The sequence below is a fragment of the Chelonobacter oris genome (assembly GCF_000772535.1).
GTDB lineage: Bacteria > Pseudomonadota > Gammaproteobacteria > Enterobacterales > Pasteurellaceae > Chelonobacter > Chelonobacter oris.
Map to the genome: position 1 here is coordinate 112,169 of NZ_JSUM01000013.1, position 57,671 is coordinate 169,839.

The window sequence follows — 57,671 nt, forward strand, 5'->3', positions numbered from 1 at the left end:
CGGCGACGATTCTTTACGGCGGACGGGCGATCGGGGGCGTGGTGAACGTGAAGGACGGGCGTATTCCGACAGTGATTGATGAAAAGCGGTTGCAAGGCAAAATTGAAGGGCAAACCGGTGACAATGCGCAGCGTACACAAGGCTTCCGTTTGGATTTTAATAACGGCGGGCACTGGGCGGGGCATATCAGCGCGATGTCGCGCCACAGCAGCCGTACCAAAATTCCGGGCAGCAGTAAGGCCGCCGTTTGCCATGATCTCGAGGAGCTGAAAGGCGACAGTATGCTGCGTGATAAATGCCAAATCGAGATGAGCTCTTATGAAACCCGCAATCCGGCATACTATCCTTATTTAAGCAGATTTTATCAAAAATTTGCCGAAGATTATGAGTTGGAAAGCAGTGAAAAATACACCACCCGCCCTGAGGATCGGATGAGTTTTTTTGAAACCGTTGCCAACGATCCCAATCCTGATTATGTTGCCGGCAGTCCGCAATATATTCCGGTTTACAGTGAAGCGAAAGAGTGGGTAAAAGCCGAGAATGGTCGGATTCCAAACAGCCGTTTTAAATCAAAAAATATTACTGTCGGCGGAAGCTATATTGCCGATTGGGGATATATCGGGCTGGCTTATGCTCACTATCAAACCAAATACGGTGTACCGGGGTTTGCCTATCGCACTTCCCATGCCGCTAACCCGCAAAATACGCTCGGTGGAGGACAAGTCGACGTATTAAGCCAAGATCAACGTATTGATTTGCGTGCCGAGGTCAACACACCGTTGGCGCTGCTTAAAAAAATCAATTTGTCTGCAAATTATGCTAAAGCGAAAAACACCGAGCAGGTGAATCAAATCGATTCCAGTCGTTTTCATACTAATCAACGGCAAGTGCGGTTGGAGGCGGAACATCGCTTGTGGGCGAATATCGACGGGTTGATCGGTTTTGAAATCGGTAAACGCCAAATTCGGCGGCATGGGCAAGACGCTTATTTGCCTGATGTAGACAGCAATGAAAAAAGTATCTTCGTGGTGGAATCGTTCACCCTTGATCCGTTGAAGCTGAGTGTCGGCGGCCGCTGGGGGGATATTCAACATCGGCTGGTGAAAGACTATGCCGGCAATGGCGGAGGAGCGGGAAAACGGGAAAACCGCACTTTCGATTTGTCCAACTATCATGTCAGTTTGCGCTACCAACCGCTCGACAGCTGGCATCTCAAACTGCAACGCACTTTTTCACAACGCGCGCCGGAAGTGAATGAGCTATATGCCAACAATGCTCATTATGCGTTGTTGATCGAAGAAAACGGTGATACTGACTTGCAAAAAGAAAAATCCAACGGTTGGGAATTGAGCAGCGGTTTTGAACGCAATAACTGGACGGCAGACATGACGTGGTATCAGCTCGATTTTACCAATTATACCTATCTGGGGCAGACCGGCATTTCCCGACGGGCGACGATTGTCAAAGAGTGGCGGCAGACCCCGATTCGCTTGCAGGGCATAGAGATTGAACTGGGTTATCGTTGGAGCAGTGGTGATTTTGGTGATTGGCAGTTTAGTTTACTCGGCGACAGGGTTCGGATTAAAGCAATGGAAAAAGTGAACGGCGGTGAGTATATCAGCGGTATGCCGACTTCACGTTACGGTGCTGCAATCGATTGGCGCTATAAAAATTGGCATGCTTCATTTTCGGCATGGCATTATTTAAAGCAGGATAAAGTAGGGGTGGATATCAATAAAGAACTGGAATCGCCGTCATTCACCCTGCTTGATGCCGGGTTAAGCTATCAATTCAATCTGCCGCATTCGGCTATCGAATTATATTTGGTCGGTAAGAACCTGACTAACCGTGAGGCAAGGCTGCATAATTCCACGTTGCGCTATCTGGCGCCGATGGCGGGCAGGAGTGTGGCAACAGGCATTCGCTGGACATTTTAAACCGCACTTTTGGTATCATATGTAGAAAAACGGCTCCGAATCGAGCCGTTTTTGTTAATGATTGAAATAAGGCTTATTAGAAGCGGTAAGATGCCAAGAAAGAGAAAACATTGGATTTTGCACTCTCTTCGGAATCTTTTGAATGTTGGCGCGTATATTCCACGCCCAATTCGACGTTTTGTGAAAGCGCATATTTAGCACCCAAGCCGTAGCCGAATCCTTTGATTGTAAATGATCCGCGGTTATCCCACTTTGCCTTACCATAGTCGTAATTGACTTTGACATAAGGCAACAGGTTCGGCAGTACTCGGTAACCCTGAGCATAACCGATGCTGAAGTTGCGTTTTGTTTTCAGGCGGTTACCGTTATCGTCGGCAATTTTGCCGCTTTTGCCGAGCTGGATACCGGCTTGTGCCAAACCGACAAAATCATTACCGAAATCAAAACCGTAATCACCAATTAATTCAACCGATGAGAAACGTTTGGCATCACCGCTAACATCGCTGTTTTTAAATTTCTCAGTATTGACTTGCAACCCGACAGACGGCCCGACAAAGGTTTGTCCGGCTGGGGCGGCAACGGCGCCGGCAGAAATGGTGCCGACAATCATAGCGGTTAAAGCAAGTGCTTTTTTCATAATCAACTCCTAAAGGTAAAATACTCCAAATGAGCAATTAATTTTATCTCCAAAAGAAGAAAGGCAAATGTTAATTGGCGCAAGCAATTTAAACTCAGAATAGCGCAAGCCGGATAGCTATTTGTGAATTCGTTCACATAATTTTCGTTTTCGTTGATGTAATATGCATTAATCACGTTATGATGTTTTTTATAGAACGGAATAACATCAACTATTTTTCTGTTGCTATAGGGATAAAAGGATTCGATGATGAAATTTAATAAACTTTCTGCTTTGGTCTCTACCGCACTTTTAAGCGGTACATTATTAATCTCTAACGCCAATGCGGCGGGACGCTTGGTGGTTTATTGCAGTGCGACCAATATCATGTGCGAAACCGCCGTGCAGGAATTCGGCGCGAAATATGACGTGAAAACGTCCTTTATTCGCAATGGTTCAGGCAGCACGTTTGCCAAAATTGAGGCGGAAAAAGGCAATCCGCAAGCAGACGTTTGGTACGGCGGCACACTGGATCCGCAGTCTCAAGCCGCTGAAATGGGGCTTTTAGAGGCTTATCGTTCGCCGAATGTTGAGCAAATTATTGAGAAATTCCGAGATCCGGCAAAAGTGAAAGGCAATTACACCTCCGCCATTTATATGGGCATTTTAGGTTTCGGGGTGAACACGGAGCGTTTGAAAAAATTAGGGATCAACGATGTGCCGAAATGTTGGGCGGATTTGACCGATCCGCGCTTGAAAGGCGAAATCCAAATTGCCGATCCGCAAAGCTCCGGTACGGCTTATAGTGCGATTGCCACTTTTGTGCAGCTTTGGGGCGAAGATAAGGCGTTTGATTATTTCAGAAATTTACACGGCAATATTTCACAATATACGAAATCCGGCGTAACCCCCTCGCAAAATACGGCACGTGGAGAGGCGACCGTCGGCATCGGATTCTTGCATGATTATGCTTTAACGAAAGAAAAAGGAGCGCCGGTCGAGCTTATCGTGCCATGTGAAGGATCCGGTTATGAATTGGGCGGCGTCAGCATTATTAAAGGCGCACGCAATCCGGATAACGCTAAATTATTTGTCGATTGGGCGTTGTCGAAAGAGGGGCAAGAGTTGGCATGGAAAAAAGGCGCCTCTTTCCAAACCTTGACGAATATGACCGCAGAGCAATCGCCAACGGCATTTGATCCCGCTAAGCTCACACTGATTAATTACGATTTTGAAAAATACGGTTCTGCCGACGAAAGAAAACGTTTAATCACCAAATGGGTCAATGATGTTAAGTTAGCCAAATAATCGATGTTATCTCGGGAATACTGCGCTTGGACATAAAAAGTATTCCCTTTTTTTATTTTTGCGAGGTCATATGAATTCCGCCAGACAGCCGATGCTCCAAAGCGCTTGGTTTTGGGTTATCTTGGCATTAGCCGCTTTTTTGATTTTACCCTCTAAGGCCCTGGATTACGGCATTTTTGATGCGACAGCCGATGAAATCCTGCAAGCGATGGGGTGGGCTTCCATCAATATCAGTTGGCTGTGGTTTGCACCGTTATTAGGCTTTTGGTTTATCCCAAAATTAAAACAATCCGCCGCACGGCAGGCGAAAAATGAACTTTTTCTCATTGTATTTACCGCACTTTTCACCTTTATCAGTGCGATGGTTTACAAGGTCAGTCTGGGGTATTCCGTCATTGTTTTGATCGCTTGTTTAACCGGATTGGCGACGATCTCGTTGGCAAAGTTAAAAATCATGCAAGGCGATCGCTTTATTATTGCAGCGCTGATCAGTATCGTGTTACTGATTTTCTTTTTTATTGTCTATCCGACGGCAGCGATCTTCATCTCAATGTTTTATGACGGTGATACGTTTGCGCCACAGCAAGTTGTCGCAATTTTAAGCCAATCTTACATCATTCGGGTTATCGGCAATTCGTTGTTTCTTTCTGCGTTTGTCGGGCTTTTTTCCACAATATTCGGCTTGGCTTTCGCCCTTTATACCACACGAATTGCGCGCCGAACCGCATTTATCGGTAAAATATTCTCCATTTTGCCGATTGTAACGCCGCCGTTTGTTGTCGGATTGGGTGTCACCCTCATGTTAGGGCGCTCAGGTTATGTGACCGAATTTCTCGACCGTTATTTAGGCTTCACCAATCATAATTGGCTATACGGTTTTAACGGCATCGCAATTGCCCAGATTTTAGCGTTTGCGCCGATTTCTTTTATGATTCTGGACGGTGCGCTGAAATCCATTCACCCGTCGATCGAAGAAGCGTCTTATACTCTGCGGGCAAACCGTTATCAAACGTTTTACAATATTATTTTTCCGTTATTACGCCCGGCACTGGCAAATTCCTTTTTGATTGTTTTTATCCAATCGCTGGCAGACTTCAGCAACCCGTTGGTATTGGGCGGCAGCTTTGATGTGATCGCCACGCAAATTTATTTTTATATCGCCGGATCACAATTGGATTATGCCTCTGCCAGTACATTGGGTTCAATGCTGTTAATTTTCTCTTTGGCGGTATTTATTATTCAGTATCTGTGGATCGGCAACCGCTCTTATGTGACGGTATCGGGAAAATCCTATCGCGGCGATGTACAGGAACTGCCGACTATGCTGCGTTATCTGATCATCACGCTGCTTGCTTTCTGGGTTGTGTTTAATTTGGTGTTATACGGCAGTATTTTCTATGGCAGCTTTACGGTCAACTGGGGCGTTGACTACAGTTTAACCCTTCAAAACTATGCCATGATGTTTGGGCAGGGATTCCGTGAAGGGGCCTGGCCGTCGTTAATCAATACGCTGATTTATGCCGGCATTGCGGCACCGTTGACCGCACTTTTCGGGCTGTTAATCGCCTATATTGTGGTGCGCAAAGATTTTCAAGGCAAAAAAACGTTAGAGTTCATGACCATGTTGTGCTTCGCCGTTCCCGGAACCGTTGCCGGGGTCTCTTATATTTTAGCCTTTAACGATGCGCCGATGTACATCACCGGCACCGGAATTATTATCATTATTTCGATGGTGATGCGTGATTTGCCGATCGGTATGCGAGCGGCAATTGCAGGGCTTGGGCAACTGGATAAATCCCTTGATGAAGCCTCACTGTCGTTAAAAGCCGGTTCGTTGAAAACCATTTGGTTTATCGTCTTTCCGCTGTTGAAACCGGCGTTGCTTTCCGCCTTGGTAACCAGTTTTGTGCGGGCAATGACGACCGTCAGCGCCATTATTTTCTTGGTGACGGCGGATACCCGTGTTGCCACCGCTTATATCTTAAACCGTGTAGAAGACGGCGAATACGGCGTTGCAATTGCTTACGGCTCGGTATTAATCGTGGTGATGATGACCATTATTCTGCTTTTTGATTGGATTGTCGGCGATACCCGCATTTCCCGTTCTAAAGCGAAAAAAATGAATTGAGATGAGAATAAAATAATATGAACAGTCAAAACCAAGATTTTTTAGTCTTAAAAAATATTAATAAAACCTTTGGGAAATCGGTCGTTATCGATAATTTGGATTTAACCATCAAACGCGGCAATATGGTGACGTTACTTGGGCCGTCCGGCTGCGGTAAAACCACCGTCTTACGCTTGGTTGCCGGCTTGGAAAACCCAACATCAGGGCAGGTTTTTATTGACGGCGAAGATGTTACCAAATCTTCGATTCAACATCGGGATATCTGCATTGTCTTCCAGTCTTACGCGCTCTTTCCGCATATGTCGATTGGTGATAATGTCGGTTACGGGCTAAGAATGCAGGGCATCGACAAAACCGAGCGGCTGCAACGCATAAAAGAAGCGTTGCAACTGGTTGATTTAGCCGGCTTTGAAGATCGTTTTGTCGATCAAATTTCCGGAGGGCAACAGCAACGTGTTGCCTTGGCACGTGCGTTGATCTTGAAACCTAAAGTATTATTATTCGATGAACCGCTGAGTAATCTGGATGCCAACTTACGTCGCAGTATGCGGGAAAAAATTCGGGAATTACAACAACGTTTGGGGATCACCTCCCTTTATGTGACCCACGATCAATCGGAAGCGTTTGCCGTTTCCGATGAGGTTATTGTGATGCATAAAGGCAAAATTATGCAAAAAGCCCCGGCAAAAGATCTTTATCTTCGCCCTAATTCCCTCTTTCTGGCGAATTTCATGGGGGAATCCAGTATTTTTGACGGCACAATCCGAGAGGGATGCGTCATCGTTAACGGCTATCAATTCAGCTTATCGGATATTCGGCAATTCAATTTACCTGACGATGATTGTTTGGTCGGCGTCCGTCCTGAAGCCGTTTCACTGTTGCATAAAGGCGACACGGCACAACGCTGTGAGATTAAAAGTGCGGTTTACATGGGCAACCACTGGGAAATTGTCGCCCTATGGGCAGGCAAAGAATTGTTGATTAATTCAAATCCGGAAAATTTTGATCCGAACCAACGTGAAGCATATGTTCATTTTTCTGCAAGAGGCGTTTTTTTATTGCCGAAAGAATAGCGGAATTTGAATAGGCGGTTTTCGTTTAGAAATTGCATCGTGGGTAAATTAAAAAACGGCTCGATTTCGAGCCGTTTTGCTGAACCGTAATCTTCTGATTACAGCCCTAATGCTTTTTTCACGCCTTCACCGTATTGCGGATCGCATTTGAAACAGTTGTCGATATGGCGCTGTTTGATGAAATCCGGTGCGTCGCCCATCGCACGTGCGGTGTTGTCGAACAGTACTTGTTTTTGCTCTGCACTCATCAACTGGAACAATGCGCGCGGTTGGCTGAAATAGTCGCTATCGTCTTCACGGTAGTCCCAGAAATCGGCATCACCGGTGATTTTCAATGGCGGCTCTTTGTATTGCGGCTGTTCTTGCCAGTAACCGAAGCTATTCGGCTCATAGTGCGGTGCGCCGCCGTAGTTGGCATCGACACGGCCTTGACCGTCACGGTGGTTACTGTGTACCGGACAACGCGGTTTATTGACCGGAATTTGGCTGAAGTTCACGCCTAAACGGTAGCGCTGCGCATCCGCATAGTTGAATAAACGGGCTTGCAACATGCGATCCGGAGAAACGCTGATTCCCGGCACCAGATTGCTCGGTGCAAAAGCGGATTGCTCTACATCCAGGAAGAAGTTTTCCGGATTACGGTTCAATTCGAATTCGCCCACTTCGATCAGCGGATAATCACCTTTCGGCCAAACTTTCGTTAAATCAAACGGATGGTATGATACTTTTTCCGCATCGGCTTCCGGCATAATTTGCACAAACATGGTCCATTTCGGGAAATCACCGCGCTCAATCGCATCATATAAATCTTTTTGATGGCTTTCACGATCTTTACCGACAATCGATTCTGCTTCGGCATCCGTCAGGTTTTTGATCCCTTGCTGTGTTCTGAAATGGAATTTTACCCAGAAACGTTCGTTATCGCTGTTGATAAAGCTGTAAGTGTGTGAGCCGAAACCGTGCATATGGCGGTAACTGGCGGGAATGCCGCGATCACTCATAACGATGGTGACTTGGTGGAATGCTTCCGGTAATAACGTCCAGAAATCCCAGTTGTTGGTTGCTGAACGCATATTGGTACGCGGATCGCGTTTAACCGCTTTGTTCAAATCCGGGAATTTACGCGGATCACGTAAGAAAAAGACCGGCGTGTTATTGCCGACCATATCCCAGTTGCCTTCTTCGGTGTAGAATTTCAAGGCGAAACCGCGAATATCACGTTCGGCATCTGCCGCTCCACGCTCACCGGCTACGGTAGTGAAACGGGCGAACATTTCGGTTTTTTTGCCGATTTCGCTGAAAATTTTAGCACGGGTATATTGTGTGATGTCGTGGGTAACGGTAAACGTGCCGAATGCACCGGAGCCTTTGGCGTGCATACGGCGCTCTGGAATGACTTCACGCACGAAGTTGGCCAGTTTTTCGTTCAACCACAAATCTTGTGCCAACAACGGACCGCGCGGACCGGCAGTCATACTGTTTTGGTTATCGACAACCGGCGCACCGCCATTGGTCGTTAAATGGCTATAAGGGCATTTTGCTTTTTCTTCTTGACTCATATAATTCATCCTTTTAGTAAAAGTTAGGGTCTGACATCAGGGTACGACTTAGCCTTAATAACAGGCGATTGCGGTTATATTAACAAGAACGGGAAAAATTATCTTATATGGATTTGATAGCGTATGGCTATTATTTGATTTAAATCAATTTGTAAAAGCAATAACAAAAATACCTTTTTTTAAAGTATCAGCAGATTGTTTTAAAAGTGCAAGTGCGGTTTCAGTATCGACAAACCGCACTTTTATTTATGCCAGCCACTGTTTGACCAGCTCATCATCGATCACTTTACGCGACCACATACTGCCGAACTCCGGCTCAGGAAATTTGCTGTGGTTATAAGCGATCATCTTCACAAAATCAAATGCGGCATGTGGATAATCGTTAATCAACAGCAATGCGAAATTTCCGTCCTCCGACCAACAGATCTGTAATTTACGTGCTATTTCTTTTTCACTGACCGCACTTGTATTATAAATATGCAGCGAATCGACAATCGGCATCTGCTGCTGACGAGTATCCAGCGCATAAAAATAGCCGGTTTCGCCGTCGTCTTCAAAGATAACCGACAGATAGTCGTGTTTGGCGGAAGCCGTGCCGACTTGTTTTTCCTGCCCGATAAACAGTTGATCTTCTAACGTTAAATAAAACATGGGGGCTCCATCTGGTTGCGAATAAAAAAGGTTGTTTGAATCGCTTCAAACAACCTTCCGTTCATGTCGTTAAGACAAGAATTATGCTTGACCTTTCACTTCTTTCAAACCGTTAAACGGTGCTTTGTCGCCCAATGCTTCTTCGATACGGATCAATTGGTTGTATTTGGCAACACGGTCGGAACGGCTCATAGAACCGGTTTTGATTTGACCTGCCGCAGTACCGACCGCTAAATCAGCAATCGTGGCATCTTCGGTTTCGCCGGAACGGTGAGAGATAACTGCGGTGTAGCCCGCATCTTTCGCCATTTTGATCGCCGCCAACGTTTCGGTCAGAGAACCGATTTGGTTGAATTTGATCAGAATAGAGTTGGCGATACCTTTTTCGATACCTTCTTTCAGAATTTTGGTATTGGTTACAAATAGGTCATCACCGACCAATTGTACACGGTCGCCCAAGACTTTGGTTTGATAAGCGAAACCTTCCCAGTCGGATTCATCCTGACCGTCTTCAATTGAAACGATCGGATATTGTTTGGTCAACTCTTCCAAATAGTGGGTAAATTCTTGAGAAGTAAAGGTTTTTCCTTCACCTTTCATTTCATAGTTGCCGGTTTCTTTATTGTAGAATTCGGAAGATGCGCAGTCCATTGCCAGCGTAACGTCTTTACCCAAAACATAACCTGCTTTCTCAACCGCTTCTTTGATACAAGCCAACGCATCGGCATTAGAAGCCAAGTTAGGAGCAAAACCGCCTTCATCACCGACAGCCGTGTTCAAGCCTTTGCCTTTTAAGACCTTCGCCAAGTTGTGGAATACTTCCGCACCGATACGCAAAGCTTCGCGTAAAGTTTTTGCACCGACCGGCTGAATCATGAACTCTTGAATATCTACGTTGTTATCGGCGTGTTCGCCACCGTTGATGATGTTCATCATTGGTAACGGCATGGAGTAAACGCCAGGTGTGCCGTTTAGTTCGGCAATATGCGCATACAGCGGTAAGCCTTTCGATGCAGCGGCGGCTTTTGCATTCGCCAGAGAAACTGCAAGAATCGCATTTGCGCCGAATTTTGATTTGTTTTCAGTACCGTCTAAATCGATCATAATTTGGTCGATTTCAGCTTGGTTGGTGGCGTCTTTACCGACAACTGCCTGTGCAATCGGACCGTTTACCGCTTCAACCGCTTTCAGTACGCCTTTGCCCAGAAAACGGGATTTGTCGCCGTCACGCAGTTCCAACGCTTCACGGGAACCGGTAGAGGCGCCGGACGGCGCTGCCGCCAAACCGACAAAGCCGCCTTCCAGATGGACTTCTGCTTCAACAGTCGGATTGCCACGAGAATCGATAATTTCACGACCAATTACTTTAACAATTTTTGCCATTGTATTTTCCTCTTGTGATTAAATTAAATCGCTAAAAAAACTGCCAATATAGTAAAGCGATTTGCCTGCTTTGTCTTGTAAAAAATAGAAATTTATTGATTTAAATCTAGGATGTGATTTCTTTTTATATTCTACCTATCAATAGACGCTGTGGCATTTGTTATTTCTACTGAAATTGGCCTTGCGAGCCGGTTTTTTATAAAAAATAAGATTTGGATCACAAAAATAAAATAAACAATTTTACAAAATATAATAAATTGGTAAAGTAATTCACAGGATTATTTTACCAAGGAAAGAGGATATGGAAAAACTACGATTTGCGACAAGGTTGAATTCTTTTGCTTCCGGAGCACATCTGTATTGGCAGGAATTAAAAGGTAAACCGAGCACGCGGCAAATGATTGAGCGAGCGGCGACAGTAAACGGATTAACGGATTTGGATTTAAATTATCCGCAGCATCTTAATGAAGATCCTAAGGATTTGAGACAATTTATTGAAGATAACGGCTTGCGGGTTAATGGTATGGCGATGCGTTATGACAGTAAATTTCAATTAGGTGCCTTTACCCATCCGGATCGTCATCTTCGCCGTGAGGCCATTGACTTGACGAAACGAGGGATTGATTGCGGACGGGAATTCGGTACAAATTTAATGACTATTTGGCTTGGGCAGGACGGTTTTGATTATAGCTTCCAGGCCAATTACGCAAAAATGTGGGATGACTTAATAACGGCATTCCAAGAGATTGCTGCTTACGCTCCGGATGTTGACATTAGTATTGAATATAAACCGAACGAGCCTCGTTCTTTCAGTATTTTACCGGATGTATCGACTACATTACTTGCGATTTCTGATATCGGCGCAAAAAATGTAGGAATGACACTGGATTTTGCGCATGTACTATACGCAGATGAAATGCCGGCATTTGCTGCAACAATGATATCAAAACGATGCAAAATCATGGGATTACATTTAAATGACGGGTATCACAAACGTGATGACGGCTTAATGGTTGCTTCTGCCAATCCGCGTGCAACATTAGAACTTATCTGGCAATTACGTAAAACAGGATTTAGCGGGGCTTACTATTTTGATACTTTTCCCGATGCCAGTGGGTTGGATCCTGTCAGAGAATGCGAACTCAATATTCAAACTGTACATCAGCTCATTCGCATTGCCGATCAACTTAATGATGTTAAAGCACTCGAACAGGCAATCGAGCAGCAAGATGCGGTTGCCAGTCAAGGCATTGTGAATCAATTTTTATTTGGGCGGTAAAGTATTTTATTGCCGTTAATAAGACTTCCACTTACTAAAGAAGGAAAAAAGTATGCATAAATTCATTAAAACCACCTTAGTTTCTACCGCACTTTCATTTGCTTTTGGCTCGGCGCTAGCGGCTTTGCCACCGTTAAATTCGGATACGGAAACAGACCGGATAAATTGGATCGAATTGGAAAGCAAGTTGGGCAAAATGCCGGTAATTAAAGAAGGAACGCGTATCGGTGGGGTTTCCAAAACATTGACTAATGAATATTGGCGTTCATTGGGAGAAGGCTACAAAAACGTTGCCGATAAATATAATGTATTTGTTTCCTATCAGGCCGCTGCAAATGAAGGCGATCAGTTAGGACAGCTTTCTATTGCGGAAACTATGATTACCGAAGGGTATAACGCATTGTTATATTCTCCGCAAACCGATGTCAATTTACAGCCGGCGATTGAAGTTGCCGAATCAAAAGGGATTGCCGCCGTAAATGTGAATGACGCCGTCATGCCGAGTGCGACTCACTATGTCGGCAATGTACAAAAAGATAACGGGGTGCGTGTCGCAAACTGGTTTATTGAAAATCGTCCGAACGGCGGAAAAGTGGCGGTTGTTGAGGGACAGCCGGGCGTTTTTGCCGCTAAACAACGTACGGAAGGTTTTACCGAAACGATAAACGCAAACGGAAAATTTGATGTTGTAGCCAGCGTTCCGGCAAATTGGAGCCGTGAGGAAGCGTACAACGTGGCAACGAATATTTTACAACGGAATCCCGATTTAATCGGTTTTTATGTCAATAACGACGGTATGGCGCTGGGCGTGGTAGAAGCCGTAAAAGCAGGAAAATTACAGGATAAAGTGGCGGTATTCGGCACTGATGGAATTTCTGATGCTTATAAGTCAATTTTAGCCGGCGAATTGACAGGCACGGTAGATAGTTTTCCGGTATTGACGGGCGAGGTGGCGATGGAAGTTGTGCTTCGCTTAAGCGCGGGGCAACAATTGCCGCGAGTGGTTACGACGCCGCAAGCTTTAATTACCAAAGAGAATGTAAATACTTATTCTCAGGCTAATTCTGAAGCGTTAAGAAAAATTTTAGCACAATAAAACGAAAAACGGGGGGCTCTATGGTGACGGAACGTTTGAGTATGCGTGGAATGACAAAAAGATATGGATCGGTAACGGTTTTGCAGAACGTATCATTTAATGTTCGTCCCGGCGAAGTTCATGCATTAATCGGCGAAAACGGAGCAGGAAAATCGACACTACTCAATTTGCTTTCGGGGGTGCGTGCAGCTACCGAGGGAGAGATTTATGTTGATGGCCAAAAGGCGACTATCAATTCTCCCAGAGCGGCTCAGGAATACGGTATCGCGATGATCCATCAAGAGTTGCAAAATGTGCCGGAGCTGTCCGTTTTTCAGAATATGTTTTTAGGACATTCGTTGACAAAATCATTTGGTTTTTTTGTGGATAAGGCTAAAGAAAGAAAAATAGCCCAAGAGGTTTTGTACGATCTCGATCCCACTATCAACCCGAACATGCCGATTAAAACGCTTAAAGTGGCACAGCAACAAATCGTTGAAATTGCAAGGGCATTGCTGGGTAATGCTCGGATTATTGCAATGGATGAACCGACATCAAGTTTGACACCGAGCGAATTTAGACGACTGAGTGAATTGATTAAGGCGTTGGCAAAAAAAGGCGTATCCATTATTTATGTATCACACAAAATGGATGAGTTATTTCAGGTGTGTGACCGCGCCACTATTTTAAGAGACGGGCAGTTTATTGATTGTGTTGATATGGCGAATGAAACGGAAGAAACGCTCGTGACTAAAATGGTCGGGCGAAAAATTGAGAAATTAATACACCGCTCTTTTAAAACCGATGAATGTATTTTGGAAGTAAAAAACTTAGGGCGGGAAAGTGCGGTAAAAAATGTGAGTTTTTCGGCTCATAAAGGTGAAGTGCTTGGTATTTCAGGGTTGGTTGGCGCAGGCAGAACAGAATTATTCCGTTTAATTGCCGGCTTGGATAAGCCGACGAGTGGTGAAATTTTTGTGAATGGTCAAGCTTTAACACTGCATAGTGCGAGAGCGGCCATCAAAATGGGCATCGGACTTGTTCCCGAAGATCGCAAAAAAGAAGGGATTTTAAAAGATCGCAGTGTATCAATTAATATTGCCATGCCGTCTATGAGGCGGTTTAGCCGCTCCGGTTTTATTCGTAAAAGTTATTTACAGGCAATTTCCCATCAATTAATGATGGATCTTAACCTGAAACCGCTTAATTTGGATAAAACAGTCGGTACATTTAGTGGCGGTAATCAGCAAAAAGTGATTATCGGACGTTGGCTTGCGGCAGGAACAAAAATTTATTTATTTGATGAGCCTACCAGAGGTATCGATATCGGCACAAAATCTGAAATCTATAACCTTATTGAAAATTTAGCACAAGCCGGCAATGTGGTTTTGGTGGTTTCTTCCGAAATGCCGGAAATTATTCGAGTTTCGGATCGGGTATTGGTGATGAAAGAAGGCAAAATTGCGGCCGAACTTATTGGTGATGATATTAATGAAACCAATATCGGGCAATATGCTATCGGGCAGGAAAAACCGCTTGCTGCCTGATTCAACTTAATTTAGTAAAAGGAAAGAAACATGAATTCTCAAACTTCTCCGTTGAATGCACAACCGTCTTCAAAAGGCTTTTCTCTTAATTTCAATGTCCGTGATGCCGGGACATTGGTCGGTTTGGTGATTATTTTTCTCGTCTTTTCTCTCTTGTCGACAACTTTTTTTACTGTCCCTAATTTACTTAATATTTTGCAGCAGTCTTCATTGAATGCAGCCGTGGCTTTGGGAATGACATTAGTCATTATCACTGCGGGTATTGACTTGTCTGTCGGTCCGACGGCAGCACTTGCAGCCGTCGTCGGGGCGAGTTTAATGGTGGCGGGAATACCTGTACCTATTGCGGTGTTAGGGGCTTTGGCCGTAGGGCTGTTGGGGGGATTGTTCAATGGAGTATTGATTGCATATGCCGGGTTACAACCGTTTATTGTGACATTGGGCAGTTTATCGCTATATCGTGCATTATCTTTGCTTTATACCGGCGGTAATCCGATTTTTGGGATTCCGACGGAGTTTCGTTCATTCATGAACGGTACATTATTCAGTATTCCAAGCTCGATTATTATCGTTGCAATTATCGCATTTGTTTTGTGGATTGTTTTAACTAAAACGCCAATCGGTGAATATATTTTTGCTGTCGGAGGGAACGAGGAGGCGGCACGAGTATGCAGTGTGCCGGTAGCAAAAACAAAAATGACGGTGTATATGATCTCAGGTTTTTTGGCGGCAACAGCCGGACTGGTATTGGTAGGTCGTTTAGGGGCTGCGGATCCGACGCTGGGGAATTTATGGGAGCTGGATGCCATTGCGGCTGCGGCGATTGGCGGGGCTTCATTAATGGGAGGCAAAGGCAGCGTATTCGGCACCATTCTCGGTGCGATCATTCTGGGGGCATTGCGCAATGGTTTGACATTACTAAATATTCAAGCCTTCTATCAATTATTGGCAACCGGTATTATTATTATCGTTGCAATGTTAATTGATAGAGCAACCAGAGGAAAATAAAATTATGGCTCAGTTAGATCCAAAAACAATCGGTGCGCATATTCGTACAAGAAGACAGCAACTGACACCATTAGAACTTAAAGTGATTGATCAAATTCTAGCTAAGCCGGATTTTTCAGAAAGTACGCCATTAAAAGAAATCGCTGAAGAAAACCATGTCTCTGAGGCGATGATTGTAAAAATAGCAAAAAAACTTGAATTTTCAGGTTTTAGGGAGTTGCGTAGCGGATTGGCTTATTATCGGCAATTGGACGTGGCAAGCCTGCATTCCGAAATCTCCGAACAGGACGATTCGGCACAAATTATCAAAAAAGTGTTTGAAACATCCATTCAGGCATTAGAAGAAACACTGGCAATTTTAGATATCGAAGCCTTTGAGCGCAGTGTGGAAATATTGTGTAATGCAAAAAGTATTGATTTATTCGGTATCGGCGGCTCTGCTCAAATAGCGAAAGATATGGCGCATAAATTTTTGCGAATCGGCATCAAAGCGACGGTTTATGACGATTCACACATGATGCTGATGGCATCAGCCGTTTGTAATGATGCAAGTGCGGTTATCACAGTCAGCCATTCAGGCACGACCATTGATGTAATCGAGCCGTTACAGCTTGCCCGTAGAAATGGCGCTAAAACCATTGCAATCACGAATTACGCCACATCACCGATAACACAATATGCCGATGTAGTACTGAATTCCACGTCACAAGGTTCGTTACTTTTAGGCGAGAATGCTGCCGCACGTATTGCTCAATTAAATATTTTGGATGCATTGTATGTTGCTGTGGCAAAACGTAATTTATCCCGAGCAGAAGCTAATTTACGCAAAACTCGAGCTGCCGTGGAGAGCAAACGAATAAAGTAAAAAAGGAAAAATGATGATGAATAAGAGCGTCGTAGTAATAGGCAGTTTGCATTATGACATTGTCGTTGAGTCGTCTCATCGACCACTGAAAGGCGAAACCGTGTTGGGACAACGGTGGTATCCTAAGTTTGGTGGAAAAGGCGGAAATCAAGCCGTTGCCGTTGCCAAAGCAGGTTGTCCCGTTCGAATGGTAAGTGCGGTTGGAAAAGATGACTTTTCGATCTTTTTATTGGATAAACTTCAAGCTGAAGACATTGATTTGCGTTTTATTCAACAGATTGAACATACAGGTTCGGGAATGAGTGTCGCAATCATGGACGGTGAAGGCGATTATGGTGCCGTTGTTGTTTCTGGGGCGAATTTATGGATAGATACCGCGCAATTTTCAAATGATGAATTATGGCATAACGTGGGAATGCTGATTCTACAGAATGAAGTTGCCGAAGCTGTCAATATTGCTGCGGCACGGCAAGCGGTCAAACGACAAATTCTTGTTTGTATCAATGCGGCGCCGGCAAAGACATTATCCACCGATTTGGTTGAGTTAATCGATATTTTGGTTGTAAATGCTATTGAAGCGGAAGACATGAGCAGTATTGCAGTACATGATCTGGATAGTGCCAAAGCCGCCGCCATTCGACTTGCTAAGACGTATAAGCAGGTGATTGTTACCGCAGGTGGTGATGGTGTGGCATTTGCAAACGATAAAGAATCAGGAACTATTGCAGCACAAAAAATAAAAGTAGTCAGTACGTTAGGCGCTGGCGATTGTTTTGTCGGACATTTAGGTGCAGGGCTGGTTCGAGGGCTGTCTTTGAAACATGCTGTAGAGGTTGCAAATGCTAAAGCTGCGGAACATGTATCTGGATTGCAATATTAAAAAGAAAAATCTGCAATAAAAAACAGCAAGAAAAATTATAATCTTGCTGTTTTTTATTATATAAAATAAATGGTTACTTTTTCTGATGTTCTTTCGCAGCTTTAACAAATCCGCTAAATAACCGGTGTCCGTCGCGTGGGGTGGAGGTGAATTCCGGGTGGAATTGTGCCGCGATAAACCACGGGTGGTTTGGGATTTCGATGATTTCAACCAGTTTTTTATCCGCCGACAAGCCGCTGACTTTTAAGCCCGCGGCTTCAATTTGCGGTAATAAATTATTATTGACTTCATAGCGGTGGCGATGGCGCTCTTCAATGGTTGCCGCGCCGTAAACGTCCCGTGTTTTAGTGCCTTCAACCAAATGGCACACTTGTGCCCCAAGGCGCATGGTGCCGCCTAAATCCGAGTTTTCACTGCGGGTTTCGACATTGCCTGTCGCATCCTGCCATTCGGTGATTAAGCCGACAACGGGATAAGGCGAGTTTTTATTGAATTCGGTGGAATTGGCGTCTTTTAGTCCGGCGACATTACGCGCGTATTCAATCAGCGCTACTTGCATACCGAGGCAGATTCCCAAATATGGAATATTGTTTTCGCGCGCATATTGTGCGGTCATGATTTTACCCTCGACCCCACGGTAGCCGAAACCGCCCGGCACTAAAATGCCGTCCAGCCCTTTTAACAGTTCTGTGCCTTTCGATTCGATATCTTGCGAATCGATATATTTGATATGCACGCTTAACCGATTGCTCAGGCCGGCGTGTTTTAACGCTTCGTTGACCGATTTATAAGCGTCCGGCAGCTCAATATATTTGCCGACCATGCCGATAGTGACATCACCGTTGCTCGGATTGCTTTCACGATATAACACTTGTTCCCATTCGCTTAAATCGGCTTCCGGCGCATCGAAGTGAAAACGTTGGCAGATGTAGTCGTCCAGACCTTGCGATTTCAGCATTGCCGGAATTTGGTAAATCGAGCTGACGTCTTTCAGCGACACGACGGCTTTTTCCGGGACATTGCAGAACAGCGCAATTTTAGCCCGTTCATTGGCGGGAATGGAACGATCGGAACGGCAGATCAGGATATCCGGCTGAATCCCGATCGACAGCAGTTCTTTAACCGAATGCTGGGTCGGCTTGGTTTTCAGTTCGCCGGCGGCGGCAATATACGGCACTAATGTCAGGTGCATGAACAAAGTGCGGTCACGCCCGACTTGTACGGCAAGTTGGCGCAAGGCTTCCAAAAACGGCAGCGATTCGATATCACCGACGGTTCCGCCCACTTCGACAATCGCAACATCGTGATCGGCGGCGCCGTCAATCACGCGCGCTTTGATTTCGTTGGTAATATGCGGAATCACTTGAATCGTTGCGCCTAAATAGTCGCCACGGCGTTCTTTGCGCAACACTTCCGAATAAATTTTGCCGGTGGTAAAGTTGTTGCGTTTGGTCATTTTGGTGCGGATAAAACGTTCGTAATGCCCCAAATCGAGATCGGTTTCCGCCCCATCCTGGGTAACGAACACTTCACCGTGTTGAATCGGACTCATTGTACCGGGGTCAACGTTGATGTAAGGATCAAGTTTCATCATGGTTACGTTTAAACCACGCGCTTCTAAAATCGCAGCCAGTGATGCCGCTGCAATACCTTTACCGAGGGAAGATACGACACCGCCCGTCACAAAAATATAATTGGTAGCCATTTGAAATCCAGTCTGTATGTGAAATGATTTGGGATAAGAAAGTCTTATCAGGACGGGAAAGTAGTTTATATCAAAGCTGCGCTAAACTCAAATACTGATTCAGCGATTTGGCGGTTCATTTTGCTTGCCTTTTGTGCAGAAATCCGTATCATCACCGCTCTTTTAATCAACAAATTTAACAGATTTATTTGGGTTCCCTCGCCCCCAAACAGAAATAAAAAGGTATATGTCATGATTGCTAATTCTTCGCTATTCAATACGCAACAGAAACGCAATGCGTTAATTATTCTCAGTTTTTTTCATATTTTAATCATTACGGCCAGTAATTATCTGGTGCAGTACGCTTTCGAAGTGCGGTTGCCGTTCAGTGATTTCGCTTTCCATACTACATGGGGCACGTTGACGTTTCCGTTTATCTTTTTGGCGACCGATTTGACCGTGCGGGTGTTCGGTGCTAAAGAGGCGCGCCAGATTATTTTTATGGTAATGATTCCGGCACTGATTATCAGCTATTTGGTCTCCACGCTGTTTGTCGATCAACAATTTCAAGGCTTGACCGCACTTGCAGAGTTCAACTTGTTTGTTTTCCGTATTGCGATGGCCAGTTTTGCGGCTTATGTATTCGGGCAATTGCTTGATGTGCTGGTTTTCAACCGTTTGCGCCAATTGAAAAGTTGGTGGATTGCGCCGAGTTGTTCGATGACTTTCGGCAGCGCCTGCGATACGCTGATGTTCTTTGCGATTGCATTTTACCAAAGCAGCGATCCGTTTATGGCGGAAAACTGGTTAGCACTGGGCTTTGTCGATTATCTGTTCAAACTGTTTATCGGCTTACTGTTTTTTGTGCCGGCCTATGGCGTGGTGTTGAATGTTATTCTGAAAAAATTGCAGCAATTGGCTGATTTGCGTCAGCCGACTTTTAATTAACTTAGACAGAGAAAAAACAATGGATTTAAGACAAGCGATTGCCGGACGTTCGATGAGCCCGTTCCAATGGGGCATTGTGATGTTGGCGTTTTTATTGAATGTATTGGACGGCTTTGATGTTTTGGCGCTGGCGTTCACCGCATCGGCGATTAAAACAGACTTCGGGCTTGATGGGGCGCAAGTCGGTTATTTATTAAGTGCGGGGCTGATCGGTATGACAATCGGCTCGCTGTTTTTGGCGCCGTTGGCGGATAAATTCGGTCGCCGTCCGTTATTGTTGGTTTCGGTGTTGCTGTCAACGTTGGGCATGTTATTGTCCGGTTTTGCCGCGGATCATTATCAATTGGCATTATGGCGGGTGATTACCGGTCTGGGTGTCGGCAGTATTTTAGCTTGTACTAATGTGATTGTCAGTGAATATTCTTCGCGCAAATGGCACGGTTTGGCGATCAGTCTGTATGCGGCGGGCTTTGGCATCGGGGCGGTGCTGGGCGGCATGTCGGCACGTTTCTTACAAATGGCATACGGTTGGCAATCGGTATTTTTTATCGGTGCGGCATTGACCGGTGCGTGTTTTGTGGTGATTTTATTGTTTTTGCCGGAATCGATAGATTTTCTAATGAGTAAGAAACCGAAAAATGCGCTGCAACGTTTAAACAAAATCGCCGCCCGTTTGAACTTAAAAGGCGAATGGACGTTGGTGCAACAAACGAAAAAACAACAACAGCCGCGCGGCATTTTAGAACTGTTTTCCCCTAATTATCTAAAAATCACGCTGCTGGTTTGGGCGGCATTTTTCACCATTATGTTCAGCTTCTATTTTATCAGTTCATGGACGCCCGCGTTGTTGGAACAGGCAGGCATGAGTAAAAATGAGAGTATCAGTGTCGGCATGATGTTGTCGCTGGGCGGTACTTGCGGGGCGCTGACATTCGGCTTTTTTGCCAGCCGCTGGACGGCTCGCCATATTTTGATGGTATTCGGGGTGTTGGCGAGTATCGCCATCGTTGGTTTTGTGTTTTCGTTGCAAAGCATCGGTTTTGCCTTTGTATTGGGTATTTTGATCGGTAGCCTGATTAACGGCTGTATCAGTGGTTTGTATATTTTGAATCCCAGCCTGTATCAAGCGGAAATCCGTAGTACCGGAGTGGGTTTTTCAATTGGTATCGGTCGTTTCGGTGCGATTTTTGCGCCGATTCTGGCCGGGCATTTATTGGAAGCAGGCTGGCAGTCGAAAGAGTTATATCTGGGGGCGGCGGCAGTGATGTTGATTTCCACACTGGCGGTGTACGGGTTAAAGCCGAAAGCCAATATAATTTCTGTTTAAAAATTGACGGATAACGACATAAGCCGGACATGATGCCCGGCTATTGGTTTGCTAAACACAAAGTGCGGTTTAACCCGCAATTCCCTTATGTCTCAACAATGCGTCCAACTGCGGTTCACGGCCGCGGAAGCGTTTGAACAGCGCCATCGGTTCTTCCGAACCGCCTCGGGTCAGGATATGATCCAAAAATGCCTGTCCGGTCTGCGGATTGAAAATGCCTTGTTCTTCAAACAATGAAAATGCATCGGCAGACAAGACTTCCGCCCACAGATAGCTGTAATAACCGGCGGAATATCCGCCTGCGAAAATATGGCTGAACGAGTGCGGGGTACGAACCCAATCGACCGCTTTAAACAGAGAAACCTGATCTTTGACGATTTTCAGTGTGTCCAATACACGAGCGCCCAGTTTCGGATCATATTGATAATGCAAGCGGAAATCGAAAATACCGAATTCCAACTGGCGCAAGACAAACATCGCAGCCTGATAATTTTTGGCCGCCAACAGCTGATCCAATTTTTCTGTCGGTAACGGCTCATCGGTTTGGTAGTGACCGGAAATAAAGTCCAACGCCGCTTTTTCCCAGCACCAGTTTTCCATAAACTGGCTCGGCAGTTCGACCGCATCCCACGGTACGCCGTTAATGCCCGATACACCGCCGACATCGATTAGCGTCAGCATATGGTGAATGCCGTGTCCGAATTCGTGAAACAGCGTGGTGACTTCATCATGGGTAAACAACGCCGGTTTGTCGCCGATCGGGCGATTGAAATTGCAGACCAAATACGCCACCGGTTTTTGAATGTCACCGTCAGCCCGTTTTTTGCGACCGATACAGTCGTCCATCCAAGCGCCGCCGCGTTTGTGCGGACGGGCATACAGATCGAGATAAAAACTGCCGCGTAGTTCATGGTTACGATCATACAGTTCAAAAAAACGGACGTCCTCATGCCAGACATCGACATCAAACCGCTCTTGGGCGGTGATGCCGAAAATCCGTTTAACCACTTCGAATAGCCCGTTTAACACCCGATTTTCCGGAAAATACGGGCGCAGTTCTTCATCATTGATCGAAAACAGATGCTGTTTCTGCTTTTCACTGTAGAAGCTGATATCCCACGGTTCCAGTTGGCTGACGCCAAATGTTTTTTCAGTATAGGCGGTTAATTCCGCCAGTTCTTTTTCCCCTTGCGGTTTGGCACGAACCGCCAGATTTTCCAGAAAATCCAATACTTGTGTCGGGCTTTCCGCCATTTTGGTGGCGAGGGAATAATCGGCGTAGGTTTCAAAACCCAACAATTGCGCCAGTTCAAAACGCAGTTGCAGTATCTCCTCGATCAGATCGCTGTTGTCCCATGTGCCGGCATTCGGGCCTTGATCCGAGGCGCGGGTGTTGAAAGCACGGTACATTTCTTCACGCAAAGTGCGGTTTTCACAATAGGTCATCACCGGTAAATAGCTTGGGAATTCGAGCGTGAAGCGGTAGCCGTCCAATTCTTTGCTTTGTGCCGACTCTCTGGCGGCTTGCAGCGCCGACTCCGGTAAGCCTTTCAGTTCGTTCTCGTCGCTGATGACTTTGTCCCAGCCCATGGTGGCGTCCAACACGTTATTGCTGAATTGCGAGCTGAGCTGCGACAGACGGGCGACGATTTCGCCGTAGCGTTGTTGTTTTTCGGCGTCTAATCCGATTCCCGATAATTCGAAATCACGCAGGGTATCGTTGATGGATTTTTGTTGCGCCTGTGACAGTGTGGCGAATTCGGCACTGTTTTTCAGCTGCGAATAGGCATTGAACAAGCCTTGATGCTGCCCGATCCAGGTGCTGTATTCGGAAAGCAGCGGCAGACAGGCTTGGTAGGCTTCACGCAGTTCCGGGCTGTTTTTGACCGCATTCAGATGGCTGACCGGCGACCAGGCACGTCCGAGCCGATCGCCGGCTTCATCTAACGGCCGTACCAAATTATCCCAATGAAAGTGCGGTTGTTTCAGTACATCGTCAACGGTTTGGCGTGCTTGTTTGATTAAGTATTCAATCGCCGGCACGACGTGTTCGGGCAGAATTTGTGAAAAGTGCGGTAAGCCGGTTTGAGTTAATAACGGATTCGACATAATGTTCTCTTTTTAGGTTTGGTCGGTTTTTAGTTAGATAAGGCGTGTTTTACCCTAATTCAAGAGAACAATAAAGAAAAAGCGCGAAAAGTGCGGTAAACTGTCGCATAATCAGGCGTACAATCAAAAAGGATCTATTATGCTGAGCTATCGCCACAGCTTTCATGCCGGTAATCATGCCGATGTGTTGAAACATCTGGTGCTATTGTTGATCATTCGGTCATTGCAACAAAAAGAGAAAGGCTTTTTTTATCTGGATACTCATGCCGGGGTCGGACGTTATAATCTGACCGGTTACGAAGCGGAAAAAACGGCGGAATATTTAGAGGGAATCGCCCGTTTATGGCAACGGGACGATCTGCCGCAAGCGGTGGCGGATTATGTGGCGCAAATCAAAAAATTAAATCACGGCCCGCAGTTGCGCCATTATGCCGGCTCGCCGTTGATCGCCGCTAATTTGTTGCGGCCGCAGGATAGGGCTTTGCTGACCGAGTTACATCCGAGCGATTTTCCGTCGCTGCGGTTGAATTTTAAACCTTATGAAAATGTGACGACCAAACGTGAAAACGGTTATCAGCAGCTGAAATCCGCGTTGCCGCCGAAAGAGCGTCGCGGATTGGTGCTGATTGATCCGTCGTATGAATTGAAAGAGGATTACGATTTGGTGGTGAAAGCGGTTGAAGAAGGCTATAAGCGCTTTGCTACCGGGACGTATGCGATTTGGTATCCGGTGGTGCTGCGCCAGCACGTCAAGCGAATCATTCGCGGTTTGGAACAAACCGGCATTCGTAAAATTTTACAGATTGAACTGGCGGTGCGTCCGGATTCCGATCAGCGCGGCATGACGGCGAGCGGCATGATTGTGATTAATCCGCCGTGGACGTTGGAAGGGCAGATGCAATCTCTGTTGCCGTATTTGGCGCAAGTACTGGTGCCGGACAACACCGCATCATGGAAAGTGACTTGGATTATGCCGGAATAGCCGCACAGTGATAGATTGTCGGCGGCAATCAAAATAATCAGTTTTATTGACTAGTTTTTGACAGGCTTTTTCGACAGAATAAGCAACAACTTCAGTAATAAATTTAAGGATAAAAAAATGACAGCGAAACATTATGATTATATTGCCATCGGCGGCGGCAGCGGCGGCATTGCCTCGGTTAACCGTGCTGCAAGTTATGGCAAAAAATGTGCGATTATCGAAGCCAAATATTTAGGCGGCACGTGTGTGAATGTCGGTTGCGTGCCGAAAAAAGTGATGTGGCACGGAGCGCAGATCGCCGAAGCGATCAATTTGTATGCGCCGGATTACGGCTTTGACGTGAAACTGAACGGCTTTGATTTTTCCAAACTGGTGGAAAGTCGTCAGGCGTACATCGGGCGCATTCACCAGTCTTACGAGCGTGTTTTGGGCAATAATCAGGTTGATGTGATTCACGGTTTCGCCAAATTTGTCAACAGCAATACCGTTGAAGTCAACGGTGAACAGATCACGGCTGACCATATTTTGATCGCCACCGGCGGGCGCCCGTCAATGCCGAATATTAAAGGGGCGGAATACGGCATCAACTCTGACGGTGTGTTTGCGCTGAACGCATTACCGAAACGGGTTGCGGTGGTCGGCGCCGGTTATATTGCGATTGAACTGGCGGGCGTGCTACACAGTTTGGGCGTGGAAACCCATCTGTTTGTGCGCCAACATGCGCCGCTGCGGACTTTTGATCCGTTAATCGTGGAAACCTTGCTCGACGTATTGAAAAATGAAGGCCCGACTTTGCACTCGCACGCCATTCCACAGGAGATTGTGAAAAATGCGGACGGCAGCCTGACAGTGAAATTGGAAGACGGACGGGAGCAAACCGTGGATACGTTGGTATGGGCAATCGGGCGTGAGCCGGCAACGGACAATCTCAATCTGCAAGCCGCAGGCGTGCACACCAACGGCAAAGGGTATATTCCGGTGGATAAATTCCAAAACACCAATGTCAAAGGAATCTATGCCGTCGGCGATAACACCGGGGCGGTGGAGTTGACGCCGGTTGCAGTTGCGGCGGGACGCCGTTTGTCCGAGCGTTTGTTTAATCACAAGCCGAACGAACATTTGGATTACAACCTGATTCCGACGGTGGTCTTCAGCCATCCGCCAATCGGTACCATCGGTCTGACAGAGCCGCAGGCGATCGAGCAATACGGCGAAGCGAATGTGAAAGTTTATCAATCTTCCTTCACCGCCATGTACACCGCCGTCACGCAGCATCGTCAGCCGTGCTGCATGAAACTGGTTTGTGCCGGCCCGGACGAAAAAATCGTCGGTTTGCACGGTATCGGTTTCGGGGTGGACGAAATGATTCAGGGCTTTGCGGTGGCGATCAAAATGGGCGCAACCAAAGCCGATTTCGACAACACCGTTGCGATTCATCCGACCGGCTCGGAAGAGTTTGTTACCATGCGTTAATCGTGTTGTCAGACCGCACTTTAATCGAAAACCCGCCTTGTGCGGGTTTTGTCGTTTCGGCAATTGAGATGGAGGGCGCTTTTTTGCTATAGTGTGAAGCAACGCGATAATAAGAAAAAACATTTTTAAGCCACCGCCGCGGTGATAATAAAGGAGAACATTAGTGTCCACCAAAATTTTATTAGTGGAAGACGAAACCGCCATTCGCGACATGGTGGCGTTGGTGCTGTTGCAGCAAGGCTATGATGTGATGGAGGCGGGGGATTACCGCAGTGCGATTCGGCAGGTCGGGCAGCAGATACCGCACTTGGTGGTGCTGGACTGGATGCTACCGGGGAAATCGGGCTTGCAGTTTTTGCAATATTTAAAACAGCATGAAGCCTGTGCCAACGTGCCGGTGGTGATGTTGACCGCCAAAAGTGAAGAGGCGGATTGTATCGCCTGCCTGAATGCCGGTGCGGACGATTATGTGACCAAACCGTTTTCGCCGAAAGAATTGGTGGCGAGGCTGAAAGCGGTGCTGCGTCGCAGCGGATTCGAACAAACGGAAAAAGTGTTGGAAATCGACGGTTTGGTGTTGGATAACAACACCCATCGGGTCAGTTGTAAAAAGAAAGAGATTTCACTCAGTTCTACAGAATTCAAGTTATTGAATTTCTTTATGAAACATCCGGAAAAAGTGTATAGTCGCGAAAAATTGCTTGATCGTGTTTGGGGCGATGATATTTATGTTGAAGATCGCACGGTTGATGTGTATATCCGCCGTTTGCGCAAAAGTTTGGAAAAACACGGTTATGATCACTATATTCAGACCGTGCGGGGTGCCGGTTACCGTTTTTCCAAGCCGCGCTGAATAGGAGTCGACCATGCTGAAAATGCCCTGTTTCAACTTTGTGCTCGAAGTGTCGGTGGCGGCGGTGACGGCGGCATTGTTCAGTTATTTCAGCGGTTCGTTTTTGATTTGGTTTATTCTGATCTTGCTGCTGATTCTGATTTGGCATCACTACAACGAAACCCGTTTTCTCAAAATGCTCGACCGTAACCGTGTCAGCGACAAATATCAAATCGGGATCTGGGAAACCATTTCGCAAACCGTGGCCTATCAAAAACGCCGGTCGCACAAAGAGCGGTTCCGCACATTGCGGATTCTGTCGCGGCTGAACAAAAATATTCAATTTATCCCCGATGCGGTGATCATTTGCCGTTATGACGGGCAAATTTATTGGTGCAACAATGCGGCACAGGAGTTATTTTCTTTTTTTTGGAATAAGAAAAGTCAAAAAAATCTGCTGAACGTGATGTTTTATCCCGAATTCAAGCAGTATTTCGAAAGTGGGGAACACAAAATGCCGCTGGTACTGATGCCCAACAGCGATCAATATATTGAAGTCAATCTGAATCGCTATGATGATGAAAACTATATGCTGATTGCGCGCGATATTACCCAAATCATCAAATTACTGCAAAGTCGCCAGATTTTCCTTTCCAACCTGAATCATGAATTGCGCACTCCGTTGACCGTGCTGCAAGGCTATTTGGAGATGTTGGAAGACCGTAAGGCCTCGAAAACCCTGCACGCCAGAGCGGTGTCGATTATGCAGGAACAGGTACACCGTATGAGCCGCCTGCTGCAACAATTGACTTTTTTAATCAAAATCGAAACCTCGGCGGGCAGTGAAGCGCGGGAATTGGTTGATGTGCCGGCTATCTTGAAATTATTGGCCAATGATTCTGAGATTTTGCGCGATAAAACACACCGCATCAGCTTTGATTTTGATCCGACGCTGAAGGTCAACGCCAATGCCGGCGAGCTGAACAGCGTACTGTCGAATCTGGTTTACAATGCGATGAACCATTCTGAAGGCGACATGATAGCCGTAAGTTGGAAGAAGACGGAAAACGGCGCTTATTTTGAAGTAAAAGACAACGGCAAAGGCATTGCGGCGGAACATCTACCGCACTTGACCGAACGTTTTTATCGGGTAGACGAATCGCGTAGCCGTGATCAGGGCGGGAGCGGTATCGGGTTGGCGATTGTGAAATATGCCTTGGCGCACTTAAACAGTCGGCTGCAAATCCGCAGCGAACCGGGCAAAGGCAGCACATTCTCGTTCACCATTCCGCATGAGTTTGTGGTACGGGAAAACAGCGCTATCGATAACGGCTGATTTCCAGCAGATTGCCGTCAGGATCGCGCAGATAAATCGAGTCGAGTTTACCGATCGCACCGGTGCGAGTGACGATTCCTTCAATAATGTCGATATTATGCCGTTGTAAATGGCTGATGACATCCGGCAAGGCGTTGGAAGTCAACAGGCATAAATCTGCCGAACCGCAAACCGCCTGTGACGCTTTCGGCTCGATTTCCCGACCTTTGACGTGTAAATTAATTTTTTGTTTGCCGAATAACAGCGCTTTACGGTTATCACCAAAAGTCACTTCCTGCATACCTAAAATGCGAGTGTAAAAATCAATACTGCGCTGTTGATCGGCAACGGTCAGAACCAAATGGTCAAGACTGTCGATTTTAATCATACTTTCTCCTGATAAAAGCAAAGTGCGGTATAAATAACCACCGCAAACGTTCAGCGGTGATTTCAAGGGTTGAGTTCTGTATGTGTTAGCATTCAGTCCTTGAGTTTAACCTGAATATGTTCGAGGGGGTAGTGATGAAAATACTTAGCAATCGTATTGCCCGTTTGCTGAATTCTCTCAAACCGCTTGTGAAAATGCCGCTCGTCAAGCGTCGGTTTGATGGCGGGCGGCAGATAAACCGCACTTTAACGTTTTCATCGCCGCTTGTTAATAATCGTATTTTCACTTATCCCTGATTTCCATTACAATAACCCCAATTCATTCAAACAACCGAACAAGGTGGAAAACATGATTATCGTAACGGGCGGCGCAGGGTTTATCGGCAGTAATATTATCAAAGCATTGAACGAGATTGGGCGTAAAGACATTCTGGTGGTGGACAATCTGACCGACGGCACCAAGTTTGCCAATTTGGTGGATTTGGATATTGCCGATTATTGTGATAAAGAAGATTTTATCGCATCGATTATTGCCGGTGACGAGTTCGGCGACATTGAAGCGGTGTTCCACGAGGGAGCGTGTTCGGCGACGACCGAATGGAACGGCAAATACGTGATGAGCAATAATTATGAATATTCTAAAGAGTTGCTGCATTACTGTCTGGATCGCCGCATTCCGTTTTTATATGCGTCATCGGCGGCAACTTACGGCGATAAAACCGAATTTAAAGAACAGCGTGAGTTTGAAGGGCCGTTGAATGTCTATGGTTATTCCAAATTTCTGTTTGACCAATATGTGCGCGAGATTCTGCCGGAAGCCGAATCACCGGTGTGCGGTTTCCGGTATTTCAATGTTTACGGACCGCGCGAAAATCATAAAGGCAGCATGGCAAGTGTGGCATTTCATTTGAATAACCAGATTCTGAAAGGCGAAAATCCGAAACTGTTTGCCGGCAGCGAACACTTCCGGCGTGATTTCGTGTATGTCGGCGATGTGGCGCAAGTCAATATCTGGTGTTGGCAAAATCAAATTTCCGGTATTTATAATTGCGGTACCGGCAATGCCGAATCGTTTGAGGACGTGGCGAATGCGGTGGTGAAATTCCATAACAAAGGACAAATCGAAACTATTCCGTTCCCGGAGCATTTGAAAAGCCGTTATCAGGAATATACCCAAGCGGATTTAACCAAACTGCGCGCCATCGGTTATGACAAACCGTTCAAAACCGTTGCCGAAGGCGTGGCGGAATATATGGCGTGGTTAAATAAAGCATAATTAACGGGCAGGGCGAGCGATGAAAATTTTGGTGATTGGGCCGTCATGGGTCGGCGATATGATGATGTCTCACAGCCTGTATCAGGTGCTGAAACAGCGCTGCCCCGATTGTGTCATTGATGTGATGGCGCCCGATTGGTGTCGGACGCTGCTTTGTCGTATGCCGGAAGTCAATCAAGCGATTGCAATGCCGATTGGCCACGGCAGCTTTGCTTTAGGCGAACGTTATCGCTTGGGGAAAGCGTTGCGTGATCACTATGATCAGGCGATTATTTTGCCCAATTCGCTGAAATCCGCCTTGATACCGCTCTTTGCCAAGATTGCACAGCGGCGCGGCTGGAAAGGGGAAAGCCGCTATTTTCTGCTTAATGATCTGCGCAGCAACAAACGGGACTACCCGTTAATGGTGCAGCGTTATAACGCACTTGCCTTTGAGAAAAGTGCGGTTCCGTCGGCCGATAAGCTGCCGATACCCTATCCGTATTTAAGCGTAAATGCCGAACAAGTTGCCGCCAGCTGCAAAAAATTTGAAAAGCAGACCGCACTTGCCGAAAACCGCCCGATTATCGGCTTTTGTCCCGGTGCAGAATTCGGTCCGGCAAAACGCTGGCCGCATTACCATTATGCCAAGCTGGCGGAACGGTTAATTGAACAGGGCTACCAAATCCATATTTTCGGATCCGCTAAAGATGATGACACAGCAGAGCAGATCCGCAGCAGCTTAGTAACCGCACTTCAAGGTTACTGTATCAACCTTGCCGGGCAGACTCGCTTGGAAGAGGCGATAGATCTGATTTCATGCTGCCAAGCGGTGGTCAGTAATGATTCCGGGCTGATGCATATCGCTGCCGCCCTACAACGCCCGCTGGTGGCGTTATACGGCCCGACCAGTCCGCAATACACCCCACCGTTAAGCGATAAGGTGGAAATTATCCGCTTAATCGACGGGGGATTAATCAAAGTGCGCAAAGGCAGCGACAGCGCAGAAGGCTATCATCAAAGTCTGATTGATATTCAGCCGGAATTGGTACAGGAAAGACTAATGCGAGTATTGAAAAATTAGCCATATTTATTTCGGCACTATATTTATCCATGTATAGTGCCTAGCATTTTCATATTATTGTTTGGGCGTATAGTTGAGCAAAAATTTTGCCGTATCTTCATCAATAATCAGATCGGTAATGAAATTTCCGTGTAATGCACCGATTAATGCATCAAAATTGTGTTCGCCCGCACTTAAAAATATTTTGGTTTTTATCTCTCGTAATTGGTCAAGAGTAATACCAAGTAAGCGATTATCAACGTCTTTATATGGAACGGCTTGTCCGTCAATATCATAGAAACGCCCACACAATACGCCGACAGCCCCCAGATCTCTGACTATTTTCATTTCTTGGGTAGACAAGACACCGCTACTAATTAACGGATTGGTATTTTGCGTATTACCAACGACGGTCAGTGCTTTGTTACATTGTTGCAGTAATGAAAAATTGTGTTGAATAATCGGTTCGTTCATTAATTCTTGAGCAAGTCGGGAAGTTGATACGATAGCCGGTACGTGCAGTGAAACACACTCGGCGGAAAGTTTTTGCGCAATTTTTGTTGATGATTCTATTGTTGTAAAATCGGGTTGGGGCAGGATAGAACCTAACATTTGGATGACATTGACATTATGTAAGCGTTTTGGCGTAATATAATTTCCTAACATGTGGATCGTTCTTCCCCAAGCAACCCCCAAAAAATCATTATCTTCTATCATTTCAGCCAGATAGGCAGCGCCGGCGTTTGCCATATATTTACGAAATTCTGTAGACGGCATGATAGCGGAATGAATGCCCGGTACGATAAAGACATTGCTAAGATTAAATTTAGTTTTAATGGTGATTGCGGAATAATCGTTCATATATTCGTCTAAGTTTAGTTCTATTTTGATGACGCCCCTTTCTCTTGCCTGCAATAAATATTTATTTATCGTTAACCTGGATACATTCATTTTTTCAGCAACGTCCGCCTGATTTAATCCCTCTTGATAGTATAGCCATGAGGCATGCAGTATCGGATCGATCTTAAAAAATTTCTTGTTATTGTTCATTTATTTTCCTTTGGCTTAAATGATAACTGATTATACCGCACTTTAAATGTCAGTCTGTCAATTGGACAGTGTGGTAATTTCATTTTCAATCTCTGGTTAGTGGATACTCTTCAAAATAACAGAAAAGTTCAAAACTGTTAACCATATCACTAATTATACAAAAGTATGCATTGCATTATCAATAGATAAGATTTAATCTTATCCTATCTTATCAAAAGAATGCTTTGTGTTATCAAATGTAATGTTTTGGGTGTGATATGAATAAAAATAAGATTGAAATTCAGGGTATTAAGAAAAAATTTGGTGAAAACATCGTATTACAAAATGTCTCTTTAACGATTGAAGGCGGAGAAGTCTTGGTTTTGATGGGAGCCAATGGTGCGGGTAAATCAACCTTGGTTAAAATCTTAAGCGGTGTTTATCTTCCTGATGCCGGCTCTGTCGTTATAAATGGTAAAAAATGTAGGATGAGCTCACCAGATGAAGCAATTAAAGTCGGCGTAGTCACGGTTCATCAAACTATCAATGATGGTGTCGTACAAGATTTGACCGTGGCTGAAAACCTGCTATTAGATAAACTATGTGAAAATAATAAGAATATTTTTATCCGTAAAAAAGCACTTTATGCAGAGGCTGAAAAAATAGCATCTTTAGTGGGGCTTGATTTACCTCTTAATTTACCTGTTTCAGAATTATCACAAGCAGATAAACAGCTTGTATCTATTGCCAGGGCACTGACTAAAAAACCTCACCTTTTAATACTGGACGAACCAACTTCAAGTTTATCTGATTCGGAAACAAAAAAATTATTTAAAGCGATAAATAAAATGAAACAAGACGGCGTCGCTATTATCTATATTTCTCACAGAATGTCTGACATTAGAGCATTGGCAGATAGGATATCAACGTTAAGAGAAGGGTGTATTGTCGGCAATTTTGAAAAACCGCTGAATTATTCCGGTGCGGTAGACTCGATGTTAGGACATAAGGTTGCAGATATAAAATATACGTATAACCCAGGAGGTGAAACAATTTTAGCGCTTAAAAACTATCAATTAAAGGAAAACTCCATTCCTTTTGATCTTGAGTTAAAAAAAGGAGAGATTGTTGTTTTGACAGGATTATTATCCTCCGGTTGTAATGCTCTGATTGAGTCGTTATTCGGTCTGTATACCCCTTATTCAGGAGAAGTATTTTTAGAGGAGAAAAGGTGGCTGCCTGATAATCCTAAAGAATCTATTGAAAAGGGTATCTTTATGTTACAGGAAGATAGAGGGAATAATGCCGTTATTCCAGATTTTTCCATTGAATATAATGTGACGCTTCCATTTTTAAAATCCTTATCTAATAAATTTGGTTTTATAAATACATCTAAAGAACATTTGGAGGTAGGAAATATCTTGAGAAAGACCAAGGTAAAATATACAGATGCTCAAGATTTATTATCTGCCTTATCAGGTGGAAATCAGCAAAAGGTGATGATGTCACGATGGATGTTAAATGAGAGTAAAGTCTTTTTATTAAACGAGCCGTTTCAGGGAGTGGATATCGGTTCGAGGAGAGAGATAGGGAAATTATTAAGAAATACGGCTGATTCAAGAGCGACTATTGCGGTGTGTACGGATATTGAAGAGGCATTAGAGATAGCCGATAGAATTATTGTTTTTAATAGTAATAATTTAATTGGAGTTCATTATATCAACAATATTGATATGCCTTTAATTATAAGGCAAATAGCATCGGGATGAGTGTGATATATCAGCAATAAATTATTTTTTATTATCACTATAAGGGAATGTTATGGAAGAACTTAGAAAGTTTAGCATTAAATATGGTCTTTTAATTTTATTATGCATGATGCTACTGATATTTTCAATCATAGAGCCTATGTTTATGAGCACATTAAATATGATGATTATTCTTCAATCGGTTTCTATTGTGGCGATCTTGGCTTTAGGGATAACGGCAACACTTGCGATAAATGGTTTTGATCTTTCAGTAGGTTCGACTGCGGCTTTTTCTATGATGGCTTCCAGTTATGTAATGGTTGTACTGGATTTTGGTGCAGGAATTGCAATTCTCGTTGCTATTTCGATTGGAATTATTGTTGGTTTTATAAATGCATTTTTAATTATAAAAATGAAAATTCCTGATTTGTTAACAACACTGGGAATGATGTTTTTATTATTAGGATTGCAACTTATACCGACTCAAGGACGTTCTATTTCTACCGGAATGAGTTTAAGTGACGGAAGTAATGCGACAGGCGTATTCTCTGAGGTGTTTCTATTTCTGGGTAGAGCAAGAATATTTAATATTATACCAATTCCGGTCATTATAATGTTATTCCTTGCTGTTATTACTTATCTTTTTTTAGAGCGTACTCGGTATGGACGTGTAATGTATGCGATAGGATCAAATGAAAAAGCCGCCAGATTGGCGGGAGCAAAAGTCGAATATTATAAATACTCAGCTTATATTTTATCAGGAATATTCGCCTCAATCAGTGGAATATTACTGGCGGCAAGAATTGGTCGGGGAGATGTCAGTTCCGGAAGCTCATTGTTGATGGATGGTGTTGCCGGCGCATTAATCGGATATGCGGTATTGGGGGCAGCCAGACCTAATGCACAAGGAGCGGCAATAGGCGCGTTATTTGTCGGAGTACTCTTAAATGGATTGACTATGATAAATACGCCGTATTATACACAGGATTTTATCAAGGGATTAGTGTTGGTTGTCGCATTAATGTTTACATTTGGATTATCAAGAAAACATAAATAGTATTTCTATTCAACTATGAATAATGGAGCTTAATATGAAAAATTTATTTTCAAGAGTGATTGTATCTGCTTTTTTATTGGGCGCTATGAACATGACGGTAGCGAATGACTTGGCTGATTTTCAAAGTAAGAAGTTTAAGATTGCTCATGTGCGGTATTTATCACAAGGTGATTTTCCTGAGCAATATTTAAATGGAGTAAAGAAACAAAGTAAATTATTGGGTTTGAAATTAGACGTTTATGATGCAAGACAAGATGCCGCACTGCAACGAAATCAATTAGAACAAGTTATTATGAAAGGGTATGACGGTATTATTTTACAGCATGGATTTACTGATTCTTTAAAAGATTTGGCAGAGGTTGCTGTAGAAAACGGTATTAAAGTCGTTGCATTTGATGTTAATGCAGAGCATCCGAGTATTCCTCAGATTAATCAGGATGATCATGAAATAGCAAGGTTATCTTTATTGCAAGCAATTAAAGATAACGGAGAGTCTTGGAAAGCAGCTTATGTATATGTGCCGGGTATTCCGCCGTTGGATCGTAGAGATGAAGTATTTACAGAATTTAAAAAGACCTATCCGAATATTCAGGAAATTGCCAGATTCGGCACAATGAATAACCCCATTCCCAATCAAGTAGCAGATCAAGCAGCTGCCGTGTTTCGGGCTAATCCGGATATTACAGTCGCATTTTCTCCTTATGATGAATTTGCAAAGGGGATAAAAATTGCTGTTGAAGAGGCTGGACTTAGTCGGAAAATTAAAATATATAGTGCTGATATTTCTAATTCTGATATTCAAACAATGCGGGAACCGAATAGTGCTTGGGTGGCTACGGTTGCAACAAATCCCTCTATTATGGGTGAAGTAAGCGTCCGTGCTTTGGCTAAATTATTAAAAGGTGATAATGTTGATAATCAAATTACCATTCCTCCGGTCTTAATTACACAAGATATGTTAAATAAAAATAACATTAAAAATATAGATGAATTAATTGAAAATGTTACGGAGTTCAGATCTTCAAATGTATTATTGGAAGATTGGATGAAATCTAATAATTAACTTGTCGACAAAGGAGATATGTTATGAGTGAAGTGTATTCTTCCTATTTTATTTTGAATTGTGATGATATAACCGGTTACCTATCTACAAAACTACCAAAGGAGATTGATCTAGGCGGAGATTATACTCTTTGGAAAGTTAAAGAGATTGGTGATGGGAATATTAATCTTGTTTTTATCGTATCCGGAACTAAAAAAAGTATTATTGTAAAACAGGCAATACCTTATGTCAGAGCCGCAGGGGAAGGCTGGAAATTATCATTGAGGAGAGCTTTTTTTGAATATAGTACATTGAAACTGGAATATAGTAATGTGGGTAATAACTTGGTTCCGGAAGTTTATTTCTATGATGATATGATGGCAACCTTTGCGATGGAATATATTTCACCGCATGTTGTTCTAAGGAAAGAAATGATAGCAGGAAGAAAATTTGAAAAATTATCCTATGATATTGGCATTTTCTTGGCTAGAAATCTATTTTTTACATCTGATATAGGTCTTAATCCGGAAGATAAGAAAAAATTAGTATCCAAATTTTCGTTAAATTATGAATTATGCAAGATAACGGAAGACTTAATTTTTACGGAACCCTATTTTAATGCGGAACGAAATAACTGGTTAACACCGTTATTAGAGAAGCATATATGGGATATTTGGGCTAATCAAGAATTGATAAAAATTGCAATGAAGTACAAGTATAAGTTTATGACGGAATCTCAAGCATTATTACATGGGGATTTACATACCGGATCTATTATGGTGACTTCAAATTCAACTGTCATTATTGATCCTGAATTTGGTTTTATGGGGCCTATGGCATTTGATATAGGCAATTATATTGGTAATTTGATTATGTCATATACGTCACAGCGATGGCATATCAAAGAGCAACATCATCGTAAAGATTATCAAGAATGGATTTTGAGACAACTAATTGATACTTGGGGTATTTTTGTTGATGAATTTATATGCTTATGGAACCAAAAGACTCAGGGGGATGCTTATCCGGTTAATGTTTACGATGAGCATTTAGCATTGGATTTTCAAAAAGATTTTTTTAGAAATCTCTTCATTGACTCTATCGTTAATGCAGGTATGGAAATTAACAGAAGAATTATTGGATTTGCAGGTGTTGCTGACTTGAAGAGTATTTCTGATGAAAAAGAAAGAGCATATTGCGGTCATCATGCATTAAATATCGCTTGTTATTTTATGCTTTATGCAGATCGATTTTCCTCGATGGATTCTGTTGTTGATTATATTAGAAAATCTAATGGAGATAATTATTTATGAAGATTAATGGAAAGTATTATAGAACAGTTTGGTTTTCTGATGATAAAAGAAGTATCAGCATTATTGATCAAACAAAATTACCTTTTAAGTTTGAAATACTAAAGCTTACTACCGTTACTGATGTTGCTAACGCAATTCAAAATATGAATGTTCGAGGAGCCCCATTAATTGGTGCGGCTGCTGCATATGGCGTTGCAATCGCAATGAATGATGATCCTTCGGATGAAAATTTAGTGAATGCGTATAATTTATTGGTGAAGACGCGTCCGACAGCAATTAATTTAAAATGGGCGTTAGATCGCTGTATCACCGTATTAAAACAGATATCAATAGAACAGCGTACTATTCAGGCAGCTATTTTGGCTGAACAAATCAGTAATGAAGATATTGAAATTTGTAAATCTATTGGTATTCATGGATTAAATGAAATTAAAAAAATTCTAGAAAATAAAAAGGATAAATCAGTTGTTAATATTCTGACTCACTGTAATGCCGGTTGGCTGGCAACGGTTGATTGGGGAACCGCACTTGCGCCAATCTATATGGCTCATGAGTCGGGAATTAATGTCCATGTTTGGGTAGATGAAACCAGACCGCGTAATCAGGGAGGATTAACCGCTTTTGAACTGGGCTCGCATGATGTACCGCATACATTTATTGCAGACAATATCGGGGGACACTTGATGCAACACGGATTAGTCGATCTCTGTATTGTTGGCACCGACCGAACAACGGCAAGGGGGGATGTATGTAATAAAATCGGAACTTATTTAAAAGCGTTGGCGGCCAAAGTGAATAATGTCCCGTTTTATGTGGCACTGCCGTCCCCCTCAATTGATTTTACCGTTTATGACGGTGTAAAAGAGATACCGATAGAAGAGCGGTCGGCGGAGGAACAGGCTTATGTTTATGGCTTAGATGAAAATGATAAGTTAAGTAAAGTAAATATTGTCCCTGTGGGGACACCGTGTGGAAACTTTGCATTTGATGTCACGCCGGCAGAATTTATTACGGGGGGACTGATTACTGAACGTGGTGTTTGTGAGGCTTCGGAAAGGGGATTGGCTCAACTATTTCCGGACTTGAAGATCAAAGGTGCTGCTCATGGATAGACAGGCATTATCTTGTAAAATTATCTCAATCTATCAAGAAATGAATCGACTGAACCTTAATCAAGGAACATCGGGTAATATTAGCTGTCGTTTTGAAAATGGTCTATTAATTACACCCAGCGGCATCCCTTGTAATCAACTGATACCGGAGCAGATTGTTTTTATTCGTTTTAATGGAGATATTGAGATAGGAAAAATACCTTCAAGCGAATGGCATTTCCATTTGGCTTGTTATCAAGCTCGACCTGAATTAAATGCGGTGATTCATAACCACGCCTTATATTCAACGACAGTTGCGATATTGAATAAAACTATTCCTGCGATACATTACATGATAGCAGTGAGTGGCGGAAACGCTATTCCCTGCTTACCTTATGCCACGTTTGGCAGCTTAGAGCTATCAAATATTGTGAGCAATGGGATACGGTTATCTAAAGCTGTCTTATTACAACATCATGGTGTTGTTTGTATGGAAAGTACGTTAGATAAAGCATTATGGCTGGCGAATGAGGTAGAAGTATTGGCAAAGCAATATATTAATTTGTTAGGTATAACAGATAATATTCCTGTTCTGTCTGATAAGGAAATGCAAATTATTCTGGATAAGTTTCAATCCTACGGCTTGAAATAATTATATAAGGAATAAGAGCCAAATTGTATGGGTGTAATTTGGCTCTTGGTATTAAAAAAAGTATCGGTTTAGCTATTCTTCAATCCCGGTAGTTACCGAAAAACATCGGCTTTCATGAGGGGGTAGCATAATCAATGTGCCGTTGCGTTGGGCGGCGAGATAGCCTTCCGGGCGGCAGGTGGCGGGGAGGACAAATGCGCCGACTTGTTGATCCGCATTATATAAAATCCAGCGGGTGGCATAATTAAATTGCGCCGACAAGAATCGGGTGAGATAGGTATGCCCGTGTGGCGATTGCATCCGGTATTCCGGATATTTTTGGTATTGCTGCAAATTATCCATGAAAAACACAATTTCGGGGTTATACATGTCGTCATTGTCCAAACAGGTTAACGTATATTCCCCTTGTTTGATTTTATCGTTGAAAGCCGACCATTGCGGCGTAGGTTGAACATGGGCGGGGATAGATTCTCGCAATTGAATGGCTGAATCCGGGATATTTTGGCTGAATATTGCACCGTGTTCATAGCAGTAATTCATATGACACATATATTGTAACGGCATATCGACACTGGCAAGGTTGGTGACCTGCATTTGGATTTCAAACAGGCTGCTGTCGGCATGAATGATCACTTTCGGTTGTGCCAGATAGTGATCCCCAAAGCCTTTGACATATTCATATTCGCCGCAAATCGCAACCTGATCCGGTTCCAATTCAAGCCAGGCTTTGTCCAGCCGGGCGCAAGGCATTTCACCGTGTAAAGGGTGAGTGTCCTCAGGTGCGGGGCAGCCGTTGCGGATTAAACCGGAATGAAAACAGAAGCAGCCGTAGGTGTCGATAATTTCATGACCGCACTTGGGTTCTTTGAACATATTTTTCATTTTCAGGCTATGCCCGTTGAAGCAGGCGTCCCAAATAATTTGTCCGTAGAACGGGAGTACGGTGACAAATCCTTTGCCGTTACTGATGGTAACGGCTTCTATACCGGAATTATATTGGAAACCTGCTACTGTGATTTGCCGATTTTGTAACAGAATTCTTTTTTCTTTACCAAAATGTTCTTTGACTAAAGGGATAATACTTTTCATATGATTTCCTTAGTTAGTAGTGCTTGGATTCATTGCGTTTGCCATAAAAATAGTAACCGACATAAGCAAAGCAGAGCAGCGGCACGATAAAGGCAAGCTGAATTGAACCGAGCGAGTCGGACACCAAACCGTGAATGGCGGGCACCACGGCGGCACCGATAATTGACATGACGACCACGGCGCCGGCAACTTCACGGTGTTCCTGCTCGACGGTTTCCAGCACGGAGGCATAGATTGTCGCCCAGCAAGGGCCGAACAAGGCGCTGGCGAAAATGGCGGCATAAACGGCTGAAAAATCAGGTACAAAGGCGGTATAAGCCAGTGTTATTACGCCTAATGCGGAATACCAGACCAAAACCCAGTTCGGTTTGAATTTCGCCATTAAGAAGTTGGCAATAAATTTGCCGACAAAGAATCCGATAAAACTGTATACCATAAAATTAGAGGCATCGCGCTCATTCATATTACTTAAATTGAGTGCCAGTCGAATGGTGAAAGACCACACGGCGACTTGCATACCGACATATAAAAATTGTGCGGCAATTCCTTTTTTGAACGCAGTATTTTTCAGCAAATATTTTAAGGTGTCGATAAAGTGAACGTCTTGTTTGTGTTCTTGTTTTGCCGATTTGCACGTCGGGAAGCGGGTAATCAAAAACAGAACTGCAACGGCGATCAATACGAAGATCAGGTATTTGTATGGCTGTAGTGTATGTTGCAGCATGGCAAGTTTGAAGTCATGCAGCTGTTCCGGGCTCATACCGATCATTTGTTCTTCCAGGCTGGCACCTTCTTGGAAAATCAGGTATTTGCCCAACAGAATCCCGAAAATCGCACCAATCGGATAAAATGTCTGGCTGATATTCAAGCGTAATGTGGCGTAATCCTTATGCCCAATCATTGAGCTGTAAGTATTGGCGGATGTTTCTAAAAAACTTAAACCGATAGCAATAGAGAAAATCGCAGCTAAAAACATGGTGTAAGTCGCCATGTGAGAGGCGGGGTAAAACATCAGACAACCGCCGATGTATAAGGTTAAGCCGATTAAGATGGCGATTTTATAGCTGGTTTTTTTAATCACAAGCGAGGCCGGAATGGCAATTAAAAAATAACCGCCGTAGAATGCACTTTGCACCAGCGCACTGGCAAAATCGCTCAAGGTGAACACGCTTTTAAACTGGGTAATTAAAATGTCGTTCAGGCTGGCTGCTGCGCCCCATAACGGGAACAGACACGACAATAAAATAAATTGAAACAGTGGCGTTCTGTTCAAATAGCCGTCTGGCATTTGGATAATGTTCTTCATAGTCGGATCCTTCTCATTAAAGACAGTGTTGTTTAAACAGCTCAAATTCGGTCTGATTCGGGTAAGAGGACTGCGTTCCTTTGCCGGTGACACTGCAAGCGGCAAATAAAGAGGCTTCTTTCATGGCGGCTAAGACATCGCCGCTTTGGATATAGTGATGGGCGAAACAGCCGATAAAGGCATCGCCTGCACCGCTGGTGTCGACGGCGTTGACCTTATAGGGCGGAACATGCACGATATGATCATCATGCAACCAGACCGCCCCTTTTTCACCCAATGTAACAATGATGTTTTTGAGCCCTTTTCCCAGTAGAAAACCGGCTGCGGCTTGAATTTGCGCCATATTGTTGACCGGCATTCCGGTCAGAATTTCCAATTCGGTTTCATTCGGCATAAAGAAATCGCACTTGCAGGCATATTCCAGAGACAGGGCTTTACTGGCCGGCGCCGGATTCAAAATGACCGGAATTGCATGCTTATTCGCAAAATCAATGGCGTAATAAACGGTTTCCAACGGAATTTCCAGTTGTAGCACGATTAATTTACACTGTTGCAGGCTTTCGGCCGCCCGATCGATATCTTCGGGTTGTAAGTGTGCATTTGCTCCCTTGATAATCAAAATGCGATTTTGCGAACTGGAATCGACAAAGATCGGCGCAACACCACTGGAAACCCCGTTGACTTTTTCTACATATCGGGTATCGACACCGTACTGCTTGAAGTTATTAATTGTGTTATCCGCAAATACATCATCGCCGACTTTCGACTGCATCATCACTTTCGCCCCCAATTTGGCGGCGGCAATGGCCTGATTCGCACCTTTGCCGCCGCATCCCATCTGGAATGTCGGCGCTTCCAGCGTCTCGCCGGCTTTCGGCATTTGGTCGACATAAGTAATTAAATCGACCATGTTTGATCCAATCACTGCAATATCCATCATCATCTCCTTTGTTAAAAAATACACATTTTTAGTTAAAATGAGTTTATAATAATAAAAATGTTAAAAAAGTTACATTGATCACAGATTTTAAATTAAATCCGGATATGATATGAAAAAGTTGGATTTTGTTTGATTAAATACTCAATAGGAGAGAAGAATGAACGTGAAGAAAATAGCAAACATGATAGATCATACCGCACTGACCAGTAATAAATCAGAGGCTGAAATAGCGGTTTTATGTCGGGAGGCGATGTTAAATGAATTTTATTCGGTCTGTATCAATGCCTGCCACATTCCGTTTGCCAAAACAATTTTAAATAATAGTAATGTTAAAATCTGCACAGTGGTAGGATTTCCGCTGGGGGCGACGTTTTCGTCGGTCAAGGCATTCGAAGCCGCCGAGGCGATTAAGGCGGGAGCCGAAGAAATTGATATGGTGATCAATATCGGCTGGGTCAAATCAGGCAAATGGCAAGCGGTACAACAAGATATTCAAGCCGTATTAACGGCTTGCGCGGATATTCCGTTAAAAGTGATTTTGGAAACCTGTTTATTAACACGGGAGGAGAGAGTAAAATTATGCGAAGTTTGCCGCACGCTGAATGTGGCTTTTGTGAAAACCTCGACCGGATTCAGCACCGGCGGCGCGACCGTTGACGATGTAGCGCTGATGCGGCAAACCGTCGGCGAGACCGTCGGCGTCAAAGCTTCCGGCGGTGTGCGGGATATCGAAACCGCACTTGCGATGATCAACGCCGGCGCAACCCGCCTCGGCACCAGTTCCGGCGTTGCTATTGTTAATGGATTGCAGGATAATCAATCGGATTATTAAACGGCACAGGAGGCGGCGTGGATAGCAAAACCAATTCTCGGATTCAACAGCTGGAATTTCTGTTAAAACAGATGGATAAAATCCATCTGCGTGATGCCGCCGCTATTTTGAATGTTTCCGAAATGACGATTCGCCGCGATTTGGGCAGTGAACCCGGTTCGCTGGTGTTGCTCGGTGGTTATATCGTCAAAGATCCGCAACGTTTAAATGAAAACGGCTATTTTATTTTTGAGCAGCAAAGCAAAAATATCGCACAAAAAATGCAGATCGGCAAATTAGCCGCCGAACAAATTAGAGAAGGGGACGTGGTTTTTTTCGACTGCGGCTCGACCATTCCGTTTATTGCATCGCAAATCAGCGATTCGCTCGCCTTTACCGCACTTTGTTGCTCCATTAATACGTTTATGGTGTTACAGGAAAAAAGCCGTTGTAACTTGATTTTATGCGGCGGATATTATTCAAGGGACAACTCTTTCTTAGATGCGGTGACCTTGCAAAACGAACTGGATGTCGTGTGTCCCAACAAAGCCTTTATTTCCGCCGCCGGCGTCCATCACCAAAAAGGGGTAACCTGTTTCAATTTTAATGAGGCGAGAGTGAAAGTAAAAGCGATGCACAAATCGCAACACAGCACCTTAGTGTTCGACGACAGTAAAATCAATAAAATCCAGCAGGCTTATATCGGCGAAATCGATCAATTTGATCAAATCATCTGTAATGCCTCTTTGCCGGCTGAATTTGCCCAAACGGCACTGCCGCCTTTGATATCTAAATCATAGGGGGGATATGAAAGTCTGCCTGATCAAAACATCATCAATGGGGGATCTGTTGCATACGTTGCCGGCGTTGACCGATGCACAGCGGGCGATTCCCGATTTGCAGCTGGATTGGGTGGCGGAAGAGAATTTTGCCGAAATTCCCCAGTGGCATTCGGCAGTGAATCGGGTGATTCCGATGGCGTTACGCCGTTGGCGAAAAAAACCGTTTAATGCCCAAGTGCGGTACCAATGGCGGCAATATCGTACTTTGCTACAAGCGAACGAATATGATGCCGTGATTGATGCGCAAGGCTTATTGAAAAGTGCGGTTTTTGCCACCCGTCTGGCGCACGGCGTAAAGCATGGCTATGATTGCCGTTCGATTCGGGAACCGCTTGCCGCTTTCTTCTATGATAAAACCTATAATATCCGCTATCGGCAGCACGCCGTTGAACGGATTCGGCAACTTTTTGCGGCCGGTTTGGGCTATCCGTTACCGACCGCAAAAGGCGATTACGGCATTGCTCATCATTTTCTCAATCAACCGCATTTTGCACCGCCTTATTTGATTTTTATCCATTCCACCACTCGCAACGACAAGCACTGGCCGGAAGCGGCATGGCGTGAACTTATCGCACTGCTTGAGCCTTACGGCTACCGAATCCGACTGCCGTGGGGCAACGAAAAAGAGCGGTTACGCGCCGAGCGCTTGGCGCATGGTTTTGCTTATGCAGACGTTTTGCCCAAGACCAGTTTGTCACAGATAGCGAACCAACTTGCCCACGCCAAAGCCGTGGTTTCCGTCGATACCGGTTTATCCCACCTGACCGCAGCCTTGGACAAACCGAACATCACCCTCTATGGCGCCAGCGATCCGATGTTAATCGGTGCTTACGGCAACAACCAAACCGCACTTGCCGCCGAAAGCATGGCGGAAATTACCGTGCGGCAGGTTATAGATCAGCTTAAGACAACCATTGAACGGGTTTAGGCAAAGCCTTTTAAACGTTGATAAAGCTGATTGAACTTTACTTTTTTAGCATGATAATAAGCTGTTTTTTCGATATCGGGCTGATAGATTTTTTCCAATGCCAACGGTGGACACAAATCGGCAATATTTTTATCCGGATTGAGTGCTATTTGAGCCAATTTTGCTGCGCCTAAAGCCGGCCCGACATCTCCGCCTTTACGATATTCCAGTGGCTTGCCCGTAATATCCGCCAGCAGCTGTCGCCAATAGTGACTTTTCGCTCCACCGCCGATTAAGGTGATATTGTCGGCAGCCACGCCGCTATCATGCAGCACATCCATTCCTTGGGCTAATGCAAAACTGACGCCTTCGATAACGGCTTTTGCTAAGGTTGCTTGGGAGCTGTTATGGGTCATGCCCCAAAAGACCCCTTTGGCATAAGGATCATTGTGTGGAGTTCTTTCACCGGATAGATAGGGCAGAAAAATAACATCGGAATGATTATTATCCTGCTCGGCCAGTTCAAAGAAACGGGTAATATCATTAATTCCCAATAAAGTATTTGCCCAGTCAATGCAGGAAGCGGCGCTTAAAATAACGGACATTAAATGCCATCGTTGCGGCAGGGCATGGCAGAAACTGTGTACGGCTTTTTCAGGATTGCCGACAAATTTATCGGTGACGACGAAATAGACGCCGGAGGTGCCGAGAGAGAGCATGGCTTGCCCGTTTTTGTATAAACCGACACCGATTGCACCGGCCGCATTATCGCCGGCACCGGCAATGATTGGAATCTGATTCATACCCCACTGTTCGGCAATGTTCGGTAATAATGTTCCGCAAATTTGATTGCCTTCCAGGAGTTCCGGCATATTGTCAACGGATAAACGGCAGGCGGAAAGTAAATCTTGATTCCAAGTGCGGTTGGCGACATCGAGCCACATGGTTCCGGAAGCATCGGACATATCGGAGAAATAGCCGCCGCTCATCAAAAAACGGATATAATCTTTCGGTAATAAGACCTTGTGGATTCTTTGAAACAATTCCGGCTGATGTTTTTCGAACCATTTCAATTTGGGAGCGGTAAAGCCGGGCATCATAAGATTGCCGGTAATTTGGCGTGAGTTCGGCACATGTTTCTCCAATTCGTGACACTCTTCAAAACTGCGGCCGTCATTCCAGAGTATCGCCGGATAAATCACGTTGTTTTGTTGATCGAGCATGACGGCGCCATGCATTTGTCCGGTTAAACCAATCGCTTTAACGCGCTTCAATTGATGATCGTTTTTCAGTGCTTGAATACTGATATTAATCGCTTTCCACCATTCATCAGGATTTTGTTCCGACCAAAGCGGTTTAGGACGACTGATATGCAGTGAGGTTGAATGGGTTGCAATAATGGTTTGCTGTTCGTCTAATAACACTAATTTGACACCTGAAGTGCCTAAATCAATACCAAGATACATATTATGCTCCGCAATAATGATGAAAAATCCAGAACGGTTATCATTGTCCTGGATGTTTAATTTATTTATAAATATAAGAATTTATGATATTTTCCAGCAGTTCTTGATGACCGGAAACAGGTTGTGGCGCCAGTTGCTTGTCTTCAACCAATCCTGCCAAATCTTCCAGTGATGAATTTCCATTAAGAATAGACTGTCCCAATTCAGTATTCCAACCGGCATAACGCTGGTCGACAATTTTCTGTAATCGTTGATCTTTAACCATTTCAGCCGCAATCAGCAGTGATTGTGCCAGAACATCGATGCCGCCGATATGTGCGTGGAATAAATCATATTTATCAATGCTTTGTCTTCTTATTTTAGCATCAAAATTAAAGCCGCCCGTCGTCAGCCCGCCGGCTTTCAAAATTTCATACAAAACCAATGCATTTTCTTCCACGCTGTTCGGGAATTGATCGGTATCCCAACCCAGCTGAGGATCGCCGCGGTTGGCATCAATAGATCCCAACATGCCCAGCCCGACCGCACTTGCGACTTCGTGTTGGAATGTATGTCCGGCTAAGGTCGCATGGTTGGCTTCAATATTGACCTTGATTTCATTTTCCAGCCCGAATTGTTTCAGGAAGCCGTAGACCGTTGCGACGTCATAATCATATTGATGTTTGGTCGGCTCCTGTGGTTTGGGTTCAATCAGTAGTGTACCGGTGAAACCGATTTTATATTTATGTTCCACAACCAGTTGCATAAAACGTCCCAGCTGCTCACGTTCACGTTTTAAATCGGTGTTGAGTAATGTTTCATAACCCTCACGTCCACCCCATAGGACATAATTTTCACCTCGTAGTTTTTGGGTCGCATTCATAGCATGGAAAACTTGAGTTGCGGCACAGGCAAAGACTTCCGGATTCGGATTGCTTGCCGCACCGGACATATAACGCGGATTGGTAAAACAGTTTGCCGTCCCCCATAATAACTTAATACCGGTTTGTACTTGTTTTTCGGCAAGAATATCGACAATGGTCGTGAAGTTCCGAATATATTCTTTAAAAGAACGACCTTCCGGTGCGATATCAATATCATGGAAGCAGTAATAGGGAACGTTAAGTTTTTTGAGAAATTCAAAAGCAATATCGGCTTTTTGTTTTGCGGCGTCAAGCGGTGCTGCGGTTTGCTGCCAAGGTCGTTCCAAAGAGCCGCTGCCGAACATATCGGTTCCGTTCCAACAGAATGTATGCCAATAGCAGACGGCTATACGCAAATGTTCCGCCATCGTTTTTCCTAAAACGATACGTTCGGCATCATAGTAGCGGTATGCCAAAGGATTAGTACTGTCTTTTCCTTCATAGTTAATTTGATCAATCTTCTCAAAATAATCAGCCATTTTCTTTCTCCTGTATAAATACAATGTTATTTCGAAGCAAAGATAAAGGCAGAGAGGATGAGGTATCAATTATGTTATTTTATTTTGTGATTAATAATATTGTTTTATGTGATGGTTGTCACAGATAAGATAAGTTTGAGTTGTGATAGGAATCACATAAAACATAAATCATAATATGAAAATAAAATTCATTAATTGTATTTTTGGGCTAAATGTAAAATATTAGACTCGTCATAAAGACAAGTCAGCATTTAATTAATTACATGTGAGGTATTCGATATGAAAATCAGAAATAGTTTGTTGTTGGCAGCATTGATAATGGTCGGCTTAGGTAGTGTTGCAAGTGCAAAAGTGTTAACTATAGGAATGTCGATAGATGATTTACGTTTAGAAAGATGGCAGAAAGACAGCAGTATTTTTACCAAGAAGGCGGAAGCATTAGGTGCAAAAGTTTTTGTTCAGTCGGCAAATGGCGATGATAATGCACAAATCTCACAAATTGAAAATATGATTAATCGTGATGTGGACGTGTTGGTTATTATTCCGCATAACGGGGATGTATTAAGCAATGTTATCGCAGAGGCGAAAAGATCCGGTATTAAGGTTTTAGCATATGATCGATTAATTAATAATGCGGATTTAGATTTTTATGTTTCGTTCGATAATGAAAGAGTGGGTGAATTACAGGCGGAAACGATAGTCGCTATAAAACCGGAAGGGAATTATTTTCTAATGGGCGGTTCTCCGGTTGATAATAATGCAAAGTTATTTAGACAGGGGCAAATGAATGTGTTACAGCCCTTAATTGATAAAGGGGCGATTAAAGTTATCGGGGATCAATGGGTTGATTCTTGGTTACCGGAAAAGGCGTTGCAAATTATGGAAAATGCATTGACAGCCAATAAAAATAATATCGATGCAGTAGTAGCATCCAATGATGCAACGGCAGGCGGCGCAATTCAGGCATTAAGTGCTCAAGGGCTATCAGGAAAAGTGGCGATTTCCGGCCAAGATGCCGATTTGGCGGCAATTAAACGAATTGTAGAAGAGATACAAACGATGACGGTTTATAAACCAATTACAAAATTGGCAGATAAAGCCGCTGAAATTGCAGTGGGTTTGGCTAAAGATGAAAAGATTGAAAGTAATGCCAGTCTAAATAATGGATTAAAAGACGTTGCTTCTTATCTTTTGGATCCGATAGCGGTAACAAAAGAAAATATTGAAGAAACCATTATTCAAGACGGATTTCATAGTAAAGAGAGTATTTATAGTAACTAGTTTAGAGGCTGTCTAGAGATAAGGGAGAACGCCTCCCTTAAATTGATATGATAATGTTAGGTGGTTGCAATGGATTCATTATTAGAGATGAAAGGGATTGTAAAAAGATTTGGTGACGTTAAAGCATTAAATAATGTTTCTATTTCTATTTCTCCGGGAAAAGTACTTTCATTATGTGGAGAAAACGGTTCAGGTAAATCAACACTGATGAAAGTATTATGCGGCATATATCCTTATGGTGATTATGAAGGGGACATTTATTTTTCAGGTGAATTGTTAAAGTCTAAAAATATTAAGGACACGGAAAATAAAGGCATTTCAATTATTCATCAGGAATTGGCGTTGGTGAAAAATATGTCGGTTATGGATAATATTTTTCTTGGGAATGAGATCTCTCAATATGGTTTAACAAATGAGAATGAAATGTATATCAGGGCTAAAAAAATGCTCTCACAAGTTCAACTGGATATTGATCCTGTAACAATAGTCGGTGAGCTTGGTCTCGGGCAACAGCAATTGGTGGAGATAGCCAAGGCACTAAATAAAAATGTGAGATTACTTATTCTGGATGAGCCGACCGCATCTTTAACTGAAAAAGAGACGGATGTATTGTTGGCACTGATTCAAGATCTTAAAGCACATAATATTGCGTGTATCTATATTTCACATAAACTAAATGAAGTAAAGGCTATTTCCGATCAAATCTGTGTTATTCGTGACGGAGAGCATATCGGTACCAAAGACGGCAAAGAGATGAGCGAAGATGACATTATTACCATGATGGTCGGGAGGGAGATTACGTCACTATATCCGCATGAGCAACATCAAATCGGCAATGAGTTATTACGTATTGAGGATTTAACCGCCTGGCATTACGTCAACACACATATTAAACGGGTTGATAATGCGAATTTTAACTTATGCAGCGGAGAAATATTAGGGATTGCCGGGTTGGTAGGCTCCGGGCGTACGGAAATGGTTCAATGTATTTTTGGAGCTTATGCCGGAAAGTTTAAAGGAAAATTTTATTTAAACCAAAAACAAGTTCAGCATAAAGATTGTGCGGCAGCAATTAAACATGGCATTTTTATGGTGCCGGAAGATCGGAAACGGCATGGTATTGTGCCGATAATGGGGGTTGATAAAAATATTACACTCTCTTCTCTAAGAAATTATTGCATCAAACGCATTATGATTAATGAACCTTTAGAAGAGACAGTGATTAGACACTCGATTCAAGAATTAAAGGTAAAAACGTCTTCTCCTGATTTAGCAATAGGACGGTTAAGCGGGGGAAATCAGCAAAAAGCCATTTTGGCGAAAGCATTGTTGTTAAATCCCAAAATACTTATTCTTGATGAGCCTACTCGAGGAATTGATGTCGGTGCTAAATATGAAATCTATAAATTAATTAATAAGCTGGCAAAGCAAGGTGTAGGCATTATTGTTATATCGTCCGAATTGCCCGAAATTCTGGGCATTAGCGACAGAATTTTAGTGATGCATCAGGGAAAGATAAAAGGGAATTTGATTAATAAAAATCTCACCCAAGAAAACGTCATGGAAGTTGCACTTAAGGAGTAATTGTATGAAAAATCTAAAATCCGTCAATTTACAAGTTTATATCATGTTAATTGCTATTGTTGTTATTATGCTGTTTTTCTCGGTAGCAACAGACGGTGCATATTTAAGCGCACGCAATATCTCAAATTTATTAAGACAGACTTCTATTACGGGTATTCTGGCAATCGGTATGTTGTTTGTCATAATTTCAGCAGAAATTGATTTATCCGTAGGTTCTTTAATGGGATTATTAGGCGGTTTTGCTGCGATTACAAATGTATGGTGGGGATGGCCGTTACCTGCAACAATTTTTGCGACCTTATTACTCGGCTTAATGTTTGGAGTATGGAATGGTTGGTGGGTAGCATATCAACGCGTTCCCTCGTTTATTGTTACTTTGGCCGGATTATTGGCATTCCGAGGTATTTTGATTGGTATGACCAATGGCACAACCGTGTCTCCCACATCATCTTCAATGACTCAAATCGGACAAGGTTATTTATCCAATGAATTGGGTTTTATTCTGGGCGGCATGGCAATTGCACTTTTTATTATATGGGGAAATTATCAACGTCGATCCAGACAAAAATTGGCTTTACCGGTAGAGAAAATATCAAAAGATTTCTTAAAATACGTAGTAGTCGCGATCTTATTACTCAGTGCTATTTATCTTTTGAATGATTATCGTGGTATTCCGGTTCCGGTGCTTATCTTGGCTATGTTGGCAATTATTGGTTTTTTTATTTCCAAGAAAACCGCTTTTGGACGTTATATTTATGCGATTGGCGGCAACATTGAGGCGGCCAGATTATCCGGAATTAAAGTTGAAAGAATAAAATTAGCCATCTTTTCGATTAATGGGTTAATGGTTGCCATTGCAGGGTTAATCCTCAGTGCCCGTTTGGGGGCAGGCTCGCCTTCGGCAGGGCAGAATGCCGAACTGGATGCCATTGCGGCTTGTGTGATCGGGGGGGCAAGTTTGGCAGGCGGTGTCGGAAGTGTGTGGGGCGTGATTATTGGTGCTTTGATTATTGCTTCATTAGATAATGGAATGAGTATGTTGGATGTGCCGACATTTTGGCAATATATTGTTAAAGGCGGTATTCTGTTACTGGCAGTTTGGGCGGATTCAATCAGTAAGAAAAAAGCATAAAATTCAAATTTTTATATTTATAAAGGGCTGTCAATTCATTTGATAACCCTTTTATTTATAAAATTTTTATTCTATAGTTGGCAGACTTTCGATTAGTTGATTTAAAGGATTCCCAATGATTGCCGAATATCATCGAATTGCCCTGCTTTTTAATGCCAACAAGGTTTATGATCGGGAAGTGATGGAAGGAATTGGCGAATATATACAAGCTTCGTCGTGTAATTGGGATGTATTTTTGGAAGATGATTTTGTGCATCGAGAGTTGCAACTCAATCTTAGTTCGGTTGACGGGATTATTGCTGATTTTGACAATCCGATATTAGTGACACAATTAACTGAACACCCTCACCATGTTCCGATCGTTGCTGTGGGCGGTTCTTATCACCATCCGGCAGATTATCCACCGAGTATCCCTTATGTTGCAACTGATAATTATGCACTTATCGAAATGGCATTTACCCATTTAAGAAGCAAAGGGTTACATCATTTTGCTTTTTACGGTGTTCCGAGTGAAAATCGCCGCCATTGGTCGGAAGAGAGGCGATTTGCATTTGAACAGCTAATGCAGGCTAATCATTATGATAGCTATATTTATCTGGGGCATGAAACTCGGCAGGAAAACTGGCAAATCTCACAACAAGAATTGAACCAATGGATTCGTTCATTGCCTGAGCATACCGGTATTATTGCAGTGACTGACGCCAGAGCAAGGCACTTGTTGCAGACTTGCGAAAATTTGAGGATTGCTGTTCCGGAACAACTTTGTATTATTGGGATTGATAATGAAGAATTAATTCAATATTTCTCACGGGTTTCATTATCTTCAGTCGTACAAGGAACAAAATCAATGGGTTACCAAGCAGCAAAAATACTACAAAATATGTTGCTGAAGAAAAAAGTAAAAACCGCACCCGTATTGATTTCGCCGATCAAAGTAGAGGCGCGGACATCGACGGATTATCGTTCTATTCATGATCCGTTAGTGATTCAAGCCATGCATTATATTCGCTTATATGCCTATTCCGGGATTAAAGTGGAGCAAGTGCTTGATTATGTTAAGCTCTCCCGAACCAATCTGGAACGCCGTTTTAAAAAGGAATTGGATAAAACCATTCATCAGGTTTTACATGAAGAAAAAATTGCACGAGCTAGAAAATTACTGATATCGACTTCCATTTCTATTTATGAAATCTCAGAAATGTGTGGTTATCCCTCCATTCAATACTTTTATTCTGTTTTTAAAAAAGAGTCTGGTTATACCCCGAATGATTATCGTCGGCAATATAGCAAGAAAACAGATTAGCGCAAAAACTGACCCTTGAAACCGCACTTTGTCATCACCATATAACCCTCATTGATATAAAAAGTGAGGTAATTTATGACCACGATAGTAAGTGTGCGCCGTAACGGGCAGGTTGTCGTCGGCGGTGACGGGCAGGTTTCGTTGGGAAATACAGTGATGAAAGGCAATGCGCGTAAGGTGCGCCGTTTGTATCATAACAAAGTGCTGGCAGGGTTTGCCGGCGGTACGGCAGATGCGTTTACACTGTTCGAATTGTTTGAACGTAAATTAGAAATGCATCAGGGGCATTTGCTGAAAAGTGCGGTTGAGTTGGCAAAAGAGTGGCGTACCGACAGAGCATTGCGCCGTTTGGAAGCGATGTTGATTGTGGCGGACGAGACCGAGTCGTTGATTATCACCGGTAACGGTGATGTGGTGCAGCCGGAGGACAATATTCTGGCAATCGGGTCTGGCGGTAATTATGCGATGTCGGCGGCACGCGCCTTGTTACAAAATACCGACTTGTCAGCACGTGAAATCGTTGAAAAATCGCTCAAAATTGCCGGGGATATTTGTGTATTCACCAATTTGAATCAAACCATCGAGCAGTTGCCCGAGTAAGTAAGAATTAAGGAAAGACTATGTCTGAAATGACCCCTCGTGAGATTGTATCCGAACTGGATCAACATATTATCGGGCAGAACGATGCCAAAAGAGCGGTAGCGATTGCACTGCGTAATCGTTGGCGCAGAATGCAGCTAAGTGATGTCTTGCGTCATGAAGTCACCCCAAAAAATATTTTGATGATCGGCCCGACCGGCGTCGGGAAAACCGAAATCGCCCGTCGATTGGCAAAGCTGGCCAATGCGCCGTTTATCAAGGTGGAAGCGACCAAATTTACCGAAGTCGGGTATGTCGGCAAGGAAGTGGATTCGATTATCCGTGATTTGACCGATGTGGCGATGAAATTGGTGCGCCAAACCGAAATAGACAAGAATCGTTACCGTGCCGAAGAAATGGCAGAAGATCGTATTCTGGATATTTTATTACCGCCGGCTAAAAACAGCTGGGGAGCGGAGGAAGAGAGCGATAAGCAAAGCGGAACCCGTCAGGTTTTCCGTAAAAAACTGCGGGAAGGGCAGCTTGACGAAAAAGAGATTGAGGTGGATATTGCCGCCGCCTCGGTCGGTGTGGAAATTATGGCGCCGCCGGGCATGGAAGAGATGACCAACCAGCTGCAATCAATGTTCCAGAATATGTCGAGCGGACAGACCAAAAAACGCAAAATGAAGATTAAAGATGCGTTAAAAATCTTGATTGAGGACGAAGCCGCCAAATTGGTTAATCCGGAAGAATTAAAACAGAAAGCGATTGAGGCGACCGAACAGCACGGAATCGTGTTTATCGATGAAATCGATAAAATTTGTAAGCGCGGCGAAAGTTCGGGGCCGGACGTCTCGCGTGAAGGCGTACAGCGCGATTTGTTGCCGCTGGTTGAGGGCAGCACGATTAATACCAAACACGGCATGGTGAAAACCGATCACATTCTGTTTATTGCTTCCGGAGCGTTTCAGGTCGCGCGACCGTCGGATTTAATTCCTGAATTGCAAGGTCGTTTGCCGATTCGAGTGGAGTTGAGTGCGTTGAGCAGTAAGGATTTTGAACGGATTCTGACTGAACCGAATGCTTCGTTAACCCAGCAATATCAAGCGTTAATGGCAACGGAAGGGGTAAATGTGGAGTTCACCGCCGATGCGGTTGCCAAAATTGCCGAAGCGGCATTCCGTGTGAATGAGAAAACGGAAAATATCGGCGCCCGCCGTCTGCATACGGTATTGGAGCGTTTGATGGATAAAATCTCGTTTGATGCCAGCGATATGTCGGGGCAGAGTGTGACCATTGATGCAAAATATGTCAGCACCGCACTTGGCGACATTGTCGAAGATGAAGATTTGAGCCGTTTTATTCTGTAGGATAAAAAGTTAAAGTGCGGTTTTAAGCTTGAAAAAGCGATTTGTCGGTCGGCAAATCGCTTTTGTTTATGCTGCTTTTTGAGTCATAATAACTCGACACTTACCGCACTTTCATCCCCTACCAAAACAGCTTGATTCATTTTGTTAAGCGTTACTTTGATATTGGGATTGGAAAAAACCACCGGGGAAATTAAGGCGTTTTCGTTGGCGGAAAATTGATTTTTATCCACATAGGTCAGGATATCACCTTGTTTAACGCGCGCATATTTGTTGATTTTTGCCTTGAATGCGGCTGTGTTTTTAGCAGAATCCAAACCGATGTGGATTAAGGCTTCCAATCCGTCATCTCTGCGAATGATAAAGGCGTGTCCTGTGGGGAATGCGGCGATAACAATGCCGTTGAAGGGGCTGACCACCACATCGCCGCTTAGTTTCAGAGCAAATCCGTCTCCCAATGATTTATCTGAAAATATGCTGTCGGGTACGGCCTCCAACGGTAGTAGTTCGCCGGACATCGGGGCGATAATTTGTTTTTCTTGCTTTTCCATGATAACTCCTGATTTAATCACTTATTGCTGATTTGCATATTCCATCTGTTTTCTGCGTAAATTTAATACCTTAGTCATTTCATCACGAATGCTGTCCAAGCGATAGAAATACATCAGTACAATGACTAACAGGCAAATAATCAGCGGAATCCATATAAAGCACATTTCAATGCTCCATAGCGCGGATTCGGATTGTGGTATGTTGGGTTGATAGCCGCCGGATTTTAAAATCCAACCGATCAAAGCACCGGCGACACCCATGCCGAATTTTACGAAAAAGCCTTGTAATGCGGCGATCATGCCTGAAATACTACGACTTTTTTGATATTCGGAATAGTCGATTACATCAGGTTGAATCGCAAAAGTGACACCGAAAATACCGTACATTCCTAAGCCGGTAATCGCTAAACTCAGGATTAACAACAGTGGGGAATCTTTGCCGATATAGAACAGCAGATCACCGATAATGTAGATAATTGCACAGGCGATAATCAGGGTGCGCTGCGCAAAGCGTTTTTGCAGGTGCGGCAACAAGAATAAGATCGGTAAACCGGATAAAATCCCGAAGAAGCCGACAAACGTGAGCCAATCGGTGCGTTCCAGATTGTAGGTGAAATAGTAAATAACGGAAGTATTGCGCATCACATACAGACCGAAATAGAGAAAATTGACTAAGACCAAAATCCATGTTTGAGCGGTAATGCCGCTAAAATCGTCCCAAACCGAGCTGTTTTTCTCTCTGACGACGGTCGGCGGCACCACTTCTTTGGTTTGTGAGAAGGTGAAAAAGAAGATGAGCATTGCTAAAATACCGTATAAGCTCATCGTGATCAGGTAGCCTTTTTCGTAATCGCCTTGTCCGAAGAAATCGACCAACGGTTGGGTGATGCTCATCACTACCGCCGTACCCAACAAGGCGCACACCATACGGCTGGACACGAGGATATTGCGTTCGTGCACATCGGATGTCAGGCGCGGTACGATGGTGTTCAGTGGAATATTGACCACGGTGTAAGCCAACGACAGCATAATATAGGTAGCATATGCCCATATAATTTTGCCCGCCGCACCGAAATCAGGCACATAGAATGTCAGTGCGGTGAAGACGGCAAAAGGTAATGCCCCGATGATAAAATAGGGGCGGCCTTGCCCCCAGCGGGTGTTAGTGCGATCGACTACCAAGCCCATCATTACATCGGTGAAGGCGTCGAGCAGACGGGTAGAAAGCAACATCGTTCCGACCACCGCCGCTTCGATCCCAAAAACGTCGGTGTAGAAAAACATCAAATACGATGCCATAGTGCCAAATACCAAATTACAACCGAAATCACCTGAACCGTAGCCGATCCGTTTAAGCCAAGTTTTACTCATCATCTTATCCTTATCTTCGTCATGCGAAGTTATTGTTGTGATTGTGCCAGTGAGGACAGTGTTGCCATATCCTGTTTCAAATGCTGATAAACCGATTTATATACTTGATAATATTGGCTGTAGAGGGCGTGTGCCTGCGAATTCGGCATGATTTTTTCGTCCAGCACCTGCCATTTTTGTACCTCTTCAAAGGTTAATGTCCCTGTGCCGACACCAGCCAAAATCACATCACCCAAATTAGCTTCGGTGTCGTTTAATGGGCAGACCACCGGATAGCCGGTAACATCGGCGAAAATCTGTTTCCATAACTTGGATTTCGTCGCCCCGCCGGCGATGATGATAAAGTCTCCCAAGTCTTCACCGGTCACTTCCATTGCTTGCCGCAAGGCGTAAGCCACGGCTTCCATAAACGCACGGAAAATATGCGCTTTGCTGTGGGTCAGTGATAAACCAACAATCGTACCTTTGGCATGGGAATCCCAAATCGGGCTGCGCTCTCCCATAAAATACGGCAATACTACCAAGCCGCCACTGCCGATCGGTACCGCTTGAGCCTGTTGGTTCAGTATGCTGTAAACACTTTCGCCGCCTTGTTTTTCTTGTTCTATTTCCCATTGGCACAGCGTTTCTCGGAACCATTTGATGATCGCGCCGGCGGTATTTGAGCCGGCAAAGTTATAGCTTAGTTTTTTGGCATTATATAGATAGGGCCACACAATCAACCCATTGCTTTTGATGGGTTTTTCGGAAATTAATGCTGCACACATCGAGGTGCCGACGGTGGCGGAATAGGTATTGGGTTGATAAATGCCTAAACCGATACTTGCAGCGCCGCAGTCAATTCCGGCGGCGATCACGGGCAATCCGACGTATAATCCCAACTCTTGTGCGGCTTGTTCGCTCAATGTGCCGACAATATCGGTGGATTCCACAATCTGCTGTGGCATTTTATCTAACGGAATGCCGAGTGCTTGTGCCATTTCAGACGACCAAGTGCGGTTGTTCATATCAAAAATGCCGCCGATATTGCCTGCCGATGAATAATCAATGGCGATGTTGCCGGTCAGTTTATAAATCACATAATTATTTGGCGGCAGGAAAAGAGCGGTTTTTTGCCAGTTTTCAGGCTCATTGTTTTTCAG

General features: G+C 44.0%; 50 protein-coding genes (2 of these 50 running past the window's edge). 34 read left to right on the plus strand and 16 right to left on the minus strand.

From position 1 onward, the window contains the following. A protein-coding gene (locus OA57_RS08425) for a TonB-dependent receptor (RefSeq protein ID WP_034616255.1) crosses the window boundary here: on the plus strand, window positions 1-1,937 show its 3' portion. Its footprint begins 391 nt before the window's first position; 1,937 of the gene's 2,328 nt are visible here — the last part of the coding sequence; the start codon falls outside the window, past its left edge; its stop codon occupies window positions 1,935-1,937. 76 nt (window positions 1,938-2,013) lie between these two features. Here the strand turns inward: OA57_RS08425 and OA57_RS08430 are convergent, their stop codons facing one another. Beyond that, window positions 2,014-2,574, minus strand: a complete 561-nt coding sequence (locus OA57_RS08430; protein ID WP_034616258.1) for a porin family protein — start codon at window positions 2,572-2,574, stop codon at window positions 2,014-2,016. 249 nt (window positions 2,575-2,823) lie between these two features. On the opposite strand from OA57_RS08430, the gene OA57_RS08435 reads away from it, so the two are divergent. The 3 genes from OA57_RS08435 to fbpC all read left to right on the plus strand — a co-directional run bounded on the left by OA57_RS08435 (window position 2,824) and on the right by fbpC (window position 7,062). Continuing rightward, window positions 2,824-3,861: an ABC transporter substrate-binding protein gene (locus OA57_RS08435; RefSeq protein ID WP_034616264.1), complete on the plus strand. Its 1,038-nt coding sequence runs from the start codon at window positions 2,824-2,826 to the stop codon at window positions 3,859-3,861. Between the two features lie 70 nt (window positions 3,862-3,931). After that, the gene (locus tag OA57_RS08440) at window positions 3,932-5,989 is read left to right on the plus strand and encodes an ABC transporter permease (RefSeq protein ID WP_034616267.1); all 2,058 of its coding nucleotides are present in this window, start codon (window positions 3,932-3,934) and stop codon (window positions 5,987-5,989) included. Between the two features lie 17 nt (window positions 5,990-6,006). Next, window positions 6,007-7,062, plus strand: coding sequence for a ferric ABC transporter ATP-binding protein (gene fbpC / locus OA57_RS08445; RefSeq protein WP_034616269.1), 1,056 nt, complete (start codon window positions 6,007-6,009; stop codon window positions 7,060-7,062). 98 nt (window positions 7,063-7,160) lie between these two features. Here fbpC and OA57_RS08450 read toward each other — a convergent pair whose 3' ends face one another. The 3 genes from OA57_RS08450 to eno form a co-directional block, all read right to left on the minus strand. After that, window positions 7,161-8,621, minus strand: a complete 1,461-nt coding sequence (locus OA57_RS08450) for a catalase (RefSeq protein ID WP_034616271.1) — start codon at window positions 8,619-8,621, stop codon at window positions 7,161-7,163. A 246-nt stretch (window positions 8,622-8,867) separates the two neighbouring features. Further along, on the minus strand, window positions 8,868-9,272 hold the full coding sequence (locus OA57_RS08455; RefSeq protein ID WP_034616272.1) for a DUF2251 domain-containing protein: 405 nt from the start codon (window positions 9,270-9,272) through the stop codon (window positions 8,868-8,870). A gap of 81 nt (window positions 9,273-9,353) precedes the next feature. Further along, the gene (eno, locus tag OA57_RS08460) at window positions 9,354-10,655 is read right to left on the minus strand and encodes a phosphopyruvate hydratase (RefSeq protein ID WP_034616273.1); all 1,302 of its coding nucleotides are present in this window, start codon (window positions 10,653-10,655) and stop codon (window positions 9,354-9,356) included. A 301-nt stretch (window positions 10,656-10,956) separates the two neighbouring features. Between eno and OA57_RS08465 the strand changes: the two genes are divergently transcribed. The 6 genes from OA57_RS08465 to OA57_RS08490 are packed head-to-tail and all read left to right on the plus strand — an operon-like array spanning window position 10,957 to window position 17,309. Beyond that, a complete protein-coding gene (locus OA57_RS08465) occupies window positions 10,957-11,934 on the plus strand; it encodes a sugar phosphate isomerase/epimerase family protein (RefSeq protein WP_034616274.1) in 978 nt (325 codons plus the stop codon). A 52-nt stretch (window positions 11,935-11,986) separates the two neighbouring features. After that, window positions 11,987-13,030: a sugar ABC transporter substrate-binding protein gene (locus OA57_RS08470; RefSeq protein ID WP_034616275.1), complete on the plus strand. Its 1,044-nt coding sequence runs from the start codon at window positions 11,987-11,989 to the stop codon at window positions 13,028-13,030. 20 nt (window positions 13,031-13,050) lie between these two features. Further along, the gene (locus tag OA57_RS08475; RefSeq protein WP_034616276.1) at window positions 13,051-14,556 is read left to right on the plus strand and encodes a sugar ABC transporter ATP-binding protein; all 1,506 of its coding nucleotides are present in this window, start codon (window positions 13,051-13,053) and stop codon (window positions 14,554-14,556) included. Between the two features lie 30 nt (window positions 14,557-14,586). After that, window positions 14,587-15,564, plus strand: coding sequence for an ABC transporter permease (locus tag OA57_RS08480; RefSeq protein ID WP_034616279.1), 978 nt, complete (start codon window positions 14,587-14,589; stop codon window positions 15,562-15,564). Further along, window positions 15,539-16,429: a MurR/RpiR family transcriptional regulator gene (locus OA57_RS08485; RefSeq protein ID WP_235424661.1), complete on the plus strand. Its 891-nt coding sequence runs from the start codon at window positions 15,539-15,541 to the stop codon at window positions 16,427-16,429. The genes OA57_RS08480 and OA57_RS08485 overlap by 26 nt, the downstream gene beginning before the upstream one ends. A 13-nt stretch (window positions 16,430-16,442) precedes the next feature. Further along, a complete protein-coding gene (locus tag OA57_RS08490; protein ID WP_235424662.1) occupies window positions 16,443-17,309 on the plus strand; it encodes a ribokinase in 867 nt (288 codons plus the stop codon). 73 nt (window positions 17,310-17,382) lie between these two features. On the opposite strand, the gene OA57_RS08495 is transcribed toward OA57_RS08490, so the two are convergent. Continuing rightward, window positions 17,383-19,014 carry a CTP synthase gene (locus OA57_RS08495; protein WP_034616283.1) on the minus strand — a complete coding sequence of 544 codons (1,632 nt, stop codon included), beginning with the start codon at window positions 19,012-19,014 and terminating at the stop codon, window positions 17,383-17,385. 231 nt (window positions 19,015-19,245) lie between these two features. Between OA57_RS08495 and OA57_RS08500 the strand changes: the two genes are divergently transcribed. Next, window positions 19,246-19,941: a 7-cyano-7-deazaguanine/7-aminomethyl-7-deazaguanine transporter gene (locus OA57_RS08500; RefSeq protein ID WP_034616285.1), complete on the plus strand. Its 696-nt coding sequence runs from the start codon at window positions 19,246-19,248 to the stop codon at window positions 19,939-19,941. A gap of 19 nt (window positions 19,942-19,960) precedes the next feature. Then, on the plus strand, window positions 19,961-21,268 hold the full coding sequence (locus tag OA57_RS08505; protein WP_034616287.1) for an MFS transporter: 1,308 nt from the start codon (window positions 19,961-19,963) through the stop codon (window positions 21,266-21,268). 69 nt (window positions 21,269-21,337) lie between these two features. On the opposite strand, the gene prlC is transcribed toward OA57_RS08505, so the two are convergent. Continuing rightward, window positions 21,338-23,377, minus strand: coding sequence for an oligopeptidase A (gene prlC / locus OA57_RS08510; RefSeq protein WP_034616288.1), 2,040 nt, complete (start codon window positions 23,375-23,377; stop codon window positions 21,338-21,340). Window positions 23,378-23,516: 139 nt separating this feature from the next. Between prlC and OA57_RS08515 the strand changes: the two genes are divergently transcribed. The 4 genes from OA57_RS08515 (at window position 23,517) to phoR (ending at window position 28,000) form a co-directional block, all read left to right on the plus strand. After that, window positions 23,517-24,359, plus strand: a complete 843-nt coding sequence (locus OA57_RS08515; RefSeq protein ID WP_034616290.1) for a 23S rRNA (adenine(2030)-N(6))-methyltransferase RlmJ — start codon at window positions 23,517-23,519, stop codon at window positions 24,357-24,359. Window positions 24,360-24,476: 117 nt separating this feature from the next. Beyond that, window positions 24,477-25,832 carry a glutathione-disulfide reductase gene (gene gorA / locus OA57_RS08520; protein ID WP_034616296.1) on the plus strand — a complete coding sequence of 452 codons (1,356 nt, stop codon included), beginning with the start codon at window positions 24,477-24,479 and terminating at the stop codon, window positions 25,830-25,832. Window positions 25,833-25,995: 163 nt separating this feature from the next. Further along, window positions 25,996-26,685, plus strand: a complete 690-nt coding sequence (gene phoB, locus OA57_RS08525; RefSeq protein ID WP_034616298.1) for a phosphate regulon transcriptional regulator PhoB — start codon at window positions 25,996-25,998, stop codon at window positions 26,683-26,685. A 13-nt stretch (window positions 26,686-26,698) separates the two neighbouring features. Beyond that, window positions 26,699-28,000 carry a phosphate regulon sensor histidine kinase PhoR gene (gene phoR, locus OA57_RS08530; protein ID WP_034616300.1) on the plus strand — a complete coding sequence of 434 codons (1,302 nt, stop codon included), beginning with the start codon at window positions 26,699-26,701 and terminating at the stop codon, window positions 27,998-28,000. On the opposite strand, the gene OA57_RS08535 is transcribed toward phoR, so the two are convergent. Beyond that, window positions 27,984-28,367 (minus strand): VOC family protein, encoded by a 384-nt coding sequence (locus OA57_RS08535; RefSeq protein WP_034616303.1) that lies wholly within the window; start codon window positions 28,365-28,367, stop codon window positions 27,984-27,986. The two genes, phoR and OA57_RS08535, sit on opposite strands and share 17 nt — an antisense overlap. Before the next feature lie 134 nt (window positions 28,368-28,501). Between OA57_RS08535 and OA57_RS12715 the strand changes: the two genes are divergently transcribed. The 3 genes from OA57_RS12715 to waaF are packed head-to-tail and all read left to right on the plus strand — an operon-like array spanning window position 28,502 to window position 30,705. Continuing rightward, window positions 28,502-28,663 (plus strand): hypothetical protein, encoded by a 162-nt coding sequence (locus tag OA57_RS12715; RefSeq protein WP_161788344.1) that lies wholly within the window; start codon window positions 28,502-28,504, stop codon window positions 28,661-28,663. A gap of 52 nt (window positions 28,664-28,715) precedes the next feature. Continuing rightward, window positions 28,716-29,642 carry an ADP-glyceromanno-heptose 6-epimerase gene (rfaD, locus tag OA57_RS08540; protein ID WP_034616305.1) on the plus strand — a complete coding sequence of 309 codons (927 nt, stop codon included), beginning with the start codon at window positions 28,716-28,718 and terminating at the stop codon, window positions 29,640-29,642. Between the two features lie 19 nt (window positions 29,643-29,661). Continuing rightward, window positions 29,662-30,705 carry a lipopolysaccharide heptosyltransferase II gene (gene waaF, locus OA57_RS08545; RefSeq protein ID WP_034616312.1) on the plus strand — a complete coding sequence of 348 codons (1,044 nt, stop codon included), beginning with the start codon at window positions 29,662-29,664 and terminating at the stop codon, window positions 30,703-30,705. Between the two features lie 54 nt (window positions 30,706-30,759). Here the strand turns inward: waaF and OA57_RS08550 are convergent, their stop codons facing one another. Continuing rightward, on the minus strand, window positions 30,760-31,734 hold the full coding sequence (locus OA57_RS08550; RefSeq protein ID WP_034616315.1) for a sugar-binding transcriptional regulator: 975 nt from the start codon (window positions 31,732-31,734) through the stop codon (window positions 30,760-30,762). A gap of 257 nt (window positions 31,735-31,991) precedes the next feature. On the opposite strand from OA57_RS08550, the gene OA57_RS08555 reads away from it, so the two are divergent. From OA57_RS08555 to OA57_RS08580, 6 genes are read left to right on the plus strand one after another with little or no spacing between them, the layout of a single operon-like run. Further along, window positions 31,992-33,482: a sugar ABC transporter ATP-binding protein gene (locus tag OA57_RS08555; RefSeq protein ID WP_034616317.1), complete on the plus strand. Its 1,491-nt coding sequence runs from the start codon at window positions 31,992-31,994 to the stop codon at window positions 33,480-33,482. Between the two features lie 52 nt (window positions 33,483-33,534). After that, the gene (locus tag OA57_RS08560) at window positions 33,535-34,518 is read left to right on the plus strand and encodes an ABC transporter permease (RefSeq protein WP_034616319.1); all 984 of its coding nucleotides are present in this window, start codon (window positions 33,535-33,537) and stop codon (window positions 34,516-34,518) included. A 34-nt stretch (window positions 34,519-34,552) separates the two neighbouring features. Beyond that, window positions 34,553-35,581 (plus strand): substrate-binding domain-containing protein, encoded by a 1,029-nt coding sequence (locus OA57_RS08565; protein WP_200883614.1) that lies wholly within the window; start codon window positions 34,553-34,555, stop codon window positions 35,579-35,581. A gap of 23 nt (window positions 35,582-35,604) precedes the next feature. Next, window positions 35,605-36,873: an S-methyl-5-thioribose kinase gene (gene mtnK, locus OA57_RS08570; RefSeq protein WP_052122449.1), complete on the plus strand. Its 1,269-nt coding sequence runs from the start codon at window positions 35,605-35,607 to the stop codon at window positions 36,871-36,873. Next, on the plus strand, window positions 36,870-37,985 hold the full coding sequence (mtnA, locus tag OA57_RS08575) for an S-methyl-5-thioribose-1-phosphate isomerase (protein ID WP_034616323.1): 1,116 nt from the start codon (window positions 36,870-36,872) through the stop codon (window positions 37,983-37,985). Before mtnK ends, mtnA begins: the two co-directional genes overlap by 4 nt. Then, window positions 37,978-38,616: an L-fuculose-phosphate aldolase gene (locus OA57_RS08580; RefSeq protein ID WP_034616325.1), complete on the plus strand. Its 639-nt coding sequence runs from the start codon at window positions 37,978-37,980 to the stop codon at window positions 38,614-38,616. The genes mtnA and OA57_RS08580 overlap by 8 nt, the downstream gene beginning before the upstream one ends. A 72-nt stretch (window positions 38,617-38,688) precedes the next feature. On the opposite strand, the gene OA57_RS08585 is transcribed toward OA57_RS08580, so the two are convergent. From OA57_RS08585 to rbsK, 3 genes are read right to left on the minus strand one after another with little or no spacing between them, the layout of a single operon-like run. Next, on the minus strand, window positions 38,689-39,705 hold the full coding sequence (locus tag OA57_RS08585) for an aldose 1-epimerase family protein (RefSeq protein WP_034616327.1): 1,017 nt from the start codon (window positions 39,703-39,705) through the stop codon (window positions 38,689-38,691). 13 nt (window positions 39,706-39,718) lie between these two features. Next, a complete protein-coding gene (gene fucP, locus OA57_RS08590; protein WP_034616333.1) occupies window positions 39,719-41,011 on the minus strand; it encodes an L-fucose:H+ symporter permease in 1,293 nt (430 codons plus the stop codon). Window positions 41,012-41,027: 16 nt separating this feature from the next. Further along, on the minus strand, window positions 41,028-41,951 hold the full coding sequence (rbsK, locus tag OA57_RS08595) for a ribokinase (RefSeq protein ID WP_407637088.1): 924 nt from the start codon (window positions 41,949-41,951) through the stop codon (window positions 41,028-41,030). Window positions 41,952-42,108: 157 nt separating this feature from the next. On the opposite strand from rbsK, the gene deoC reads away from it, so the two are divergent. Genes deoC through rfaC form a run of 3 tightly spaced genes read left to right on the plus strand, consistent with a single transcriptional unit; the run spans window position 42,109 to window position 44,532 of the window. Continuing rightward, window positions 42,109-42,783 (plus strand): deoxyribose-phosphate aldolase, encoded by a 675-nt coding sequence (deoC, locus tag OA57_RS08600; protein ID WP_034616341.1) that lies wholly within the window; start codon window positions 42,109-42,111, stop codon window positions 42,781-42,783. A 17-nt stretch (window positions 42,784-42,800) separates the two neighbouring features. Next, complete coding sequence (gene deoR / locus OA57_RS08605; RefSeq protein ID WP_034616343.1) at window positions 42,801-43,562, plus strand: DNA-binding transcriptional repressor DeoR; 762 nt, start codon at window positions 42,801-42,803, stop codon at window positions 43,560-43,562. 7 nt (window positions 43,563-43,569) lie between these two features. Then, window positions 43,570-44,532 (plus strand): lipopolysaccharide heptosyltransferase RfaC, encoded by a 963-nt coding sequence (gene rfaC / locus OA57_RS08610; RefSeq protein ID WP_034616344.1) that lies wholly within the window; start codon window positions 43,570-43,572, stop codon window positions 44,530-44,532. Here the strand turns inward: rfaC and xylB are convergent. Further along, window positions 44,529-45,977 carry a xylulokinase gene (gene xylB, locus OA57_RS08615; RefSeq protein ID WP_034616348.1) on the minus strand — a complete coding sequence of 483 codons (1,449 nt, stop codon included), beginning with the start codon at window positions 45,975-45,977 and terminating at the stop codon, window positions 44,529-44,531. The genes rfaC and xylB overlap by 4 nt on opposite strands. A 61-nt stretch (window positions 45,978-46,038) precedes the next feature. Then, window positions 46,039-47,358: a xylose isomerase gene (xylA, locus tag OA57_RS08620; RefSeq protein ID WP_034616351.1), complete on the minus strand. Its 1,320-nt coding sequence runs from the start codon at window positions 47,356-47,358 to the stop codon at window positions 46,039-46,041. 318 nt (window positions 47,359-47,676) lie between these two features. Between xylA and xylF the strand changes: the two genes are divergently transcribed. The 6 genes from xylF (at window position 47,677) to hslU (ending at window position 54,610) form a co-directional block, all read left to right on the plus strand. Next, on the plus strand, window positions 47,677-48,639 hold the full coding sequence (gene xylF / locus OA57_RS08625; protein WP_407637089.1) for a D-xylose ABC transporter substrate-binding protein: 963 nt from the start codon (window positions 47,677-47,679) through the stop codon (window positions 48,637-48,639). A gap of 69 nt (window positions 48,640-48,708) precedes the next feature. Then, on the plus strand, window positions 48,709-50,223 hold the full coding sequence (xylG, locus tag OA57_RS08630; protein WP_034616356.1) for a D-xylose ABC transporter ATP-binding protein: 1,515 nt from the start codon (window positions 48,709-48,711) through the stop codon (window positions 50,221-50,223). Between the two features lie 4 nt (window positions 50,224-50,227). Continuing rightward, window positions 50,228-51,355 carry a sugar ABC transporter permease gene (locus OA57_RS08635; protein WP_034616359.1) on the plus strand — a complete coding sequence of 376 codons (1,128 nt, stop codon included), beginning with the start codon at window positions 50,228-50,230 and terminating at the stop codon, window positions 51,353-51,355. Between the two features lie 115 nt (window positions 51,356-51,470). Further along, entirely contained in the window at window positions 51,471-52,658 is a 1,188-nt protein-coding gene (locus OA57_RS08640) for a XylR family transcriptional regulator (RefSeq protein ID WP_034616361.1), read from the plus strand. Between the two features lie 75 nt (window positions 52,659-52,733). After that, complete coding sequence (hslV, locus tag OA57_RS08645) at window positions 52,734-53,258, plus strand: ATP-dependent protease subunit HslV (RefSeq protein WP_034616367.1); 525 nt, start codon at window positions 52,734-52,736, stop codon at window positions 53,256-53,258. A gap of 20 nt (window positions 53,259-53,278) precedes the next feature. Beyond that, window positions 53,279-54,610, plus strand: a complete 1,332-nt coding sequence (gene hslU, locus OA57_RS08650) for an HslU--HslV peptidase ATPase subunit (RefSeq protein WP_034616369.1) — start codon at window positions 53,279-53,281, stop codon at window positions 54,608-54,610. 83 nt (window positions 54,611-54,693) lie between these two features. Here the strand turns inward: hslU and OA57_RS08655 are convergent, their stop codons facing one another. The 3 genes in view from OA57_RS08655 to OA57_RS08665 are tightly spaced (at most 29 nt apart) and all read right to left on the minus strand, a layout consistent with a single transcriptional unit that may run on beyond the window. Beyond that, entirely contained in the window at window positions 54,694-55,158 is a 465-nt protein-coding gene (locus tag OA57_RS08655; RefSeq protein ID WP_034616372.1) for a PTS sugar transporter subunit IIA, read from the minus strand. Between the two features lie 21 nt (window positions 55,159-55,179). Beyond that, window positions 55,180-56,529, minus strand: coding sequence for an MFS transporter (locus OA57_RS08660; RefSeq protein ID WP_034616375.1), 1,350 nt, complete (start codon window positions 56,527-56,529; stop codon window positions 55,180-55,182). A gap of 29 nt (window positions 56,530-56,558) precedes the next feature. Then, window positions 56,559-57,671: the 3' portion of an FGGY-family carbohydrate kinase gene (locus OA57_RS08665; RefSeq protein WP_034616378.1), read on the minus strand. 423 nt of this gene lie beyond the right edge of the window; 1,113 of the gene's 1,536 nt are visible here — the last part of the coding sequence; its start codon lies beyond the right edge, outside the window; its stop codon occupies window positions 56,559-56,561.

Coding starts and splice junctions, on each gene's coding strand:
- OA57_RS08430 (WP_034616258.1), bottom strand. CDS start 2,574: ATGAAAAAAGCACTTGCTTTAACCGCTATGATTGTCGGCACCATTTCT.
- OA57_RS08435 (WP_034616264.1), top strand. CDS start 2,824: ATGAAATTTAATAAACTTTCTGCTTTGGTCTCTACCGCACTTTTAAGC.
- OA57_RS08440 (WP_034616267.1), top strand. CDS start 3,932: ATGAATTCCGCCAGACAGCCGATGCTCCAAAGCGCTTGGTTTTGGGTT.
- fbpC (WP_034616269.1), top strand. CDS start 6,007: ATGAACAGTCAAAACCAAGATTTTTTAGTCTTAAAAAATATTAATAAA.
- OA57_RS08450 (WP_034616271.1), bottom strand. CDS start 8,621: ATGAGTCAAGAAGAAAAAGCAAAATGCCCTTATAGCCATTTAACGACC.
- OA57_RS08455 (WP_034616272.1), bottom strand. CDS start 9,272: ATGTTTTATTTAACGTTAGAAGATCAACTGTTTATCGGGCAGGAAAAA.
- eno (WP_034616273.1), bottom strand. CDS start 10,655: ATGGCAAAAATTGTTAAAGTAATTGGTCGTGAAATTATCGATTCTCGT.
- OA57_RS08465 (WP_034616274.1), top strand. CDS start 10,957: ATGGAAAAACTACGATTTGCGACAAGGTTGAATTCTTTTGCTTCCGGA.
- OA57_RS08470 (WP_034616275.1), top strand. CDS start 11,987: ATGCATAAATTCATTAAAACCACCTTAGTTTCTACCGCACTTTCATTT.
- OA57_RS08475 (WP_034616276.1), top strand. CDS start 13,051: ATGGTGACGGAACGTTTGAGTATGCGTGGAATGACAAAAAGATATGGA.
- OA57_RS08480 (WP_034616279.1), top strand. CDS start 14,587: ATGAATTCTCAAACTTCTCCGTTGAATGCACAACCGTCTTCAAAAGGC.
- OA57_RS08490 (WP_235424662.1), top strand. CDS start 16,443: ATGATGAATAAGAGCGTCGTAGTAATAGGCAGTTTGCATTATGACATT.
- OA57_RS08495 (WP_034616283.1), bottom strand. CDS start 19,014: ATGGCTACCAATTATATTTTTGTGACGGGCGGTGTCGTATCTTCCCTC.
- OA57_RS08500 (WP_034616285.1), top strand. CDS start 19,246: ATGATTGCTAATTCTTCGCTATTCAATACGCAACAGAAACGCAATGCG.
- OA57_RS08505 (WP_034616287.1), top strand. CDS start 19,961: ATGGATTTAAGACAAGCGATTGCCGGACGTTCGATGAGCCCGTTCCAA.
- prlC (WP_034616288.1), bottom strand. CDS start 23,377: ATGTCGAATCCGTTATTAACTCAAACCGGCTTACCGCACTTTTCACAA.
- OA57_RS08515 (WP_034616290.1), top strand. CDS start 23,517: ATGCTGAGCTATCGCCACAGCTTTCATGCCGGTAATCATGCCGATGTG.
- gorA (WP_034616296.1), top strand. CDS start 24,477: ATGACAGCGAAACATTATGATTATATTGCCATCGGCGGCGGCAGCGGC.
- phoR (WP_034616300.1), top strand. CDS start 26,699: ATGCTGAAAATGCCCTGTTTCAACTTTGTGCTCGAAGTGTCGGTGGCG.
- OA57_RS08535 (WP_034616303.1), bottom strand. CDS start 28,367: ATGATTAAAATCGACAGTCTTGACCATTTGGTTCTGACCGTTGCCGAT.
- OA57_RS12715 (WP_161788344.1), top strand. CDS start 28,502: ATGAAAATACTTAGCAATCGTATTGCCCGTTTGCTGAATTCTCTCAAA.
- rfaD (WP_034616305.1), top strand. CDS start 28,716: ATGATTATCGTAACGGGCGGCGCAGGGTTTATCGGCAGTAATATTATC.
- waaF (WP_034616312.1), top strand. CDS start 29,662: ATGAAAATTTTGGTGATTGGGCCGTCATGGGTCGGCGATATGATGATG.
- OA57_RS08550 (WP_034616315.1), bottom strand. CDS start 31,734: ATGAACAATAACAAGAAATTTTTTAAGATCGATCCGATACTGCATGCC.
- OA57_RS08555 (WP_034616317.1), top strand. CDS start 31,992: ATGAATAAAAATAAGATTGAAATTCAGGGTATTAAGAAAAAATTTGGT.
- OA57_RS08560 (WP_034616319.1), top strand. CDS start 33,535: ATGGAAGAACTTAGAAAGTTTAGCATTAAATATGGTCTTTTAATTTTA.
- OA57_RS08565 (WP_200883614.1), top strand. CDS start 34,553: ATGAAAAATTTATTTTCAAGAGTGATTGTATCTGCTTTTTTATTGGGC.
- mtnK (WP_052122449.1), top strand. CDS start 35,605: ATGAGTGAAGTGTATTCTTCCTATTTTATTTTGAATTGTGATGATATA.
- mtnA (WP_034616323.1), top strand. CDS start 36,870: ATGAAGATTAATGGAAAGTATTATAGAACAGTTTGGTTTTCTGATGAT.
- OA57_RS08580 (WP_034616325.1), top strand. CDS start 37,978: ATGGATAGACAGGCATTATCTTGTAAAATTATCTCAATCTATCAAGAA.
- OA57_RS08585 (WP_034616327.1), bottom strand. CDS start 39,705: ATGAAAAGTATTATCCCTTTAGTCAAAGAACATTTTGGTAAAGAAAAA.
- fucP (WP_034616333.1), bottom strand. CDS start 41,011: ATGAAGAACATTATCCAAATGCCAGACGGCTATTTGAACAGAACGCCA.
- rbsK (WP_407637088.1), bottom strand. CDS start 41,951: ATGATGGATATTGCAGTGATTGGATCAAACATGGTCGATTTAATTACT.
- deoC (WP_034616341.1), top strand. CDS start 42,109: ATGAACGTGAAGAAAATAGCAAACATGATAGATCATACCGCACTGACC.
- rfaC (WP_034616344.1), top strand. CDS start 43,570: ATGAAAGTCTGCCTGATCAAAACATCATCAATGGGGGATCTGTTGCAT.
- xylB (WP_034616348.1), bottom strand. CDS start 45,977: ATGTATCTTGGTATTGATTTAGGCACTTCAGGTGTCAAATTAGTGTTA.
- xylA (WP_034616351.1), bottom strand. CDS start 47,358: ATGGCTGATTATTTTGAGAAGATTGATCAAATTAACTATGAAGGAAAA.
- xylF (WP_407637089.1), top strand. CDS start 47,677: ATGGTCGGCTTAGGTAGTGTTGCAAGTGCAAAAGTGTTAACTATAGGA.
- xylG (WP_034616356.1), top strand. CDS start 48,709: ATGGATTCATTATTAGAGATGAAAGGGATTGTAAAAAGATTTGGTGAC.
- OA57_RS08635 (WP_034616359.1), top strand. CDS start 50,228: ATGAAAAATCTAAAATCCGTCAATTTACAAGTTTATATCATGTTAATT.
- OA57_RS08640 (WP_034616361.1), top strand. CDS start 51,471: ATGATTGCCGAATATCATCGAATTGCCCTGCTTTTTAATGCCAACAAG.
- hslV (WP_034616367.1), top strand. CDS start 52,734: ATGACCACGATAGTAAGTGTGCGCCGTAACGGGCAGGTTGTCGTCGGC.
- hslU (WP_034616369.1), top strand. CDS start 53,279: ATGTCTGAAATGACCCCTCGTGAGATTGTATCCGAACTGGATCAACAT.
- OA57_RS08655 (WP_034616372.1), bottom strand. CDS start 55,158: ATGGAAAAGCAAGAAAAACAAATTATCGCCCCGATGTCCGGCGAACTA.
- OA57_RS08660 (WP_034616375.1), bottom strand. CDS start 56,529: ATGAGTAAAACTTGGCTTAAACGGATCGGCTACGGTTCAGGTGATTTC.